Annotated in this window: 52 protein-coding genes and 1 pseudogene (1 of these 53 running past the window's edge); 24 read left to right on the forward strand and 29 right to left on the reverse strand. The window is 52.6% G+C overall.

Annotation, left to right across the window (positions count from 1 at the left end; all coding sequences use genetic code 11):
* Nucleotides 1–297 precede the first annotated feature (297 nt).
* Entirely contained in the window at nt 298–864 is a 567-nt protein-coding gene (gene gmhB, locus ACSZO4_RS00560) for a D-glycero-beta-D-manno-heptose 1,7-bisphosphate 7-phosphatase (protein ID WP_437886885.1), read from the reverse strand.
* A 189-nt stretch (nt 865–1,053) separates the two neighbouring features.
* Between gmhB and metN the strand changes: the two genes are divergently transcribed.
* The 7 genes from metN to ACSZO4_RS00595 all read left to right on the forward strand — a co-directional run bounded on the left by metN (nt 1,054) and on the right by ACSZO4_RS00595 (nt 7,500).
* Nucleotides 1,054–2,085 (forward strand): methionine ABC transporter ATP-binding protein MetN, encoded by a 1,032-nt coding sequence (gene metN / locus ACSZO4_RS00565; RefSeq protein WP_437886886.1) that lies wholly within the window; start codon nt 1,054–1,056, stop codon nt 2,083–2,085.
* A complete protein-coding gene (locus tag ACSZO4_RS00570) occupies nt 2,078–2,731 on the forward strand; it encodes a methionine ABC transporter permease MetI (RefSeq protein ID WP_437886887.1) in 654 nt (217 codons plus the stop codon). The genes metN and ACSZO4_RS00570 overlap by 8 nt, the downstream gene beginning before the upstream one ends.
* A gap of 40 nt (nt 2,732–2,771) precedes the next feature.
* Complete coding sequence (gene metQ, locus ACSZO4_RS00575; protein ID WP_437886888.1) at nt 2,772–3,587, forward strand: methionine ABC transporter substrate-binding lipoprotein MetQ; 816 nt, start codon at nt 2,772–2,774, stop codon at nt 3,585–3,587.
* Between the two features lie 107 nt (nt 3,588–3,694).
* Nucleotides 3,695–4,099, forward strand: a complete 405-nt coding sequence (gene rcsF, locus ACSZO4_RS00580) for an Rcs stress response system protein RcsF (protein ID WP_437886889.1) — start codon at nt 3,695–3,697, stop codon at nt 4,097–4,099.
* Complete coding sequence (gene tsaA, locus ACSZO4_RS00585; protein ID WP_437886890.1) at nt 4,096–4,803, forward strand: tRNA (N6-threonylcarbamoyladenosine(37)-N6)-methyltransferase TrmO; 708 nt, start codon at nt 4,096–4,098, stop codon at nt 4,801–4,803. The genes rcsF and tsaA overlap by 4 nt, the downstream gene beginning before the upstream one ends.
* Before the next feature lie 110 nt (nt 4,804–4,913).
* A complete protein-coding gene (gene proS / locus ACSZO4_RS00590; protein WP_437886891.1) occupies nt 4,914–6,632 on the forward strand; it encodes a proline--tRNA ligase in 1,719 nt (572 codons plus the stop codon).
* Between the two features lie 64 nt (nt 6,633–6,696).
* On the forward strand, nt 6,697–7,500 hold the full coding sequence (locus ACSZO4_RS00595; protein WP_437886892.1) for a YaeF family permuted papain-like enzyme: 804 nt from the start codon (nt 6,697–6,699) through the stop codon (nt 7,498–7,500).
* Here ACSZO4_RS00595 and nlpE read toward each other — a convergent pair whose 3' ends face one another.
* The 3 genes from nlpE to ACSZO4_RS00610 are packed head-to-tail and all read right to left on the reverse strand — an operon-like array spanning nt 7,501 to nt 9,205.
* A complete protein-coding gene (gene nlpE / locus ACSZO4_RS00600; protein ID WP_437886893.1) occupies nt 7,501–8,205 on the reverse strand; it encodes an envelope stress response activation lipoprotein NlpE in 705 nt (234 codons plus the stop codon).
* A gap of 35 nt (nt 8,206–8,240) precedes the next feature.
* Nucleotides 8,241–8,663 carry an alternative ribosome rescue aminoacyl-tRNA hydrolase ArfB gene (arfB, locus tag ACSZO4_RS00605; RefSeq protein ID WP_437886894.1) on the reverse strand — a complete coding sequence of 141 codons (423 nt, stop codon included), beginning with the start codon at nt 8,661–8,663 and terminating at the stop codon, nt 8,241–8,243.
* Nucleotides 8,660–9,205, reverse strand: coding sequence for a YaeQ family protein (locus ACSZO4_RS00610; RefSeq protein ID WP_437886895.1), 546 nt, complete (start codon nt 9,203–9,205; stop codon nt 8,660–8,662). Before ACSZO4_RS00610 ends, arfB begins: the two co-directional genes overlap by 4 nt.
* A 194-nt stretch (nt 9,206–9,399) precedes the next feature.
* Between ACSZO4_RS00610 and ACSZO4_RS00615 the strand changes: the two genes are divergently transcribed.
* Both ACSZO4_RS00615 and rof read left to right on the forward strand, forming a co-directional pair.
* A complete protein-coding gene (locus tag ACSZO4_RS00615; RefSeq protein WP_437886896.1) occupies nt 9,400–9,600 on the forward strand; it encodes a YaeP family protein in 201 nt (66 codons plus the stop codon).
* On the forward strand, nt 9,587–9,847 hold the full coding sequence (gene rof / locus ACSZO4_RS00620) for a Rho-binding antiterminator (protein ID WP_437886897.1): 261 nt from the start codon (nt 9,587–9,589) through the stop codon (nt 9,845–9,847). The genes ACSZO4_RS00615 and rof overlap by 14 nt, the downstream gene beginning before the upstream one ends.
* Before the next feature lie 31 nt (nt 9,848–9,878).
* On the opposite strand, the gene tilS is transcribed toward rof, so the two are convergent.
* The 20 genes and pseudogenes from tilS to rpsB form a co-directional block, all read right to left on the reverse strand.
* Nucleotides 9,879–11,174: a tRNA lysidine(34) synthetase TilS gene (gene tilS, locus ACSZO4_RS00625; RefSeq protein WP_437886898.1), complete on the reverse strand. Its 1,296-nt coding sequence runs from the start codon at nt 11,172–11,174 to the stop codon at nt 9,879–9,881.
* Between the two features lie 64 nt (nt 11,175–11,238).
* Nucleotides 11,239–11,628, reverse strand: a complete 390-nt coding sequence (locus ACSZO4_RS00630) for a VOC family protein (RefSeq protein WP_437886899.1) — start codon at nt 11,626–11,628, stop codon at nt 11,239–11,241.
* Nucleotides 11,629–11,684: 56 nt separating this feature from the next.
* Nucleotides 11,685–13,824 (reverse strand): annotated as a pseudogene (locus ACSZO4_RS00635) (lysine decarboxylase LdcC).
* 104 nt (nt 13,825–13,928) lie between these two features.
* Nucleotides 13,929–14,888, reverse strand: a complete 960-nt coding sequence (gene accA / locus ACSZO4_RS00640; protein ID WP_437886900.1) for an acetyl-CoA carboxylase carboxyl transferase subunit alpha — start codon at nt 14,886–14,888, stop codon at nt 13,929–13,931.
* Nucleotides 14,889–14,900: 12 nt separating this feature from the next.
* Complete coding sequence (dnaE, locus tag ACSZO4_RS00645; protein ID WP_437886901.1) at nt 14,901–18,383, reverse strand: DNA polymerase III subunit alpha; 3,483 nt, start codon at nt 18,381–18,383, stop codon at nt 14,901–14,903.
* A gap of 32 nt (nt 18,384–18,415) precedes the next feature.
* Nucleotides 18,416–19,012 carry a ribonuclease HII gene (gene rnhB, locus ACSZO4_RS00650; RefSeq protein WP_437886902.1) on the reverse strand — a complete coding sequence of 199 codons (597 nt, stop codon included), beginning with the start codon at nt 19,010–19,012 and terminating at the stop codon, nt 18,416–18,418.
* Nucleotides 19,009–20,157 carry a lipid-A-disaccharide synthase gene (gene lpxB / locus ACSZO4_RS00655; protein ID WP_437886903.1) on the reverse strand — a complete coding sequence of 383 codons (1,149 nt, stop codon included), beginning with the start codon at nt 20,155–20,157 and terminating at the stop codon, nt 19,009–19,011. Before lpxB ends, rnhB begins: the two co-directional genes overlap by 4 nt.
* Complete coding sequence (lpxA, locus tag ACSZO4_RS00660) at nt 20,157–20,945, reverse strand: acyl-ACP--UDP-N-acetylglucosamine O-acyltransferase (protein ID WP_437886904.1); 789 nt, start codon at nt 20,943–20,945, stop codon at nt 20,157–20,159. Before lpxA ends, lpxB begins: the two co-directional genes overlap by 1 nt.
* Nucleotides 20,946–20,948: 3 nt before the next feature.
* Complete coding sequence (fabZ, locus tag ACSZO4_RS00665; RefSeq protein ID WP_007373234.1) at nt 20,949–21,404, reverse strand: 3-hydroxyacyl-ACP dehydratase FabZ; 456 nt, start codon at nt 21,402–21,404, stop codon at nt 20,949–20,951.
* A 227-nt stretch (nt 21,405–21,631) separates the two neighbouring features.
* Nucleotides 21,632–22,660 (reverse strand): UDP-3-O-(3-hydroxymyristoyl)glucosamine N-acyltransferase, encoded by a 1,029-nt coding sequence (gene lpxD / locus ACSZO4_RS00670; RefSeq protein WP_437886905.1) that lies wholly within the window; start codon nt 22,658–22,660, stop codon nt 21,632–21,634.
* Between the two features lie 3 nt (nt 22,661–22,663).
* Complete coding sequence (gene skp / locus ACSZO4_RS00675; RefSeq protein ID WP_437886906.1) at nt 22,664–23,158, reverse strand: molecular chaperone Skp; 495 nt, start codon at nt 23,156–23,158, stop codon at nt 22,664–22,666.
* A 116-nt stretch (nt 23,159–23,274) separates the two neighbouring features.
* Nucleotides 23,275–25,689: an outer membrane protein assembly factor BamA gene (gene bamA, locus ACSZO4_RS00680; RefSeq protein ID WP_437886907.1), complete on the reverse strand. Its 2,415-nt coding sequence runs from the start codon at nt 25,687–25,689 to the stop codon at nt 23,275–23,277.
* Between the two features lie 31 nt (nt 25,690–25,720).
* Nucleotides 25,721–27,070, reverse strand: a complete 1,350-nt coding sequence (gene rseP / locus ACSZO4_RS00685) for a sigma E protease regulator RseP (protein ID WP_437886908.1) — start codon at nt 27,068–27,070, stop codon at nt 25,721–25,723.
* Nucleotides 27,071–27,081: 11 nt separating this feature from the next.
* Nucleotides 27,082–27,939, reverse strand: coding sequence for a phosphatidate cytidylyltransferase (gene cdsA / locus ACSZO4_RS00690; RefSeq protein WP_437886909.1), 858 nt, complete (start codon nt 27,937–27,939; stop codon nt 27,082–27,084).
* Between the two features lie 12 nt (nt 27,940–27,951).
* Complete coding sequence (ispU, locus tag ACSZO4_RS00695) at nt 27,952–28,710, reverse strand: (2E,6E)-farnesyl-diphosphate-specific ditrans,polycis-undecaprenyl-diphosphate synthase (protein ID WP_437886910.1); 759 nt, start codon at nt 28,708–28,710, stop codon at nt 27,952–27,954.
* 182 nt (nt 28,711–28,892) lie between these two features.
* On the reverse strand, nt 28,893–30,092 hold the full coding sequence (gene ispC / locus ACSZO4_RS00700; protein WP_437886911.1) for a 1-deoxy-D-xylulose-5-phosphate reductoisomerase: 1,200 nt from the start codon (nt 30,090–30,092) through the stop codon (nt 28,893–28,895).
* Nucleotides 30,093–30,183: 91 nt separating this feature from the next.
* Entirely contained in the window at nt 30,184–30,741 is a 558-nt protein-coding gene (gene frr, locus ACSZO4_RS00705; RefSeq protein ID WP_437886912.1) for a ribosome recycling factor, read from the reverse strand.
* 275 nt (nt 30,742–31,016) lie between these two features.
* Complete coding sequence (pyrH, locus tag ACSZO4_RS00710; RefSeq protein WP_437886913.1) at nt 31,017–31,742, reverse strand: UMP kinase; 726 nt, start codon at nt 31,740–31,742, stop codon at nt 31,017–31,019.
* Nucleotides 31,743–31,887: 145 nt separating this feature from the next.
* A complete protein-coding gene (tsf, locus tag ACSZO4_RS00715) occupies nt 31,888–32,739 on the reverse strand; it encodes a translation elongation factor Ts (protein WP_437886914.1) in 852 nt (283 codons plus the stop codon).
* A gap of 117 nt (nt 32,740–32,856) precedes the next feature.
* The gene (rpsB, locus tag ACSZO4_RS00720; RefSeq protein ID WP_437433359.1) at nt 32,857–33,582 is read right to left on the reverse strand and encodes a 30S ribosomal protein S2; all 726 of its coding nucleotides are present in this window, start codon (nt 33,580–33,582) and stop codon (nt 32,857–32,859) included.
* A gap of 399 nt (nt 33,583–33,981) precedes the next feature.
* On the opposite strand from rpsB, the gene map reads away from it, so the two are divergent.
* The 11 genes from map (at nt 33,982) to ACSZO4_RS00775 (ending at nt 47,220) form a co-directional block, all read left to right on the forward strand.
* Complete coding sequence (map, locus tag ACSZO4_RS00725; protein WP_437886915.1) at nt 33,982–34,773, forward strand: type I methionyl aminopeptidase; 792 nt, start codon at nt 33,982–33,984, stop codon at nt 34,771–34,773.
* A 321-nt stretch (nt 34,774–35,094) separates the two neighbouring features.
* Complete coding sequence (locus ACSZO4_RS00730; RefSeq protein ID WP_437886916.1) at nt 35,095–36,642, forward strand: gluconokinase; 1,548 nt, start codon at nt 35,095–35,097, stop codon at nt 36,640–36,642.
* Between the two features lie 13 nt (nt 36,643–36,655).
* Nucleotides 36,656–37,609 (forward strand): phosphoglycerate dehydrogenase, encoded by a 954-nt coding sequence (locus ACSZO4_RS00735; protein ID WP_437886917.1) that lies wholly within the window; start codon nt 36,656–36,658, stop codon nt 37,607–37,609.
* A gap of 100 nt (nt 37,610–37,709) precedes the next feature.
* Entirely contained in the window at nt 37,710–38,711 is a 1,002-nt protein-coding gene (locus ACSZO4_RS00740; RefSeq protein ID WP_437886918.1) for a zinc-dependent alcohol dehydrogenase, read from the forward strand.
* Nucleotides 38,712–38,752: 41 nt separating this feature from the next.
* Nucleotides 38,753–39,511, forward strand: a complete 759-nt coding sequence (locus tag ACSZO4_RS00745) for a glucose 1-dehydrogenase (protein ID WP_437886919.1) — start codon at nt 38,753–38,755, stop codon at nt 39,509–39,511.
* 149 nt (nt 39,512–39,660) lie between these two features.
* Complete coding sequence (locus tag ACSZO4_RS00750; RefSeq protein WP_437886920.1) at nt 39,661–40,980, forward strand: gluconate:H+ symporter; 1,320 nt, start codon at nt 39,661–39,663, stop codon at nt 40,978–40,980.
* Nucleotides 40,981–41,018: 38 nt separating this feature from the next.
* Complete coding sequence (locus ACSZO4_RS00755) at nt 41,019–41,657, forward strand: bifunctional 4-hydroxy-2-oxoglutarate aldolase/2-dehydro-3-deoxy-phosphogluconate aldolase (RefSeq protein ID WP_437886921.1); 639 nt, start codon at nt 41,019–41,021, stop codon at nt 41,655–41,657.
* Between the two features lie 412 nt (nt 41,658–42,069).
* On the forward strand, nt 42,070–42,816 hold the full coding sequence (locus ACSZO4_RS00760) for a GntR family transcriptional regulator (RefSeq protein ID WP_437886922.1): 747 nt from the start codon (nt 42,070–42,072) through the stop codon (nt 42,814–42,816).
* A 360-nt stretch (nt 42,817–43,176) separates the two neighbouring features.
* Nucleotides 43,177–45,852 (forward strand): bifunctional uridylyltransferase/uridylyl-removing protein GlnD, encoded by a 2,676-nt coding sequence (gene glnD, locus ACSZO4_RS00765; RefSeq protein WP_437886923.1) that lies wholly within the window; start codon nt 43,177–43,179, stop codon nt 45,850–45,852.
* 32 nt (nt 45,853–45,884) lie between these two features.
* A complete protein-coding gene (gene dapD, locus ACSZO4_RS00770; RefSeq protein WP_437886924.1) occupies nt 45,885–46,709 on the forward strand; it encodes a 2,3,4,5-tetrahydropyridine-2,6-dicarboxylate N-succinyltransferase in 825 nt (274 codons plus the stop codon).
* A 121-nt stretch (nt 46,710–46,830) separates the two neighbouring features.
* Complete coding sequence (locus tag ACSZO4_RS00775; RefSeq protein WP_437886925.1) at nt 46,831–47,220, forward strand: DUF3461 family protein; 390 nt, start codon at nt 46,831–46,833, stop codon at nt 47,218–47,220.
* Nucleotides 47,221–47,323: 103 nt separating this feature from the next.
* On the opposite strand, the gene cdaR is transcribed toward ACSZO4_RS00775, so the two are convergent.
* The 3 genes from cdaR to dgt all read right to left on the reverse strand — a co-directional run bounded on the left by cdaR (nt 47,324) and on the right by dgt (nt 51,724).
* Nucleotides 47,324–48,481, reverse strand: coding sequence for a DNA-binding transcriptional regulator CdaR (gene cdaR, locus ACSZO4_RS00780; RefSeq protein WP_437886926.1), 1,158 nt, complete (start codon nt 48,479–48,481; stop codon nt 47,324–47,326).
* Between the two features lie 160 nt (nt 48,482–48,641).
* On the reverse strand, nt 48,642–50,075 hold the full coding sequence (gene degP, locus ACSZO4_RS00785) for a serine endoprotease DegP (RefSeq protein WP_437886927.1): 1,434 nt from the start codon (nt 50,073–50,075) through the stop codon (nt 48,642–48,644).
* A gap of 134 nt (nt 50,076–50,209) precedes the next feature.
* Nucleotides 50,210–51,724 (reverse strand): dGTPase, encoded by a 1,515-nt coding sequence (gene dgt, locus ACSZO4_RS00790; protein WP_437886928.1) that lies wholly within the window; start codon nt 51,722–51,724, stop codon nt 50,210–50,212.
* A gap of 108 nt (nt 51,725–51,832) precedes the next feature.
* On the opposite strand from dgt, the gene mtnN reads away from it, so the two are divergent.
* From mtnN to ACSZO4_RS00805, 3 genes are read left to right on the forward strand one after another with little or no spacing between them, the layout of a single operon-like run.
* Nucleotides 51,833–52,531: a 5'-methylthioadenosine/S-adenosylhomocysteine nucleosidase gene (gene mtnN / locus ACSZO4_RS00795; protein WP_437886929.1), complete on the forward strand. Its 699-nt coding sequence runs from the start codon at nt 51,833–51,835 to the stop codon at nt 52,529–52,531.
* Entirely contained in the window at nt 52,524–53,324 is an 801-nt protein-coding gene (gene btuF / locus ACSZO4_RS00800; protein WP_437886930.1) for a vitamin B12 ABC transporter substrate-binding protein BtuF, read from the forward strand. Before mtnN ends, btuF begins: the two co-directional genes overlap by 8 nt.
* Nucleotides 53,325–53,338: 14 nt before the next feature.
* Nucleotides 53,339–53,962, forward strand: coding sequence for a TRIC cation channel family protein (locus ACSZO4_RS00805; protein ID WP_437886931.1), 624 nt, complete (start codon nt 53,339–53,341; stop codon nt 53,960–53,962).
* A gap of 46 nt (nt 53,963–54,008) precedes the next feature.
* Here ACSZO4_RS00805 and erpA read toward each other — a convergent pair whose 3' ends face one another.
* Nucleotides 54,009–54,353, reverse strand: coding sequence for an iron-sulfur cluster insertion protein ErpA (gene erpA, locus ACSZO4_RS00810; RefSeq protein ID WP_437886932.1), 345 nt, complete (start codon nt 54,351–54,353; stop codon nt 54,009–54,011).
* A gap of 193 nt (nt 54,354–54,546) precedes the next feature.
* On the opposite strand from erpA, the gene hemL reads away from it, so the two are divergent.
* On the forward strand, nt 54,547–55,833 hold the full coding sequence (gene hemL / locus ACSZO4_RS00815; RefSeq protein ID WP_437886933.1) for a glutamate-1-semialdehyde 2,1-aminomutase: 1,287 nt from the start codon (nt 54,547–54,549) through the stop codon (nt 55,831–55,833).
* Nucleotides 55,834–55,927: 94 nt separating this feature from the next.
* Here the strand turns inward: hemL and fhuB are convergent, their stop codons facing one another.
* Nucleotides 55,928–57,671 carry the 3' portion of a Fe(3+)-hydroxamate ABC transporter permease FhuB gene (gene fhuB / locus ACSZO4_RS00820; protein ID WP_437886934.1) on the reverse strand. The gene runs 239 nt beyond the window's last position, so the window shows 1,744 of its 1,983 coding nt (coding positions 240–1,983); its start codon lies off the right edge, out of view; the stop codon is at nt 55,928–55,930.

Here is a 57,671-nt window from a genome sequence, read left to right on the forward strand (position 1 = left end):
TCGTCCGAGGACGTTAAGAATCCATGTCACTTTGAGTGCCCACACAGATTGTCTGATAAATTGTTAAAGAGCAGTGCAACGCGGCTTTCGCTCACCGTTGCGAGGTGGCGTATATTACGCTTTCCTCTTTCAGAGTCAAGCGCTTATTTTCGCTTTTCTCTTCAACCGAACCGGCTACTTAGTGTGAAGTGATTCACATCCGCCGTGTCGATGGAGGCGCATTATAGGGAGCTCCCGATGAATGACAAGCGGAAAAATGCATTTTTATTTCAACCGCTCATCTTTTCATCATAACGGTTACTTTTGGCGCTTTTTGATGGCTGCTGGCAGGTCTGCGAGGCTATTAATCACCCAATCCGCTGCATTTTCTGCTTCCGGCGTGACAGGTTTCCCGGTACGAACCAATACACGCGTGCCTACCTGAGCTGCGCTTGCTGCCTGCATATCTTCAATTTTGTCGCCAACCATATAAGAAGAAGACATATCAATGTGCAAATGATCGCGTGCCGAGATAAACATACCTGGATGAGGTTTGCGGCAATCACAGACCTGGCGGAACTCTTCAACACTTCCCTGCGGGTGATGCGGACAATAGTAGATACCGTCCAGGTCAACATCCCGATCGGCCAGAGACCAGTCCATCCATTCCGTCAGCGTTTCAAACTGGGCTTCTGAGAATTTGCCACGAGCAATGCCTGACTGGTTGGTCACAACAACCAATGCAAAGCCCATTGCTTTTAGTTCACGCATGGCATCAATGACACCATCAATAAACTCAAAACTGTCGATCTCATGTACATAGCCGTGATCGACATTAATAGTGCCATCACGATCGAGAAAAATTGCAGGTACTGATTGTGCCACCGGTTTGCTCCTGAATAAGGCATGTACACTTAGTATCTCACGTTTCACCAGCCAGGAAAGTGTTCATCTCACAGGGCGAGATTGATTTAGACGTCTGGATGCCCTAACATCCGCTCTGCTTATGGTTATCGTCGGTAACCGGCAGAAGAAAATGCCACGGCTCACTCTTAATACGACAAAAATAATCTGATGATTAAACTTTCGAATATCACCAAAACATTCCAGCAAGGTACGCGATCAATTCAGGCGCTGAATAATGTCAGCCTGCACGTTCCTGCCGGGCAAATTTATGGCGTCATCGGCGCATCGGGCGCGGGTAAAAGCACGCTGATTCGTTGCGTTAATTTACTGGAACGTCCAACTGAGGGGAAAGTTCTGGTTGATGGTCAGGAACTGACCGCTCTTTCCGAATCAGAACTCACCAAAGCACGCCGTCAGATAGGCATGATTTTCCAGCATTTTAATCTGCTCTCTTCACGCACTGTTTTCGGTAATGTCGCTTTGCCACTGGAGCTGGATAACACACCACGCGAAGAGATTAATCGTCGAGTGAAAGAGTTGCTTGAGCTCGTTGGTTTGGGCGACAAGCATGACAGCTACCCGGCAAATCTATCCGGCGGGCAAAAACAGCGCGTCGCTATTGCCCGCGCACTGGCCAGCAATCCAAAAGTGCTGCTTTGCGATGAAGCCACCAGCGCGCTGGATCCTGCAACCACCCGTTCGATTCTCGAACTGCTCAAAGATATTAACCGCCGACTCGGCCTGACTATTCTGCTGATCACCCATGAAATGGATGTGGTTAAACGTATTTGTGACTGTGTAGCCGTCATCAGTAATGGTGAATTGATTGAACAGGACACGGTGAGTGAAGTTTTCTCTCATCCGAAGACGCCGCTGGCACAGCAGTTCATTCAGTCAACGCTGCATCTGGATATTCCGGAAGATTATCTGCAACGTTTAAAAGCGCAGCCCGTCACAGACAGCGTGCCGATGCTGCGCATGGAATTTACCGGTCAGTCCGTTGATGCGCCGCTGCTGTCGGAAACCGCTCGTCGCTTTAATGTTAATAACAACATTATTAGCGCGCAGATGGACTACGCCGGCGGTGTCAAGTTCGGCATTATGCTAACTGAAATGCACGGTACACAGCAGGATACGCAAGCCGCCATTGCCTGGCTTAAAGAACACCATGTAAAAGTAGAGGTGCTGGGTTATGTCTGAGCCAATGATGTGGTTAATGGCGCGAGGTGTTTGGGAAACGCTGGCGATGACGTTTGTGTCCGGCTTTTTCGGCTTTGTACTGGGTCTGCCGGTCGGCGTACTGCTCTATGTTACGCGCCCGGGACAGATTTCCGAGAACGCAAAGCTTTATCGCACCCTGTCGGCGCTGGTGAATATTTTCCGTTCTATACCTTTTATTATCCTGCTGGTATGGATGATTCCGTTCACCCGAATTGTGGTCGGTACCTCTATTGGCTTGCAGGCGGCGATTGTTCCTCTCACCGTGGGAGCAGCACCCTTTATTGCACGTATGGTGGAAAACGCACTGCTGGAAATTCCAACCGGCTTGATCGAAGCTTCCCGCGCAATGGGCGCGACACCGCTGCAGATCGTGCGTAAGGTTCTGCTGCCGGAAGCATTGCCAGGTCTGGTCAACGCCGCGACCATCACATTAATTACCCTGGTCGGTTATTCCGCCATGGGGGGTGCCGTTGGCGCAGGTGGCCTGGGCCAGATTGGTTATCAGTATGGTTACATCGGTTACAACGCGGTAGTCATGAACACGGTCCTGGCATTGCTGGTGATTCTTGTTTACATAATTCAGTTCGCAGGCGATCGTATCGTTCGCTCCGTGACTCATAAATAACGTTGCACAACACAACGACTCTGAAAGGAAGGAAAAACACATGGCGTTTAAATTTAAGACCTTTGCGGCGGTAGGTGCCCTGATTGGCTCCCTGGCCCTGGCAGGTTGCGATCAGGATGAAAAAAATCCAAACCACATCAAAGTAGGCGTGATTGTTGGCGCAGAACAGCAGGTTGCTGAAGTTGCGCAGAAAGTGGCGAAAGAGAAGTATGGCCTTGATGTTGAACTGGTAACCTTTAATGACTACGTGCTGCCGAACGAAGCGCTGAGCAAAGGTGATATCGATGTCAACGCCTTCCAGCACAAACCTTATCTGGATCAGCAGATCAAAGACCGTGGTTACAAACTGGTTGCCGTGGGCAACACCTTTGTTTACCCGATCGCTGGCTACTCCAAGAAAATCAAATCTATTGATGAGCTTCAGGAAGGCGCACAGGTTGCGGTGCCAAATGACCCGACTAACCTCGGCCGTTCCCTGCTGCTGCTGCAAAAACAGGGTCTGATCAAACTGAAAGATGGCGTTGGTCTGCTGCCAACCGTTCTGGACGTTACCGAGAACCCGAAAAACCTGAAGATTGTTGAGCTGGAAGCGCCGCAGTTGCCGCGCTCCCTGGACGACGCGCAAATCGCGCTGGCGGTTATCAACACTACTTACGCCAGCCAGATCAACCTGACTCCGGCTAAAGATGGTATCTTCGTCGAAGACAAAGACTCCCCGTACGTAAACCTGATCGTGAGCCGCGAAGATAACAAAGACGCTGAAAACGTGAAGAAATTCGTCCAGGCTTATCAGTCTGATGAAGTGTACGAAGCAGCGAACAAAGTCTTCAACGGCGGCGCGGTTAAAGGCTGGTAATCCTTCTCTTACAGATTATCCTTCAGGACGGGCACATGCCCGTCTTGTTATTTTCTCAAGCACCTGATTCAATAAGCGACGTTAAGAAATTTCATTGAGGACATATTATGCGTGCTTTACCGATCTGTTTATTGGCACTCATGCTGAGCGGCTGTGCAATGTTAAGCAGATCTCCCGTCGAGCCTGTTAAAAGCGCAGCAACGCCTCCAAAAGTGGAACCGGCCAAACCGAAGCCACCGCGTCCTGCACCGGTACGAATCATTACTAATGCTGAAGATTTAGTCGGCAAAACGTTTCGTGATTTAGGGGAAGTTTCCGGGGATTCTTGCCAGGCCAGCACTCAGGATTCTCCGCCGAATATCCCGACCGCCCGTAAACGTCTGCAAATTAACGCCTCTAAAATGAAGGCCAATGCGGTTCTGCTGCACAGCTGCGAAGTCACCAGTGGCACACCTGGATGCTACCGCCAGGCGGTATGTGTCGGATCTGCCCTTAACGTATCGGCGAAATGACCGCATTTTCTTTTCAGCAAATAGGCGTCATCCGCTCTCCATATAAAGAAAAGTTTGCCGTTCCCCGCCAGCCAGGCCTGGTCAAACATGGGAACGGCGAGCTGCATCTTATTGCTCCCTACAATCAGGCAGAGGCCGTCAGGGGACTCGAATCCTTTAGTCATCTGTGGATTTTGTTTGTGTTTCACCAGACGATGGAAGGATGCTGGCGCCCGACAGTTCGCCCTCCCCGCCTTGGCGGAAACGCAAGAATGGGCGTTTTTGCCACGCGTTCCACTTTTCGCCCTAATCCTGTCGGTATGTCGCTGGTTGAGCTAAAAGGGATCCGCCGCGAGAAAGAGAAGGTGATATTGCAGTTGGGTAGCCTGGATCTTGTCGATGGCACGCCAGTTGTCGATATCAAACCCTATTTACCCTTTGCTGAAGCACTGCCAGACGCCCAGGCCAGTTACGCCCAGCAGGCGCCAGGTGCCGATATGCCCGTCACTTTCAGCGCCGAGGTTGCCGCATTGCTCCCCCGGCTGGAAAAGCGTTACCCTCACCTCTCGTCGTTTATTTGTGAAGTACTGGCCCAGGATCCTCGCCCGGCTTATCGCAAAGATGAAGAGCAGGGAAAAACATACGCCGTCTGGCTACTGGATTTTAATGTACGCTGGCGCGTGACCAGTGCGGGTTTTGAAGTCTTTGCCCTTGAAGCGCGTTAATTTCTCTCCCTCTACTTTTGACATCACTGTCTCGCTGGTAAACTGAATCACTTTTTTAAATCAGGCTCCCTTTGAGCCTGTTCCAATCGTCCAACTGGAACCGTAACAACATGCGTACTAGCCAATACCTGCTCTCCACTCTGAAGGAGACACCTGCCGACGCCGAAGTCATCAGCCACCAGCTGATGTTGCGCGCCGGGATGATCCGCAAGCTGGCCTCCGGGTTATACGCCTGGCTGCCAACCGGCCTGCGAGTCCTGAAAAAAGTCGAAAACATCGTGCGTGAAGAGATGAACAACGCCGGTGCGATTGAGGTGTCAATGCCAGTGGTCCAGCCAGCAGAGCTTTGGCAGGAGAGTGGTCGCTGGGAGCAGTATGGTCCGGAGTTACTGCGTTTTGTTGACCGTGGCGATCGCCCTTTCGTTCTCGGCCCGACGCATGAAGAAGTGATCACTGACCTTATCCGTAATGAGCTGAACTCTTACAAACAGTTGCCGCTGAACTTCTATCAAATTCAGACCAAGTTCCGCGACGAAGTTCGCCCACGCTTTGGCGTGATGCGCTCTCGTGAGTTCATCATGAAAGACGCCTACTCATTCCATACGTCACAGGAATCGCTTCAGGAAACCTACGACGCGATGTATGCCGCCTACAGCAAAATCTTCACCCGTATGGGGCTGGATTTCCGTGCTGTACAGGCAGACACCGGCTCTATCGGCGGTAGTGCATCTCATGAATTCCAGGTTCTGGCGCTGAGCGGTGAAGATGATGTCATCTTCTCTGACAGCTCCGATTACGCCGCAAACATCGAGTTCGCAGAAGCCGTCGCCCCTAAAGAGCCGCGCGCCGCTGCGACTCAGGAAATGACGCTGGTTGATACGCCAAACGCGAAAACCATCGCCGAGCTGGTTGAGCAGTTCAATCTGCCGATTGAAAAAACCGTGAAAACCCTGCTGGTGAAAGCGGTAGAAGGCAGCGCATATCCGCTGGTTGCCCTGCTGGTTCGCGGCGATCATGAACTGAACGAAGTGAAAGCAGAAAAACTGCCTCAGGTTGCCAGCCCGCTGACCTTTGCAACCGAAGCCGATATTCGTGCGGTGATCAATGCAGGCCCAGGTTCACTTGGCCCGGTGAATATGACCGTGCCGGTGGTTATTGACCGTACCGTTGCCGCAATGAGCGACTTCTCTGCCGGTGCCAACATCGATGGCAAACACTTCTTTGGTATTAACTGGGATCGTGATATCGCCACCCCGGAAGTCGCTGATATCCGTAATGTGGTTGCCGGTGACGCCAGCCCGGATGGCCAGGGTACGCTGCTGATTAAACGCGGTATTGAAGTGGGCCATATCTTCCAGTTGGGTACCAAATACTCGCAGGCCATGAACGCAGCCGTTCAGGGTGAGGACGGTCGTAACCAGGTTCTGACCATGGGCTGCTACGGTATTGGGGTAACACGTGTGGTTGCCGCTGCCATTGAGCAGAACTTTGACGACCGCGGTATCCTGTGGCCGGACAACATTGCCCCGTTCCAGGTCGCTATCCTGCCGATGAACATGCACAAGTCTTACCGCGTGCAGGAGATGGCAGAGAAGCTCTACAACGACCTGCGTGCCCATGGTATTGACGTGCTGATGGACGACCGTAAAGAACGTCCGGGTGTGATGTTTGCCGATATGGAACTGATCGGTATTCCACACACTATCGTCATTGGCGATCGCAACCTGGATAACGACGATATTGAATACAAATACCGTCGCAGCGGCGAGAAGCAGATGATTAAAACAGGTGAGATCATGAACTACCTGGTCAGCGCCATTAAGGGTTAAGTAAACCAGCAACAAAGGCTCCGTCAGCGGAGCCTTTTTTACATGGAAGACATAAGGACCCGGAATGAAAAGGATATTCATGCTGTCCAGCGTGCTCTCTCTGCTTTGCGGCTGCACGCTTGACCTCGCGCCGACGCAAACTCGCGCGCCATCGGCCATCCCACAGCGCAATACCGTTATGCTACAGCGCCTGAGTTCTGCGCCCAACGGCAGCTACAAGGAAATCAGTGAAGAACAATTAAAACCCGGCGATCTGCTTTTTTCCTCTTCAATTGGCGTTACCTCACTGGGTATACGCCTGTTCAGCACCTCTGCCGTCAGCCATGTAGCACTCTATATTGGAGAAGGATACATCTCTGAAGCCACTGGCGCTGGCGTGCAAATCGTTACGCTCAGTGAAGCCCTGGCGCACAGCGATAAACTTTTTGTCCTGCGCCATCCCTCCCTGACGTTACAGCAGGAAAAAAAGATCGCTGAATTTTCAAAAAGTAAGCAAGGAATACGCTACAACTACACCGGCATCGTGAAAATGATCCCTTTTATGCTGACAAAACAGCTATGTTCACTGAACCCTTTCTCCCGGGATTTCCGTCAGCAATGTATTACCGGACTGGCATCTTCCCAGTTAGGGGCAGAGACAAGCACCTTGCCAGACAGCTACTTTTGCTCAGAGTTTGTTGCCGCCGCATACCAGTATGCAGGGCAACCGCTCACCAGCAACGAAGCCGCCTGGGTAAGCCCTTCCGATTTACTCCATATGCGCGAAGGCGATGTACCGACATTAACGCCGGTTAATCCCCTGCGTTATGTTGGACACCTGAGCCCAGGGATCTATATCAAAGCGGGCAAATGGGCGCAGTTGCGTTAATCAAGGCTGTGAATCATTACAGCCTTTATGCGCAATAAACCGGCCGCTGTTATTCGCGATCAGCACTTTTTGCAGGACGCGGGTATCCGTATGAGGCTGAAGAGCAAAATGCGCATTGACTTCGAGAAGCACCGGCCGATGATCTGCTCCACGCACCGCAGCATAACCCTGTTCCAGCTGCGCATTACTGGCCACCGCTATCCGCTTGCCTGTCGCACAATCGGTAAATTGCGCCGCATCGGCAAAGTAGAGGTACATACCGCGCATCGCCATTGGCGTTGTCGGCAGTGAGACCTTCACTGGCTGCAGGGTGTAATTAAGTCCTGAATGAATCGGATTGCCCTCGCGATCCAGCATTTCCAGCGCTTCGCCTTTGACGCGGAAATAGCGTTTCTCACCCGTTTCGTCGGTTAACACCAGTTTGTCAGCGGTGCGCGCCCATGAACCATAGGTAGCAAATTCCGCCGTGGTTTTTCCGCCCTGATACCCCTGATTCATGACCCAGGTACCGTCTTTCTCGAGGAAAAGCGAGGTTTCGATACCTTCACAGTCCGCGCAGGGTAACAGACCTCGCCAGCTCTGCTGCATTGACGTCAGCTCTTCCCGTTGCACAGGCGAAACAGTTTGCACTTCGCCCCGATTGTTACACCCCATCAGCCCAAAGAGTGTCATTACCGCGACCAGGGACAAAATCGTTTTCTTCACACTCGGTTCCTTATGACTTGTTCTTCTTGTGTCCATCAGTCCGCAAGCCGACGGACTTTCCCACGTAGCGCTTTCACCGAAGACTTTTGCGACTTTGTCGCCAGACGTCGTTCTTTCGACGCTTTTGTCGGACGCGTTGCCCGGCGACTTTTCTGCACCACCGTCAGTTCCTGAATCAATGCCACCAGCCTCGCAACGGCCGCTTCGCGGTTCATCTCCTGACTGCGATATTCCTGGGCTTTGATCACCACCACGCCATCGGCGGTGATCAGGTGGTGCGACGCCGCCAGCAATCGCTCCTTATAAAAATCGGGCAAGCCGGAAGCACGAATATCGAAGCGCAGGTGAATAGCCGTCGAGGCTTTATTCACATGCTGCCCACCCGCCCCTTGCGCGCGCACTGCGGTTATCTCCAGCTCGTCATCCGCAATGCTGGCGTGGCGGGAGATAACAATCATCGCGGCTGCTGCCAGCCAGTAAACTGAATTTCCAGATTGTTTTGAGCATCACTCAGCCAGATAGTTCCGTCCTGTATCGTCGCCTGCAGCGTCATCGTCCGTGTCGCGAATGCGCTCAATTTTGCCAGTTGCTCATCATCCAGATACCAGATACTCAGATTTTTGAATCCGGCGAGTTTGCTCTGATTTTGCTGCCACCAGATCTGTGCCGCCCTGTCGTTATAGGTAAACAACGCAACGTCCTGAGACTGACTCCAGGCTTTTTTGATGCGCCGTTCATCCGGCAACCCCAGTTCAATCCACAGATCAATGCCCAGATGATCGTTACGCAGCCAGGCTTCCGGCTCATCTTCAGCGCTTAGCCCGCGGGTAAATTGCAGCCGTTCATCGGCAAACTTCAGCCACGCCAGCAAGCGCAGCATCATACGTTCCTGCGTCTCGGAAGGATGACGAGCAAGCGTCAGGGTGGCGTCCAGAAATTGATTTCGATCGAGGTCAGCCACATTCACTGTCGCTTTATAAATTGTTGCTTTTAATGCCATATCGCCTCCTGAGCAAAACAGGCGCTATTGTAGCGAATAAAGGTATAGCGCGCTGTTATCTCTTTGCCGGTGAGGAATTCATCGCGCTGATAATGATGAGCCTCCTGTGGTATAGTCACCTTGCGAAACAGAGCGTATCTTCGTAGGCTTAATGGTATCTCACAGTAAAAGCCAGGGCGCTTACAGGAGGACATGTGGGAAATTATTGTGAATTAATACGCAAGCGGTATGCGGAAATTGCCAGCGGAGATCTCGGGTATATTCCGGATGCATTGGGATGTGTATTGAAAGTTTTGAATGAAATGGCATCGGACGATACCGTTTCAGAGTCGGTCAGGGAAAAGGCGGCCTATGCTGCCGCGAACTTACTGGTGAGCGATTATGTCAATGAATGATAACTATCAACCCATCAATTGCGATGATTATGACAACCTGGAACTCGCCTGTCAGCATCATCTCTTACTGACACTGACGCTGAAAGATGGCGAGGCGTTGCAGGCGAAAGCCAGTGATTTAGTTTCACGTAAAAATGTGGAGTATCTGGTGGTTGAAATCGCAGGTACAACCCGTGAACTGCGCCTTGATAAAATTGCCACCTTCAGCCACCCGGAGATCGGCACCGTTGTGGTGAGCGAATCCTGACGTCCTCTGACGGGCAGTAGTTAACTGCCCGTTACTTCTCCCACACCAGTTGCACACCGCTTTCTTCAGCTTCTGCCGCGCCGTCCAGCGTGACAAACTGCCCGGCCGCCGCAATCAGCGTTTCGCCATAGAACAACAGCGGTGTTGTATCCCGTTTCCAGGGAGGAACGCCCCGCTCCTGCCATATTTTTTTCAGCTTACGCCCGCCGTTTCGCCCGACAATGTGCAGGGAGCCACTCGCCTGAAAGCGGATTGTCACCTTTTCGTCTGCCAGGGGGGCACGTAATTCCCCGCCAGAGATAAGCGACAACGTGCCAGAGTTCGCCGGCAGCGTCAGCGTGGATAAGGGAGAAGGCCAGTCGATCACTTTGTCACGCAGAACCGGTAACGCCGCCACCAGCCATAATTGCCCCTGATAGCGGCGAACGTCCTGATTCTCCAGCCGCAGGCAAGGTTCAGCATCTTCCCTGGCAAGCGCCACTTCCTGCCAGATGCGACCGAGCATCTCCCGCGATGGCATCGACGCCTGTTGCGATGCCAGCCAGCGGCGTAAAAGCGCCCCTCGCCTGATGGCGCTCAACGGCGCTAATGCGGCAACCGACAAGCTGCCGTCACCTCCAGTGGCGGCATTGAGTTCATCGGCCAGCAGTTCATCGAGCAATTGCTCCTGTTCACCACACAATGCGGCACTGCGCGCGACGGCATCGGCAAAATGACGCCAGCGGGCATTTAATCCGGGCACAACTCGCAGGCGCAGAAAATTACGATCGTAGCTGTCATCAGCATTACTTTCATCCTCAATCCAGCATAAGTGGTGCGTCTGCGCATCATTGAGCAACGAGGCCCGTGTTTCATGCAGCAAGGGCCGCAACAACTCTGTACCGGCAAAAGGCAGCATCTCCGGCATGCCCGCCAACCCGGCCGGACCACTTCCTCGTTTTAACGCCAGCAGGAAAGTTTCACATTGATCGTCCAGATGCTGCGCGGTCAGCAGGGCCTCGCCTGGCAAAAGCGCATCGGCAAAAACCTGGTAGCGCGCTTTTCTCGCCTGGGCCTCAGTGCCGTTGCCCTCATCAAGAAGTTGCACCCGGTTAACGATTAGCGGAACCTGCCATTGCTCGCAGATCTGCTGACAGTGGGTGACCCAGTTGTCGGCATTGGGGCTTAACCCATGATGAATATGGATAGCGCGCAGAGAAATATCCGGCTGCTGCTCACGCCATTGCACCAGCCGATGCAGTAAGACCGTAGAGTCCAGGCCACCGCTGAACGCCACCAGAAACTGGCGCTGCGAAGCTGGACGTTGGTGAAGTAATGGCAGGAGCATGTTGCTAACCGTCGCAAAGATTCATGCCCGGCACGTTACCGGGCATTGTGAGAACTGGCAAGGCTTACTGCTGATAGAGCTCAAGCGGCAGATTGTCCGGATCCTTAAAAAAAGTAAAACGTTTGCCGGTAAAAGGATCAATGCGGATGGCTTCGCAAGGCACATCATGTGCTTCAAGGTGCGCAACAGCCGAATCGATATCCTCCACGCTGAAGGCCAGGTGACGTAAGCCGCAGGACTCTGGTCCGCTGGAACGCGCTGGCGGGAACGGGAAGGAAAATAGCTCAATCACGTACTGGCCATTCAGCGCCAGATCTCCTTTCCAGGAGTCACGCTCCACACGGTAAAACTCACTTTGCAGCGTAAAACCCAAGATGTCGCAGTAGAACGCTTTGCTCCTGCTGTAATCGGTGGCGATGATCGCGATATGGTGTACCTGTTTTAAACCCAGCATAGTCTCTCCTGTTGTCTTTTGGCACGTTACCCTTGCCATCGATAACCCGCAAGAGGCTACGGTTTTTTTAAGACCCGTACCCAATACACGCCATCCTCTCCCCGCTTCGCACCATGAATATCGGTCTCAAAACCGGGGTAATGGCGTCCTATCGCACAAAGCATAAGCAGAAAATCGAGCACCGAGCGACTTTGCTCCGTGAGCATTTCCCCCGGCATCAATAAAGGGACTCCCGGTGGATAAGGCAGGATCATATTGGCAGAGATACGCCCGGTCAGTTTTTCCAGCTCAATGGTTTCCACCTCTCCCCTGATTTGCTTCTGCCATGCCTGGTGCGGCGTCATTTTCATCTCTGGCAGAACATCAAACGCCCGCAGCATTAACTGCGGAAGATCGTGCTGGCGGATCAGTTTATGGATCCCCTGCGCCAGATCCTGGATACGCATGTTGCGATAGAAGTCAGGATCTTCTGCATAGAGATCCGGCAGCATATTCTTCACGCGTAAATTAAGATCATAGCTGCGTTTAAACTCCATTAATCCGCGCAGCAACCCCATCGCACGGGTTTTGTCGATCCCAATGCTAAACAGGAACAGCAGGTTGTAAGGCCCGGTTTTTTTCCACCACCACACCGCGTTCGTCGAGAAACTTCGCCACCAGCGCCGCCGGGATCCCCTCGTCACTCATGTTGCCCTGCTCGTCCATCCCCGGAGTCAGAATAGTCACTTTCACCGGATCGAGGAACATATGATCCGCATCGGCATTGGGAAAACCGTGCCACTCCTCGCCAGGCGCCACGGGCCAGCAATCCGCTTCGTCAATACCGTCCGGCTGCCAGATATCAAAAAACCAGCTGTCCGCCTCATCTCTCAGCCTCTGCACCTCTTTGCGAAAATGCAGCGCACGCTCAACGGATCGATTAATCAGTCGTTTGCCGGGATTACCGCGTAACATTGCCGCCGCTGTCTCGATGGAAGCCACCAGCGGGTAACTGGGCGAAGTGGAGGTGTGTATCATAAAAGCTTCATTGAAGGTGTCTTCGTCATAAGCGCCTTTCACATGGATCAGCGATGCCTGCGAAAAGGCGGCCAGCATTTTGTGCGTTGACTGGGTTTCAAAAATCACTTTACCCGGCACGCGCTCACCGCTCATTCCGCTTTTGCCGGCGTATATAGGGTGAAAGTTGGTATAGGGTACCCAGGCAGAGTCAAAATGAATGGACGGAATATCCAGGGTCTCTTTGATCCAGGTGGTGTTGTAGAGCAGACCATCATAAGTGGAGTTGGTGATCACCGCATGTACCGGCCAGCTTGCGCCCGCCGTCGTCGCCACCTTCATTTCAATGCTGGCATGGGTAAATTCCTGCCGGGGGATCCCTCCCAGGATACCCAGCGCGTTGCGTCCGGGTTTTAGCCACAGCGGCGTTACATCGCTCATCATCAGCAAATGGGCGAGAGACTTGTGGCAGTTACGATCGATAAGCAGGGTGCTGCCAGCCGGTGCGGCATACATTCCAACAATTTTATTCGATGTGGATGTCCCGTTGGTCACCATATAGCTCTGTTCGGCGCCAAAAGTACGGGCAATATACTCCTCCGCCTCCAGATGTGGCCCACTGTGATCCAGCAGCGAGCCCAGTTCGGTCACCGAAATAGAAACGTCAGCCTTCAGGGTATTACCGCCGAAGAAATCATAAAACAGGCAGCCCACCGGGCTTTTCAGGTATGCCGTTCCGCCCATATGCCCGGGTGTACAAAAGGTATATTTCCCCTCCTTCACGTAGGTAAAGAGGGCCTTTGTAAATGGCGGGGTGATATTGTCGAGATATTCCTGAGTGTACTGCTCAATCCGTGTCGCAATATCTCCTGCGCTGCCCAGCGCGTACTCAAAAAACCACAGCGCCATGCGCATATCCTGTGCGCTGACGTCCATTGTCGAGTGAGTGTTGATAAAGGCATACAGCGGCAGATATTCGTTAAGCTGATTGATCTCGCTGCACAGTTCGAGATCGTACTCATCCCAGTCAAAAATGACGCCGCAGATCCGCGGGTTATGTTCGATAAACTTCAGCAGGTCATTTCTGTTTTGTGGCCAGATCAGCTGGAAGCCTTGCGTCCTGAGCGCCTGCTCAAGTTCCTTGATCGGCTCATCTTTGTAGAAAACGCCGTGGGGTCCCATAATGGCAATAATATTCACGCTTACCTCCTTAAAAAACATGAGATAAGCATAGTTGAGCTAAACCGCAGATAAAAAAAAAGCCACACCGGAGTGCAGCTTTTCAGACGGGTCCTTTACGCGAATCAGGCGTAGCCGTAGCTCATCAGACGCTGGTAACGACGGTTACGCAGATCGTCTTTGCTCAGCACATCAAGATCGGCCAGATCGGCAATCAATTGCGCTTTCAGTGAAGCAGCCATCGCTTCCGCATTACGGTGAGCGCCACCCAGAGGTTCCGGAATAATGGAGTCGATCAGCTTCAGCTCCTTCAGGCGCGTTGCAATGATACCCATTGCATCGGCAGCCAGCGGAGCTTTGTCAGCGCTTTTCCACAGAATGGAGGCACAACCTTCCGGGGAGATAACAGAATAGGTGCTGTATTGCAGCATATTCACTTTATCGCCCACGCCAATAGCCAGCGCGCCGCCAGAGCCGCCTTCGCCAATCACCGTACAGATGACCGGCACATTCAGACGCGACATTTCACGCAGGTTACGGGCAATAGCTTCAGACTGACCACGCTCTTCCGCACCCACGCCAGGATAGGCACCCGGGGTGTCGATAAAGGTGATGATCGGCATGTTGAAACGATCGGCCATCTCCATCAAACGCAGCGCTTTGCGGTAACCTTCTGGTGCCGGCATACCAAAGTTGCGACGAATTTTTTCTTTGGTTTCACGACCTTTCTGGTGACCAATGATCATCACAGGACGACCGTCTAGGCGAGCAATGCCACCGACAATGGCTTTATCATCGGCATATGCGCGATCGCCAGCCAGTTCGTCAAACTCATCAAACGCAAGGCGGACATAATCCAGGGTGTACGGACGCAACGGATGGCGTGCCAGCTGGGCAACCTGCCATGCGCCAAGATCGGCGAAAATTTTGCGCGTCAGTTCTACGCTTTTTTCACGCAGACGATGCACTTCTTCGTCAATGTTAATATCCAGTTTTTCATCCTGACGGCTTACCGCTGTCAGAGAATCGATTTTCGCTTCCAGCTCAGCAATCGGCTGTTCGAAATCAAGGAAATTCAGACTCATAGTATTCCTGTATTAGTCAAACTCCAGTTCCACCTGCTCCGAACCAATAAGGCCACGGAGATCGTTTAATAAACGATCGCTCGGAGAGACACGCCACGTCGCGCCAAAACGCAATCGTGCTCGTGCATCCGCCCTCTGATAGTAGAGATGTACTGGAATTGTCCCCGAGCGATGGGGTTCCAGAGACTGACGGAGTCGGGTCAAAAGCTGGTCATCAATTTGCCTGTCCGTCAGCGAGATAGCAAGCCCGCGAGCATATTTTTCACGGGCTTCGTCAATATCCATCACTTCACGGGCCATCATTTTAAGCCCACCGCTGAAGTCATCAAAGCTGACCTGTCCGCTGACGATAAGTATGCGGTCGTTTTCCAGCAAATGCTGGTACTTTTCCAGCGCTTCGGTGAATAACATCACCTCAAGACGCCCTGAACGGTCATCCAGCGTACAGATGCCGATACGATTGCCGCGTTTGGTGACCATAACCCTTGCGGCAATCACGAGCCCCGCCGCCGTGGTGACCTTGCCACGTTCGGTTGGGTGCATGTCTTTTAGCCTAAGGCCGCCGACATAGCGATCGATTTCTTTTAAATACTGGTTGATTGGGTGACCCGTCAGATACAAGCCTAACGTTTCACGCTCTCCTTCCAGTACCGTGTGTTCCGGCCAGGGCTGACAGTTAGCGTAAGACTGTTCTATCTGTTCCGGCTCTTCGGCCAGCACGCCAAACATATCCGCCTGGCCAATCGCCTCTGCTTTCGCATGCTGGTCGGCCGCTTTCAGCGCGTCGCCCAGCGAGTTCATTAATGCAGCACGATGCGGTCCAAGACGGTCAAACGCCCCGGACATGATCAGTTTTTCCAGAATCCGGCGGTTCAGTTTTTTGGTGTCGGTACGCGCGCAGAGATCAAACAATTCGCGGAAGTAACCACCCTGATTACGGGCTTCAATGATCGCTTCGATCGGCCCTTCACCCACACCCTTAATCGCGCCGATACCATACACTATTTCCCCGTCATCATTGACGTGGAAGTGATACAAACCGGAGTTGATGTCAGGTGGCAGGATTTTCAGCCCCATTCGCCAGCATTCATCGACCAGGCCGACCACTTTTTCCGTGTTATCCATATCCGCGGTCATCACCGCCGCCATAAACTCAGCAGGATAGTGCGTTTTAAGCCATAACGTCTGGTAAGAGACTAAAGCATAGGCAGCAGAGTGAGATTTGTTAAATCCATAACCCGCGAATTTCTCCACCAGGTCGAAGATTTTCATCGCCAGTTCGCCATCAACGCCGTTTTTCTTCGCCCCTTCTTCAAAGGTACCGCGTTGCTTGGCCATCTCTTCCGGCTTTTTCTTACCCATAGCACGACGCAGCATGTCTGCGCCGCCAAGGGTATAACCGGAAAGCTCCTGGGCTATCTGCATGACCTGTTCCTGATACAGGATAATGCCGTAGGTCGGTTCCAGTACCGGCTTCAGGCACTCATGCTGCCATTGGACATCCGGGTAAGAGATCTCTTCACGCCCGTGTTTACGGTCAATAAAGTTATCCACCATCCCGGATTGCAGCGGCCCCGGGCGGAACAGCGCCACCAGGGCTATCATATCTTCGAAGCAGTCAGGCTGCAGACGTTTGATCAGATCTTTCATGCCGCGGGATTCAAGCTGGAATACCGCAGTGGTCTCTGAGCGTTGCAGAATGTCGAAACTTTTCTTGTCATCCAGCGGAATAGCGGCGATATCGACAGGTTCAAGCCCCTGCTTCTCACGACGCGGGTTGATCATCTTCAACGCCCAGTCGATGATGGTCAGCGTACGCAGCCCGAGGAAGTCAAATTTCACCAGCCCGGCATATTCCACGTCGTTTTTGTCAAACTGGGTGACCGGGTGCTGGCCCGCTTCATCGCAATAGAGCGGTGCGAAGTCGGTAATTTTAGTGGGGGCGATAACCACCCCCCCCGCATGCTTACCGGCGTTACGCGTGACACCTTCCAGTTTGCGCGCCATATCAATCAGCGCCTTAACTTCTTCGTCTGCCTCGTAGATTTCCGGCAGCTGCGGCTCGGCCTCAAAGGCTTTTGCCAGCGTCATCCCTGGATCGGGCGGCACCAGTTTTGAGATCCTGTCGACGAAGCCATACGGATGGCCTAATACACGACCTACGTCGCGAATAACCGCCTTCGCCGCCATGGTTCCGAAGGTAATGATCTGCGAGACCGCATCACGCCCATACATTTCCGAGACGTGATCAATCACCTGGTCGCGTTTCTCCATACAGAAGTCAACGTCAAAGTCAGGCATAGAGACACGTTCCGGGTTAAGGAAACGTTCGAACAGCAGGTCGAATTCCAGCGGATCAAGGTCGGTAATTTTTAGCGCATAGGCCACCAGCGAACCCGCACCCGAACCACGCCCCGGCCCAACGGGTACGCCGTTGTCCTTCGACCACTGGATAAATTCCATTACGATCAGGAAGTAGCCCGGGAAACCCATCTGGTTGATAACTTGCAGTTCGATATCCAGGCGCGAGTCATACTCCGGACGTTTCTCTTTACGGATAGCTTCATCCGGGAACAAGAATTCCAGGCGCTCTTCCAGCCCCTCTTTCGATTTCACCACCAGGAAATCTTCGGTGGTCATCTCACCCGTCGGGAACTGCGGCAGGAAATACTCACCCAGGCGCACGGTAACGTTGCAGCGCTTGGCAATTTCAACGCTGTTTTCCAGTGCCTCGGGAAGATCGGCGAACAGTTCGCACATTTCGTCCTCGCTGCGCATGGATTGCTGCGCAGAATAGTGACGAGGACGTTTAGGATCATCAAGGGTGAAGCCATCGTGGATGGCCACGCGGATTTCGTGGGCATCAAAATCACCGCCGTCGATAAAGCGCACGTCATTGGTCGCAACGACCGGCAGACCGCGCTTTTCGGCTAATTCAACCGCCGCATGCAGGTAGTTCTCTTCATCTGGCCGCCCGGTACGAATTAACTCCAGGAAGTAGCAGTCATGAAAATGCGTTTCATAGAAGCTGACACACTGATCGACCAGCACACTGTTGCCACGTAGCAGAGATCGTCCCACATCTCCCATGCGTCCGCCGGAAAGCAGGATCAGACCCTCTTTTAGCTCAACCAGCCAGTCCCTGTCGATCCACGGGCCTGCCGCACCATATCCGCGCTGATAGGCACGCGAAATCAGCAACGTCAGATTTTGATAACCCGTATTGTTGGCAGCAAGAACCGTAAGCTGGGTCAGTTCATCACCGAGCAGATCGCTTTGCACGTGAAAATCAGCACCGACAATCGGCTTGATTCCCGCACCATGTGCCGTTCCGTAAAACTTAACCAGCCCACAGAGGTTAGTAAAATCGGTGATCGCCAGCGCAGGCATGCCAAGCGCGGCCGCCTTTTTCACCAGCGGCCCGGTTTTTGCCAGCCCATCAATCATGGAATAGTCGCTATGCACCCGCAGGTGTACGAAACGTGGTTCAGCCATTTTCAGATTCCGGTTTTATCTCGTGACAAGAATCAGGACACAAGGCCCAACGCGCGCCTGACCGGGGCAAAACTGCGCCGGTGATGTTCGGTTGCGCCATGCTCAGCAAGCGCCTGCAAATGAAAAGGTGTGGGGTAGCCTTTATGCTGGGCGAAACCATATTGCGGAAATATTAAATCCAGCGCAGCCATCTCCGCATCACGAGAGACTTTGGCAAGAATAGACGCTGCGCTGATTTCCTGCACCCGACTGTCACCCTTAACAACCGCCAGTGACGGCATCGGCAATTTTGGGCAGCGGTTACCATCAATCAACACATATTCAGGTGCAATATTTAACCCCTCGACGGCGCGCTGCATCGCCAACATAGTGGCATGCAGAATATTCAGCTCATCGATTTCATCGGGTTCAGCACGTCCAAGACTCCAGGCCAGCGCTTTCTCTTTGATCTCATCAAACAGCGCCAGACGGCGTTTCTCTGATAATTTTTTTGAATCATTCAGTCCGACAATCGGACGCGCGGGATCGAGGATAACCGCAGCGGTCACCACCGCGCCAACCAGAGGTCCGCGCCCCACTTCATCCACACCCGCGACCAGATGCGTGTGGGGATAGACAAATTCCATCATTGTGCCAACTCCAGTACGGCATCCGCGGCCTGCTCATCAGCATTACAGAGGATTTGCTGATGCAGTTCGCGGAAAATCTCATGCATCGCATGATGCTCTTTGCCATCGGCCAGTAACGGGAGCAGCGCCGCAGCCAGTTGCTGCGGCTGGCAATCATCCTGCAACAGCTCTTTGACCAGCTCACGCCCGGCGAGCAGATTAGGCAGGGAAACGTATTCCGTTTTAACCAGCCTTTTTGCCAGCCAGAAGGTGAAGGGCTTCATCCGATAGCCGACAACCATCGGGCATTTTGCCAGCATGCACTCAAGCGCTGCGGTACCGGACGCTAACAGCGCGGCATCACTGGCAATCATGGCTTCGCGCGCCATGCCGTCAAGCATTTGCAGCGGCAAATCGGGCGCAACCTCCTGCCGGATCCGCTCAAACTGCTCGCGCCTTTTGGCATTGACCAGCGGCACAACCACCCGTAGATCGGGATAATGCTGGCGCAAAATTTGCGCTGTACGCAGGAAATCAGCGCTCAGCATCTCCACTTCAGCGCCACGGCTACCGGGTAGCAATGCAAGACAATGCGCCGAGTGAGGAATGCCTAACGTGTCCCGCGCGGCGTTTTTATCCGGGTCCAGCGGCATAGCATCAGCCATGGTATGGCCGATAAAACGGCAAGGGACATTGAATCTGTCGTAAAACGCTTTTTCGAAAGGCAGAAAGGCAAGTACCAGATGGGTGGATCTGCCTATTTTGAAAACGCGTTTTTGTCGCCAGGCCCATACGGAGGGGCTGACATAGTGAATGGTTTTGATACCCTGCTTTTTCAAATTACCCTCAAGGGTAATGTTGAAATCCGGCGCATCAATACCGACGAAAACATCAGGCTGTAAATCACTAAAACGGCGAGTGAGATCGGCGCGAATATGCAGCAAACGCCGCAGACGTCCGAGCACTTCGACGATGCCCATGACCGCCAGCTCTTCCATTTCATACCAGGCTTCGCAGCCTTCAGCCTGCATCAGTGGGCCAGCCACCCCGACAAAACGGGCATCAGGCACACGAGCCTTGAGCGCGCGGATAAGACCGGCACCAAGAATATCGCCGGAGGTTTCTCCGGCGACAAGGGCAATCGTTAACGGACGACGCTCGACCATTACCGAATCAGACCACGCGTGGAGCGCTCAAAGAATTCGATGAACGCATTCACTTCCGGATGCTGCTGCGCCAGTTCGGCAATCTCAGGTTTCGCTTCATCCAGCGTTTTACCACTGCGGTAAAGCAGCTTATACGCGTTACGAATAGCGTGAATCGCTTCACGACTAAAGCCGCGGCGTTTCAAACCTTCGATGTTAACCCCAAACGGCGTTGCATGGTTGCCCTGGGCAATAACGTACGGCGGGACGTCCTGCGCCACACCGGAGCAACCGCCAACCATGACGTGCGCACCGATGATACAGAACTGATGGACAGCGGTCATACCACCGATGATGGCGAAATCATCAACGGAAACGTGTCCTGCCAGCGTCGCGTTATTTGCGAGGATGCAGCGATTACCAATCGTACAATCATGCGCAACGTGCGTATTGATCATCATCAGGTTGTCACTGCCCACCTTCGTCAATCCGCCGCCTTGTACCGTGCCACGGTGAATGGTGACGCTTTCGCGAATGCGGTTGCGATCGCCAATTTCCACGCGAGTCGGTTCACCAGCATATTTCAGATCCTGGTTAACTTCCCCGATGGAAGCGAACTGATAAATCTCATTGTCACGACCAATTTTAGTGTGGCCGTTTACGACAACATGAGACTTCAGTACGGTGCCTTCGCCAATTTCGACGTTAGCGCCAACAATACAAAACGGACCAATGTGAGCGTTAGCACCAATAACGGCGCCCTCTTCAACAATGGCAGAAGGATGAATAAAGGCGGTTTTATCAATCACGTATCAGGCCTCCCGGCTACGTGCACACATCATAGTAGCTTCACAGACAACTTTACCGTCGACCAAAGCAACGCCTTTAAAACGAGTCAGGCCACGGCGCGTTTTTTCAAAGGTGACTTCCATAATCATCTGATCGCCTGGCACAACCGGACGCTTAAAGCGCGCTTCATCGATACCTGCGAAATAGTAGAGCTCTCCTGGCTCCAGTTTACCAACGCTTTTAAACGCCAGAATACCGGTTGCCTGCGCCATCGCTTCCAGAATCAATACGCCTGGAAAAATAGGTTTACCAGGGAAGTGTCCCTGAAAAAATGGCTCATTTACGGAGACATTTTTCACTGCGCGCAGAAAACGACCTTCTTCAAAATCCAGCACACGGTCTACCAGCAAAAATGGATAACGGTGCGGCAGAAGCTCCAGAATCTCTTCAATGTGCAGAGTATGAGTGTCAGTAGTCAAAATACTCTTCCTGTCTAAATATACTAAATGGCAATAATAACACGGCCCGCGGCAATCCTAAGAATGCCTACAGGCCGGGAAGTTTATACCCGTCATACTTCAAGTTGCCTGTACGTTGGCTTTCCTGACTCATCCCGGTCACTTACTTCTGTAAGCTCCCGGAGATTCACTACGTTGCCGCCTTCACGCAACTCGCATTATTTAGGGTATCGGTGTAAACGGACGAGCTATTCGTCTTCTTTATTGACCTTGCGCTCAATCGCTTTAAGGCGCTTGCTCATGTCACCAATGTTCATTACCAGCGCGGCCGTTTTACGCCACACTTTGTTTTGCTGTAACGGAATACCGGAGGAGTAGACACCAGGTTCAGTGATAGGACGCATCACCATACCCATTCCCGTCACGGTAACTTTGTCACAAATTTCCATATGCCCATTAATGACGCTGGCACCACCAATCATGCAGTAACGGCCAATTTTCAGACTGCCTGCCATGATGACACCGCCCGCAACGGCAGTATTGTCGCCAATCACAACGTTATGTGCAATCTGACACTGGTTATCAATGATAACGCCGTTACCAATGCAGGTGTCATCCAGCGCACCGCGGTCGATGGTGGTACAGGCCCCGATCTCGACGCGATCACCGATAATCACCCGACCAAGCTGGGGGATCTTCACCCAGTTGCCGCGATCGTTGGCATAACCGAAGCCATCTGCGCCGATCACTGTACCTGACTGGATCAGGCAATTTTCGCCGATCTCAATTTCATGGTAAACGGTGACATTGGCCCACAAACGCGAACCGGCGCCTATTTTCGTCTTTTTCCCAACGAAGCAGCCTGCGCCAATGACCACGTTATCACCCAAAATCACGTCGGATTCGATAACGGCATTCGCGCCAATTGCCACGTTGTTACCCAACGTCGCGCTCGGATCAATCACGGCACTGGGTGCAATGTTTTGTGCCGGCTGCGGCGTTGAATCAAGAATTTGAGCCATGCGGGCATAGGTGAGATAAGGGTTTCTCACAATCAATGCGGCACTTTTGGCGAAAGGTAAATCGTCCGGCGTCATGACGACAGCAGACGCCTGGCAGTCATTCAGGTTTTCACGGTACTTAGGATTGACCATGAAGGTGATTTGACCTGCTTTAGCAGATTGCATGGACGCAACGCCGGTGATGACGATGTCGCCATCACCGTGTAATTCTGCATCCAACTGTTGCGCTAAATCCGACAGTCGAATTGAAGGCATTACTTATTTAACCTGTTTCAGTACATCAGCGGTGATGTCTTTAACGTCACTGCTGTTGTAGATAGCAGCGTTAGCCGGGATAACCAGATCTACGCTCTGATCCGCAGCAACTTTTTTCACTGCTGCCTGGATTTTGGTCATCATCTTGCCGCGTTCTTCGTTAGAACGACGAGCTTGATCCTGCTCAAAGGCCTGACCTTTCTGCGCCAGATCCTGACGTTGAGCCTGGATGTCTTTTTCCAGCTTGCTACGCTCCGTCGCTTTCATTGTAGCGCCGTCACGCTGGTAACGCTGCATTTTGGTTTGCAGGTCAGATTCCAGACGCTGCAATTCGCTGGCACGGCCACCGAATTCGTTTTTCATGGTCTGAGCAACACCGGAAGTCTGTGCAACCTGTTGGAACAGGTTGTTCATATCCACGATAGCAATTTTGTCAGCAGCCTGAGCAGACGCCGCCATTGCCAAACCGAAACCTACAGCTAATAACAACTTTTTCACAATAAACTCCTCACCATCCCAATTGTACCAACAGGTACCGTTCTTTGCGTTGGCGGGCGGTGTACAACACCGCCACGACCATCACGACACTTCATGCATTCCATCGCAGTGGCAGATTACCAGGTTTTACCGATGTTAAACTGGAACTGTTCTGCCTTGTCTCCATCGTACTTCTTAAACGGTTGGGCGTAAGAGAAGACCAACGGCCCCAATGGGGACATCCATTGTAATGCGATACCCGCAGACATACGGATATTACTTGGATCACTGTAGTCCGGAATACCCAGCGCTTTCATATCTGCCGTGTTTTTCCAGTTAGTATCCCACACCGTACCCGCATCCCAGAAGAAGGAGGTACGTACAGAGTTCGCGTACTTATCGCTGATAAACGGCGTCGGCGTAATAAACTCTACACTTGCCACACCCATGGCGTTACCGCCCACGGCGTCATCAGAGCTACAATATTTCTCTGTTGTCGTATCGCAGTTATCCAGACCACTAGCGCCGTTATAAACCGCTTTCGGACCAATGTTGTTGGACTGGAAGCCACGAACGGTACTGGAACCACCGGCATAGAAGTTCTCATAGAACGGCATCTCTTTGCCGCCTAAACCGTCACCGTAGCCCCAACGCGTACGTCCCAGAACCACCCACTTGTGGTCATCATCAATCGGGAAGTAGGACGCGGTGTCTACCGTCACTTTGTAGAACTCGTTGTCTGACCCCGGAACCGTCACCTTACCGTTGAGGTTAACGCGCGACCCTTTGGTCGGGAAGTAGCCACGGTCAAGGTTGTTATAGGTCCAGCCGTAGTTGAAGGTGAAGTCATCCGCAGAGAAACTGTTGTTGTCGTTGGTGATGCTTGCATCCTGGCCGACAGATGTCAGATAACGCCACATCGCCACCTGCGGTTCCATATTGGACAGGTCGTTATGCACATAACCTAAGCCCATACGCAGAGTGTTGTATTCGTTAATCGGGAAGCCAAGCGTACCGTCCAGACCATAACTTTTATTGGTATAGGAGGACAGGTCAGCATCATCAGCTTTAAAGTCATTGTAGAAGATACGACCGCCGAGGCTCACACCATCAACCGTAAAGTACGGGTTGGTGACGGAGAATTCGGAATAGGTCTGGTAGTCGTTCTTCGTACCGTTAATACCAACGGAGTAGCCCGTACCCAGCCAGTTATCCTGCTGGACACCCACCTGGAAGCTCACGCCGCTTTCAGTACCGTAGCCCACACCGAAGTTAAAGCTACCGGTGTTACGCTCTTTGACTTTATAAACGACATCAACCTGATCCGGGCTGCCCGCAACACGTTGAGTATCGGTATCAACCGTTTCAAAGTAACCCAGACGGTTCAGACGCTCTTTACCCTGGTCAACCAAATCGCTGCCCAGCCACGCCCCTTCCATCTGACGCATCTCACGACGCAGCACTGCGTCTTTAGAGGTGTCATTACCTTCAAAGCGAATTTTACGTACGTAGTAACGGTTGCCCGCATCAACGTTCACGTGCAGCTTAACGGTTTTATCGCTGTCGTTAATTTCTGGCTGTGACTGAACGCGAGGATAAGCATAACCATAGCGACCAAGAAGCTTTTTAATGTCATCTTCCATTTTAGTCACTTTGGCGCCGTTATACAGTTCGCCTGGCTCAATCTTCGTCAGGCTTTCAATCTCCACAGAGTGACCCGCAAGATTGCCGCTGACCTGAACGCCAGAGAGTTTGTACTGATCGCCTTCCGTCACATTGACGGTGATGTAAATACCTTTTTTGTCCGGTGTCAGACTGACCTGGGTGGAGTCAATATTGAAACGCGCATAGCCACGATCCAGATAGTAGCTGCGCAGCGTTTCCAGATCGCCCGCCAGTTTTTGTTTCTGATATTTACGATCGCCGACCACGTTCCACCACGGCACTTCATCGCGCAGCTGGAATGTGGAGATCAACTCTTCGGTACTGAACGCATGGTTCCCGACAATGTTGATCTGTTGGATCTGCGCAGAAACGCCTTCCTGGAAGACCAGTTTAAGGTCAACACGGTTGCGAGGCAGTGGCGTAACCACCGCTTTCACGCTGGCGCTGTACTTACCGACGCTGTAGTAGAAATCTTCCAGCCCTTTTTCGATATCGGAAAGGGTGGTGCGATCAAGCGATTCACCTACACGCACGCCAGAAGCTTCAAGATTCTGTTTCAGCATGTCATCTTTCACCGCTTTGTTGCCGGAGAAAGTGATGCTGGCGATTGTCGGGCGTTCTTTCACCTGAACAAGAAGGGTATCACCGTCGCGAAGCACGCGAACGTCCTCGAAGTTGCCAGTGGCAAACAAGGCACGGATGGTGTTACTGACGTCTTCGTCATTCACCGTATCGCCTGGACGGACCGGCATACTGAGGAGGGCCGCACCAACGGCGACACGCTGTAGGCCTTCGAAATGAATGTCCTTCACTACGAACCCGTCAGCACCGTATACGGTGGCGCTGCTGAACAGCAGCGACGCTATGAGCAACTTTTTCATCGCCATCGTTATTATGCGTTCTTCCTAACAAACTCTCTTACAACCGAGAGAAATCATTGAAAAGTGCAAGCCCCATTAACAACACCAGCAAAATCGAGCCAATGCGGTAGCTAAAGTCTTGAACTCGCTCGGATACCGGTCCACCTTTTAGCTTTTCAATCGCCAAAAACAGCAGATGTCCCCCGTCCAGGACAGGTAATGGAAACAGGTTGATAATCCCTAAGTTCACGCTGATTAAAGCGAGGAACATCAGATAGTAAATCACCCCGAACTCTGCTGACATCCCAGCCCCCTGAGCTATCGAGATAGGCCCACTGAGGTTGTTCAGTTTTACGTCACCGGTTATCAATTTCCCCAACATACTGACCGTCAGCTTCATTAACTGCCATGTCTTGTCCGTGGCCTCGACAATGGCGCTGAATGGCCCGTACTGGCGTACTGTTTTGTACTCATCCGGCAGAGGAATGATTTTCGGCACAACGCCTGCAAATCCTTCTGCCTTGCTACCGGGCTTTGTATCCGGTATCAACGTCAAAGACAAGGAACTCCCCTGCCTTTCGATCTCCAGCGCAAGCGGTGTACCCGGATTATCCCTCACCAGAGTGACAAACGTCATCCACTGCGTTAACGGCTGACCATCGACTTTAACGATCCTGTCGCCGGCTTGCAAACCTGCTTTGCTGGCGGCAGAACCTGACTGGATCTCAGCAAGCACCGGCTCAATCTGCGGACCACGTGGGCGGATCCCTAATGAGGTAACAGGGTCTTCCCGGTCGGGTTCAAACGTCCAGTGACGTAAATCAAGGACCTTGTCCTGACGCGTGTCGCTTCCAGGCGATGCCACGCTGAGCGTTGTTTGTTTGTCACCAATTTTTGCTATCAGTTGCAAACGCACTGCATCCCAATCAGGCGTTTCGATACCATCAATTGCTTTAAGTTCCGTACCGGATGCAATTTGCGCCTGGGCAGCGATTGAATCGGGTGTTATTTCACCAATAACCGGACGGACACCAGGGACGCCGATGATAAACACCAGCCAGTAAGCGAAGATAGCAAAGAGAAAATTGGCGATGGGTCCGGCAGCAATAACCGCTGCCCGCTGACCAATTGTTTTGTTGTTGAAGGCGCTGTGGCGCATTTCCGGCATAACCGGCTCTACGCGTTCATCCAGCATTTTGACATAGCCACCGAGAGGGATGATGGCGATAACAAACTCAGTACCCTGTTTATCATGACGCCGCCAGAGCGCTTTGCCAAAACCAATGGAAAAACGCTCTACCCGAATGCCGCAGCGGCGAGCAACCCAGAAATGGCCAAATTCGTGCACGGTGATAAGGACACCAAGCGCAATAATAAACGCAGCCAAATTCCAGAGAATGCTCAGCATAAAACCTTCCGTCAAATCGTCCTGAAAACCAGCAATAACAAGCAAGCAAATACAGGTACTGCTGCTGTCAGGCTGTCGATGCGATCCAGTATACCGCCATGACCGGGGATCAGATGACCACTATCTTTAATTCCCGCTTCACGTTTGAACATACTTTCCGTCAGATCACCCAGCACTGACGCCAGTGCGGCTACCACGGAACAGATAAATAACGTCGACGGCGCAACGTCCAGATTGGCCCATGCACCATATACCCAGGAGATAACCGCGGCAGTAAACAAACCGCCGACGAACCCCTGCCAGGTCTTACCGGGAGAAACTTTCGGCGCCAGCTTATGTTTACCAAAGAGCTTGCCAAACATGTAAGCCCCGGAATCGGCACCCCAAACCAAAATCATAATGTACAGCAACCAGAGCGCGCCACTGTAATGATTATCATCATAATGCCAGTAACGCAGCGCCAGCATACCCCAGAAGAAAGGGATTATGGTCAGAATACCAAAGATCAGGCGCAGTACTTTTGACTGTCTCCAGACCCCAGCCGACGCCGGATAACCCAACACCAGCAGCAGGGCGACAAGCCACCAGCCCAGTGATGCCCAGAGCGATATCTCAACCATTGGCTGATGAATATTATGATGATACTCCGGTATCATCAGCAGCATAGCCGCCAGTAAAAAGCCGCACAGTACGGCAAGCCAGACACGCTGTGTCCGGGAGGTGAAACCGCTCAGTTGGCCCCATTCCCATGCAGCCAACATACAGACGGCCAGCGTTACAATCGCAAATCCCACCGGCGGCAGCAAAAAGAGCGCTGCGATAACAATGGGTATTAAAACCAACGCGGAAATCAGGCGATACTTCAGCAAAAGCTACCCCCATCAGGCTTTGTCGCTACCCGGCTCGGTGCCACCGAAACGACGTTCTCGATTGGCAAAAGCATGTAGCGCACCTTCAAAGTCTTGTTCATCGAAATCGGGCCAAAGAACATCAGTAAAGTAAAGTTCGGCATAGGCAATTTGCCAAAGTAAAAAGTTACTTATGCGATGTTCCCCACCAGTCCTAATTACTAAATCTACGGGAGCCAGTTCATGCATGCAGATTTGTTGGCTCAACGCCTCTTCATCAATCTGGTCGGGGCGCAGTAGCCCTTCCTGGACCTGAATGGCAAGTTGGCGAACCCCCTGGACGATATCCCAGCGCCCGCCATAATTCGCCGCGATATTTAGCGTCAGCCCGCTATTTTGGGCCGTTAACGCCTCCGCTTTACGAATACGTTCCTGCAAGCGCGTGTTGAAACGGCTTGTGTCGCCAATAATGCGTAAACGTACGTTATGCCGATGCAAACTCTTTACTTCGCTGTCCAGAGCCCACACAAACAATTCCATCAGCGCCGTAACTTCCTGCGCCGGACGATTCCAGTTTTCGCTGCTAAAGGCATACAGCGTCAGCGCATCGATCCCGTTATTGGCGGCAAATGACACCGCACGACGCACCGATTTTGCACCCGCTCTGTGTCCAAAGGCGCGGATTTTACCTTGCCTTTTCGCCCAGCGACCATTGCCGTCCATAATTATCGCAACATGACGGCAGCCATGAGCGGGCAAATTTTCGCTTATTGGTTGATTAGCAGACAACATAACGCGTTTTAGTCCCTGAAAAGGATTTAGCGGTACTCTGGAATACAAAAGTCTGTACGCAAAAAAGCCGTGTCAACCACGGCTTCACCTTACAGCCAGGCGTTAAACTGGCAATCGGGTGCGCAGACTATATCACTGAAGCCTAACGCTAACAAATAGCATGACTATTCGTGGCTGGATTGTCACCAGCTTGCGAAGCGCATCACTTGTTTTTGCGCCACTTCGCGAGCCCGCCTGTCCACTGCCAGCACATCGTCAATACTTTGCGGCTCACACAATGTCATCTGTTCCAGCACTGACAAATTCAGGGCGGCGATATCAGTAAAGCGAATCGATGATGCCAGGAATGCGGCAACAGTCACCTCGTTCGCCGCATTCAACGCCGTGGTCGCCGCCTGTCCTTCTGCAAATGCATCAATAGCCAGCTTAAGGCAAGGATAGCGATCATAATCGGGTGCGGCAAAACTCAACGAACTGAGTTTACAAAAATCGAGGGGATTCACACCTGAAGGCACACGACCAGGCCAGCCCATCGTATGGGCTATCGGCGTACGCATATCCGGTTCACCCAATTGTGAGAGCACGCTGCCATCCAGATAACGCACCATGGAGTGGATCACCGACTGCGGATGAATCAACACTTCCATCTGGCGAGCAGAGGCATTAAACAACCAGCGCGCTTCAATGTATTCCAGACCTTTATTCATCATGGTGGCAGAATCAACAGAGATTTTTCTCCCCATTGACCAGTTCGGATGCCGACATGCCTGCTCCGGCGTCATTGCAGCCAGTTCAGACAAAGGGGTTTCACGAAATGGGCCACCAGACCCGGTAAGCAAAATTGACGATACGCCATTTTGCTCTAAATCAGCGTAACCCAGGTTCTGCTGGATTGTTTCCGGTAAACTCTGAAAAATAGCGTTATGTTCGCTGTCCACTGGCAGAAGTTGCGCCCCGTTCTCCTGTACCGCCTCCATAAAGAGACGGCCGCAGGTCACCAGCGACTCTTTATTTGCCAGCAAAACCGTTTTACCCGCCCGGATCGCAGCAAGCGTCGGCACCAGTCCCGCAGCGCCGACAATCGCGGCCATCACCTGATCAACATCATCGAGGGCAGCCATCTCGCAGGCAGCCTGTTGACCGCTCATCACTTCAGTGCGGCTACCCTGCTGCTGCAAAATAATACGTAATTCGCGGGCAGCGGATTCGTCGTCCAGCACCGCAAAACGCGGTTTGAACTCCAGGCACTGCTCAGCCATACGGGTAACATTAGAACCAGCAACCAATGCTGCGACGGAAAAACGGTCGGGATTGTGGCGAACCACATCGAGCGTGCTGCAACCAATAGAACCTGTTGAGCCCAGAAGGGTTATATGCTTCATGAAACGCTCACAATATTGCGAGGAAAAAGCAAAACGCCGTCAGCAAAACCGCATTGCAGCTTTCTGGACGGCGTTTTCATGGACAGCAGAATCAGAACTGCATCAGTTCCGCTTCTTTATCTGCCAGGGCCGCATCAATTTTCTTGATTGCAGCATCGGTCAGTTTCTGTACATCGTCCTGCGAACGACGGTCATCATCTTCGCTGATTTCTTTGTCTTTCAGCAGCGCTTTCACTTTGTCGTTAGCGTCACGACGTACGTTACGTACGGAGACACGACCCTGCTCAGCTTCGCCACGAACCACTTTGATCAGGTCTTTACGACGCTCTTCCGTCAACGCTGGCAGCGGAACACGAATGTCAGAACCCGCAGAGCTTGGGTTCAGCCCAAGGTCGGAGGCCATGATCGCTTTTTCAACTGCCGGGCCCATAGAACGATCGAAGACGTTAATCTTCAGCGTGCGGGTATCTTCAACGGTAACCTGCGCCAGTTGACGCAGCGGGGTCGGCGTGCCGTAGTATTCGACGACAATGCCATCGAGCAGGCTTGGGGAAGCACGGCCAGTACGAATTTTGCTGATCTGGGTTTTGAACGCTTCTACGCATTTGTCCATGCGTACTTCAGCATCTTTTCTGATGTCGGTAATCACGTTACGGATCCTTGAAATCTTGTCTCGGGCAAACCATACGCCACAGGTGTGCTTAGTATAGTCTCGTTCGGTACAAGGCACCGTGAAAGATGCCTGCCACAATCGCTATCCCCTTCATACTCCAGGTTGCCTCTTTGTTGGCTACGCTTACCCACCCCTGTCACATACCTATCTATGCTCAGGGGATGTGTTCGCTTGCCGCCGCGATGCAGCCAGAATTATTTTGGGTCAAAATAATAAAGCGGAATCTTACCTTTATTTGTTGCCTACGGGAATTATTCCGTAATCAGAGTGCCTTCTTTTTCACCCATCACCACGCGACGCAGCGCGCCAGGTTTGTTCATATTGAAGACACGAATCGGCAATTTGTGATCGCGAGCCAGCGTAAACGCCGCCAGATCCATCACTTTCAGCTCTTTATCCAGCACTTCAGCGTAGGTCAGTTGTTCGTACATGGTCGCTGTCGGGTCTTTTGCTGGATCGGCGGTGAACACACCATCAACTTTGGTGGCTTTCAGCACGACGTCCGCTTCGATTTCAATACCACGCAGGCAAGCCGCCGAGTCGGTGGTAAAGAACGGGTTGCCGGTACCCGCCGCCAAAATCACAACACGGTTATTACGCAGCAGGCTGATAGCTTCAGCCCAGCTGTAATTATCACACACGCCATTCAGTGGAATAGCGGACATCAGGCGGGCGTTCACATAGGCGCGGTGAAGCGCATCGCGCATGGCCAGACCGTTCATTACAGTGGCCAGCATGCCCATGTGGTCGCCCACAACGCGGTTCATACCCGCTTTCGCCAGACCAGCACCACGGAACAGGTTACCGCCACCAATTACCACACCAACCTGAATACCCAGTTCCACCAGTTCTTTGATTTCCTGAGCCATACGATCCAGTATGCTTGCATCAATACCGAAGCCTTCCGAACCCTGAAGTGCTTCGCCACTCAACTTAAGCAGAATGCGTTTGTAGACGGGTTTTGCATTGGTAGCCATGTTTCTTTCCTGAGACTGTCAACGATTGAGATGAATTAATTCTGGCGACATTGTACGTCGCTTTTCAGCGCAACCACCATAAGGGTTGACTGAATTTACAAGATGGGTGCAAAAAGAAGCCGCCCTCAGGCGGCTTCATTTTTTATTAAGACTGCTTGGACATTGCAGCAACTTCTGCTGCGAAGTCAGTCTCAACTTTCTCGATACCTTCACCCACTTCGAAACGGATGAAGCTAGTCACGTCAGCATTGTGCTCTTTCAGCAGCTGAGCAACAGTTTTGCTTGGGTCCATAACGAAAGGCTGACCAGTCAGAGAAACTTCGCCGGTGAATTTCTTCATGCGGCCTTCAACCATTTTCTCTGCGATTTCTTTCGGCTTGCCAGACTGCATGGCGATGTCCAGCTGAACCTGGAACTCTTTCTCAACCACTTCAGCAGAAACGTCTTCTGGTTTAACGAACTCAGGTTTGCTTGCAGCGATGTGCATAGCCAGCTGTTTAACCAGCTCTTCATCAGCACCTTTAGCTGCAACCAGAACACCGATACGTGCACCGTGCAGGTAAGAACCCAGCACTTCGCCTTCCAGGGAAGCAACACGACGGATGTTGATGTTCTCACCGATTTTAGCAACCAGCGCTACACGTTCTTCTTCGAACTGTGCTTTCAGAACTTCAACGTCAGTGATTTTGCCTGCAACAGCTGCATCCAGAACTTTGTTAGCAAATGCCTGGAAACCGCCATCTTTCGCTACGAAGTCAGTCTGGCAGTTAACTTCCAGAATGATGGCGTAGTTGCCGTCAATCTTAGTGATGATCACGCCGTCAGCAGCAACGTTGCCTGCTTTCTTAGCGGCTTTGATCGCACCAGATTTACGCATGTTTTCGATTGCCAGTTCGATGTCGCCGTTTGCTTCAGTCAGCGCTTTTTTGCAATCCATCATGCCTGCGCCAGTACGTTCGCGCAGCTCTTTTACCAGGGATGCGGTAATTTCAGCCATTCTTTAATCCTCGGGAGAGATGACCTGCCCGGCTAGCGGCCAGACAGGTTTAAAAGTGAAAAAGGGGCCATAAAGTGGCCCCTATCCATACTCGGTACTAATAAGGGCTGGACCTTATTATTCAGCTTCTACGAAGCTTTCTTCCGCCTGAACAGCCAGATCCTGAGAACGGCCTTCACGTACGGTAGCAGCAACAGCATTCAGATACAGGCTAACTGCACGGATTGCGTCGTCGTTACCCGGGATAACGAAGTCAACACCGTCCGGATCGGAGTTGGTATCAACGATAGCAAATACCGGGATACCCAGGTTGTTTGCTTCTTTGATCGCGATGTGTTCGTGGTCAGCGTCGATAACGAACAGTGCGTCCGGCAGGCCGCCCATGTCTTTGATACCGCCCAGGCTGTTTTCCAGCTTGTCCAGTTCACGAGTACGCATCAGCGCTTCTTTCTTGGTCAGCTTGTCGAAAGTACCGTCCTGAGACTGAGTTTCCAGATCTTTCAGACGTTTGATGGACTGACGAACAGTTTTCCAGTTAGTCAGCATGCCGCCCAACCAGCGATGGTTCACGAAGAACTGATCGCAGTTGTTCGCTGCTTCTTTCACCGCTTCGCTTGCAGCGCGTTTGGTACCAACGAAAAGGATTTTGCCTTTACGAGAAGAGATCTTGTTCAGTTCAGCCAGAGCTTCGTTGAACATCGGTACAGTTTTCTCAAGGTTGATGATGTGAACTTTGTTACGCGCACCGAAGATGAAAGGCTTCATTTTCGGGTTCCAGTAACGGGTCTGGTGACCAAAGTGAACACCAGCCTTGAGCATGTCGCGCATGGAAACAGTTGCCATGATTAGAACCTCTATATAAAAGTTGGGGTTATGCCTCCACGTATCCCATATTACCGACCCCAAAGGGCACCCCGGAATATGTGTCGATACGTGTGTGTTATTTACACAAAGTGAGATTTGTCGACTTCGTTCCATTGAGGAACGTGAGTCCGGCGCGCTTTATACCACAAACAGCCCGGAGACTCCAGCCATTGTTAACGCGGGCGGCAAAACTGAACAGTGAATTTAGTGTGACAAGCACTCCAGACCACCAGGGTTACGCCTACGCGCCGCAGGTCACGACCCAAAAGGCGACATGCAGAATGATTCTCAATTTGGCACACCACGGGACAGACTGTTACCATTGACAGCACTTGAACTCATATTGTCGTGAAAAACCGGCACTGATGGACAGACTTAATGGCTATCTCAATTAAAACTCCCGAAGAAATCGAAAAAATGCGCGTTGCCGGTCGCCTTGCGGCTGAAGTACTGGAAATGATCGCGCCCTTCATCAAGCCTGGCGTTAGCACTGGCGAGCTGGATCGTATTTGCAACGACTATATCGTCAACGAGCAGCACGCCATTTCCGCCTGTCTCGGCTATCACGGCTTCCCGAAATCCGTATGTATCTCCATCAATGAGGTGGTTTGCCATGGTATTCCGGATGATGAAAAACAGCTGAAAGATGGCGATATCGTCAATATCGACGTTACCGTTATTAAAGATGAGTACCACGGCGACACCTCTAAAATGTTTATCGTCGGCAAGCCAACCATTCTCGGCGAACGTCTGTGTCGGGTCACGCAGGACAGCCTCTACCTGGCGCTGCGGATGGTTAAACCGGGTATCCGTCTGCGTGAACTGGGCGCGGCAATCCAGAAATACGTTGAAGGCGAAGGCTTTTCTGTGGTCCGTGAATATTGTGGCCACGGTATTGGCCGTGGTTTCCATGAAGAGCCGCAGGTTCTGCACTACGATGCAGATGACGGTGGCGTGGTGTTGCAGGCTGGCATGACCTTCACCATCGAACCGATGGTGAATGCGGGCGATTACCGTATCCGCACCATGAAGGACGGCTGGACGGTAAAAACCAAGGACCGCAGCCTGTCAGCGCAATATGAGCACACTATTGTTGTCACTGAGAGCGGCTGCGAGATCCTCACTCTTCGCAAAGATGACACCATCCCGGCCGTTATCACCGCTGAATAATCCTTTCCGACCTTCTCTCTCAACGGCCTCCCCTGAGGCCGTTTTTTTATCTCTTGTCTCTATCTCTCTGCCACATTTTTTATTTAGATCCTACCAACAAAAGAATTGACCCTACCAAAAACAAATCAAAATTTGACCTGTTTGGCAATTTTAATCCGTCCAAATAGCGAGCAATGCAATAAATCATTGATATAAAAGCGTTAAACACACAATAAATTAGAACGTGAGATCTACCACAGTTTCGATTCATTAAATTGGTAGTATCAACACCGAATTATTGGTTAGCCAATTTATGCTAAATAACAATAGAGTTAGTACAAAATGACAAACAAGATCATCATTGGTATAGACATTGGTACTACCGGAGTCCGTTCAGTTGCCTGGCGCTCAGGGGAAACGACTGCGCTGGCGATGGCCTCAACGGAATATCCTCTCTTTACCGATCAGACCGGGGTAGCAGAGCAGGACGCCAATACCCTCCTGCTCTCTACGCTCGCCGTCGTGAAACGCACCGTGACTGAACTGGGCAATGATGCAAAACAGATCCGGGGTGTGGCGATAAGTTCGGTTCTGCACAGTTTTCTTGCGGTCTCAGAAGAAGGTACGCCCCTGACGCGTCTGATGACCTGGGGTGATTCCCGCAGCCAGATCTATCTTGACGAAGTTAAAGCCCGGCTGGATACCGACAGCCTCTACCACCGCACCGGTTGCCCCATTCATCCGATGTACTCGCTGTTAAAAATGTACTGGCTGAAGAAAACCCATCCTGACGTTTTCGCCAAAGCGGCCTGGTTTGGCTCGATCAAAGATTTTGTCTTTCACCATTTCACGGGCAAACGCCGGGTTGACCGTTCGATTGCCAGCGGCAGTGGCTGCTACAACATTCAGACCCTGGAGTGGGATAAAGAGGTGCTGTGTCTGCTTGGCATTGATGAACAGAAAATGGTGCCGGTTGTCCCGACCACACATTTCGAATCGATGAGCGAAGCAGTATGCGAACGTATTGGCCTGCCGCACGTGGTACCGGTGGTCATCGGCGCAGGCGACGGCATGATGGCCAACATTGGCGTGGGCGCTATCCGCCCCGGGCAGATCAATATCACTATTGGAACCAGCGGAGCGATCCGCATGGCCTCGAAGGAACCGCGCACCGATACCAAACGCCGGACCTGGTGCTACAACGTGACGGACGATCGCTGGATGCTCGGTGGAGCAATCAACAACGGCGGTCTCTCGTTTCGCTGGGCGCGTGACAAGTTTGCTGAAACCGAACAGCGCGTGGCAGACAAACTGGGCCTAAACCCATACGCACTCCTTACCACCTATGCTGAAAAAGTTGCGGCCGGATCGGATGGGCTGGTAATCCTCCCCTTCTTTACCGGAGAACGCGCGCCCAACTGGAATGCCGATGCCCGTGGCACCATGCTCGGTCTGACGCTTAATCATGACAAACGGCATATCATCCGCGCGACCCTGGAGGGGATCTGTTACCGCATGCGCAGCGTGCTGGAGTCCCTTGAGGATCTCACCGGCAAAAGCGATGAAATTCGCGTCAGCGGCAGCTTCACCCATTCGCCGGTCTGGTTGCAAATCCTTGCCGATGTGATTGGCCGGGAGATTAACGTTCCCGATGTTGATGAAGGCGCCGCCTACGGCGCCGCGGTGATGGGGTTATATGCTCTTGGTGAACTGGAAAGCCTGGATAAAGCCAGCGATCTCATCGGCATTCGCAAAACCTACTATCCCAATGAAACCAATAAATGCGCCTATGACAGGCTATACAGCATTTATTTAAATACCTACTGGAATCTACAACAACAATTTAAAGACATCGCCCAATTCCAGAGAGAGCAATATTATTCCGCTTAAAGGAGTTTTTATTATGTCCGTAGTACTTACAACCTCAAGAGCATTTTCAAGTTGTCACGCAGCACAAAAAATATTGACTGACGCAGGGCATCAATTAAAAATGCTGACCCCGCAAAAACCGTTAAAAGCCGATGAACTTATTCATCAGGTTAAAGGCGTCAGCGCGATGCTCGCGGGTTTAGATGAAATTAACGCTGATGTTATCCGGGCGGCATCTCCGACGCTGAAAATCATTGCCCGAAACGGCGTTGGTTACGATAAAGTCGATTTAAACACGGCAAAAGAAAATAACATTCGCGTCACGATAACGCCAGGAGCAAACAGCCTTTCCGTCTGCGAACTGGCCTTTTCATTTATTACTGGATTATCCCGCCGTATTCATTTAATGGATAAGAGCGTACGTGAGAAATCCTGGCAACGCGTGTCGGGCATTGAGCTGCATGGCAAAACAATTGGGATCCTCGGTACGGGAGCAATCGGCCGTCACCTGGCCATCCGCTGCCAGTCGTTCGGCATGCGAGTGCTGGCTTATGATCTTTTCCCCTCTCAGGAATTGATAGAAAAATATGGCGTAGAGTACATCACCGATCTCAACGTTATCTACTCGCAGGCGGATTTTCTCTCTTTACACCTTCCTGCCAATAACGAAACCCGCCATATGATTAACCAGAGCACTATCGCTAAGATGAAAAAAGGCGCATTTATTATTAACACTGCCCGCGGCGAATTAATTGATGATGATGCATTGTATATCGCACTGAAGCAGGGATATCTCGGCGGTGCCGGATTAGATGCTTTTGTCGCTGAGCCTTTTTTAGACGAACGTTTTTTCGAACTGGAAAACGTTATATTAACGCCACACACCGGGGCATTTACCAAAGAAGCTGCCGATAAAACACTGATTATCGCCGCTGAAGAAATTGTCCGTGCGCTATCAGGAAAAGAGAACTTATTCCAGATTAACTAAATGCACTAAAAAATAAGAAAGATAAACCCTGCTGATTCTTGCAGTCAGGTTCCCTACATTCAAAAAACAGAGCAGAGAATATAATCTCACAGGAGAAAGTATGAAAGCGATTGTTTACCATGGCAGTAATGATATTTCACTGAATGACCTTCCGGTTCCGCAAATAAAAGAGAACGAAGTCTTAATTAAAGTGCATTATGCCGGCATCTGCGGTTCCGATTTAAATATCTACGTCGGTGCACATCCCCGCGCTAAAGCCCCACTGGTACCCGGACACGAATTCTCCGGAGTTATTGAAGAAGGCAACGGCCACTTTGCCAAAGGGGCCAAAGTCACGGTACGGCCGCTGATTTCCTGTGGGCACTGTTACGCCTGCGAAAGCGGTAACAGCCACGTGTGCGCCACCCTAAAACTCTATGGTATCGACACCGACGGCGGCATGGCCCAGTTCGTCAAAGTCCCGGCCGATGTCGTGCATGTGCTGCCGGATGAGATGCCGATGACCCTCGGTGCCTTCGTTGAACCACTGGCGGTCGGCGTCCATGCCATTAGCCGGGCAAAAATGAATGCCGGCGACAGCGTGGTGGTCTTTGGTACCGGCACCATCGGCTTTTGCGTGGCAAGCGTTGCCGCCACCTGCGGGGCAAAACAGGTGATCGTGGTGGAAACCAATCCTTACCGGCTGGCGCTGGCGCAGGAGGCAGGCTTTATCGGGCTTGATCCGACTGAAGATGACGTGGTCGCCCGTGTGCTGGAGCTCACCGACGGTAAAGGGGCGGACATTGCCTTCGACTGCGCCGCTCACCCGGTAGTTGCCGCGCTGCTGACCAAAGTCGTGCGCGTGCAGGGCACTATCGAGATTGTCGGCTCCTATAAAAAACCAGCGGAAGTCGCCCTGCTGGATATCGAATTCAAAGAGCTGAACATTGTTGGCACCCGCGTATACGTGAAACGGGACTTCGACACCGCCATCAAACTCATTCAGTCGGGTTTCCCCTACGAACGTCTTATCACCGTCTACCCGCCGGAAAAAGCCAAAGACGGATTTGATATCTGCCGCAATGGCGGCGACGTCATCAAAGTGATGTACCAGTTTGCCTGATTCATCTTACCCACAATAAAAGTACCCATGAGGATAATCTAATGAGAAATAACGTATTTGATCTGTCAGGGAAGAACGCCGTGATTACCGGTGGCTCACGCGGGCTCGGTAAATCATTTGCAGAATCGCTGGCAAGAGCAGGCGCCAATATCATCATTGTTGATGTCGTGCGCAATGAACAGACTGAAAAAGAGATCAGGGATTACGGGGTCAGCTGCGAAACGATCCCGTTCGATCTTGCCGATTTCGACCATTACGCTGAGCTGGTGGACACGGTTATCAGTAAATATAAGAAAATCGACATTCTGATCAACAATGCGGGGATCCAGCGCCGCCACCCTTCCGTTGATTTCCCAAAAGCCGACTGGGACCTGGTGCAAGCCATCAACCAGAACGCGGTCTTCTTCATGTGCCAGGCCTTTGGTCGCCACATGATTGAAAATGGCTACGGCAAAATCGTCAACATCGCCTCACTGCTCTCCTTCCAGGGCGGTTTCACCATTCCGGCATATACGGCGGCCAAATCTGCCGTGATGGGCTTCTCCAAATCGCTCTCTAACGAGTGGGCATCAAAAGGGGTGAATGTAAACTGCATCGCTCCCGGCTACATCGCCACCGAAATGAACACCGCATTGATGAATGACGAAGTCCGCAATCGTCAAATCATGGATCGCATTCCAGCTGGCCGCTGGGGGAACCCGCAAGATCTGGGCGGCGCTGCCGTGTTCCTCGCCTCATCCGCGTCGGACTATATAAACGGCCACGCGATCGTCGTGGACGGTGGCTGGATGGGCCGTTAATACACGTTCTCTTTACCTGGTCTACCCGCTCATCGCACAACGATGAGCGGGGGATACGGAAATAAAAAGATGAGCCGCGCCATCAAGGCGTTTTTTACGTGGACCACGCGGCGCGTTTTACTAATTAAAATAATTCAGGGAGACGGGTTATGCCCCTCTTATATGTTGCTTTAGGCGTTGCTTTACTTCTGTTCTTAATGCTGCGACTGAAAATTCACTGTTTCGTTGCATTGATCCTGGTTGCCCTGTTCGTGGGGTTAATTCAGGGCATGAGCGTATTAGGCGTGCTCGGTTCGATTAAGTCCGGCGTTGGCGGCACGCTCAGTAACCTGGCGCTAATTATGGGCTTCGGCGCAATGCTGGGGAAATTACTCGGCGACAGCGGCGGTGCGCAGCGTATCGCGATGACGCTGGTTGATAAATTTGGCGAGAAAAATATCCAGCTGGCGGTTGCCGCAACCGGGTTTATCGTCGGATTCGCTTTGTTCTTCGAAGTCGGCATTATTCTGCTGATGCCGCTGGTCATCACCCTGGCATTACGCTTGCGAATCTCCTTATTGTACGTCGGCATCCCGATGGCGGCCGCCATCTCGGTCACGCACTGCTTCCTGCCGCCGCACCCAGGCCCAACCGCCATTGCCAACATCTTTAATGCCGATATGGGCAAGACGCTGATCTATGGTGTGATTATTGCCATTCCCAGCATCATTATTTCCGGTATTTTCTTCGCCCGCATTCCCTATATTCGCCGCATGAACCCGGAAATCCATATGGGATTCGCCAACCGTGAATTCAGCGAAAGTGAAATGCCAGGCTTTGGCGTCAGCGTTTTCACTGCGCTGATTCCGGTTATTTTGATGGCGTTGCGGGCGATTCTGGAGATGACCCTGACCAAAGGCCACCCGATTCTGCCCTACGCGGAGTTCTTCGGCGATCCGGTGGTCGCCACGCTGATTGCCGCCATCGTCGCGCTGTACACCTTCGGCTATAAGCGCGGTAAAACCGTCAGTGAAATTACCACCAGCATCGAATCCTCCGCCAAATTAATCGCCATGATGCTGTTGATCATCGGGGCTGGCGGCGCATTTAAACAGGTATTGATCGACAGCGGCGTGAAAGATTATATCGCCAGCAACATGCATGCCTTCTCCTTCTCGCCGATCCTGCTGGCATGGATTATCGCCGTGATCCTGCGCCTCGCTCTGGGCTCCGCAACGGTAACGGCACTGACCACCGGCGGCATCGTCTTCCCATTGATTCAGGCAACCGGCGTCAGTCCAGAATTGATGGTGCTCGCCGTCGGTTCCGGCAGCGTGTTCTTCTCGCACGTTAACGACCCCGGCTTCTGGATGATCAAAGAGTATTTCAACTTGTCCGTGGTAGATACGCTGAAATCCTGGTCCGTACTCGAAACCATCATTTCGATCTGCGGCCTGCTGGGTTGCCTGGCGATTAACGCCTTTATCTGACCCGGTAATTTATTAACGTGAAACAAACAGGTGTTGTTATGAAAAACTGGAAAACAAGCGCGGAAGCCATTTTATCCGCAGGTCCGGTCGTCCCGGTCATCGTCATTAAAGAGTTAACGGATGCCGTCCCGCTGGCAAAAGCATTGATTGCCGGCGGCGTGCGAACCCTCGAAGTCACGCTGCGCACCCCTTGCGCCATTGACGCCATCAAAACGATTATGGCCGAAGTGCCGCAAGCCATCGTGGGGGCAGGAACCGTTACAACTGTCGAACAATTTCGCCAGGTCTCGGCGCTGGGGGTAGAATTTATCATCACCCCAGGGCTTACCACGTCTCTGCTAAAAGAGGCGGTGGCCGGCGATATTCCTGTTATCCCGGGTATTGCAACCCTGGGCGAATTAATGACGGGGGCAGAAGCCGGACTGACCTGCTTTAAATTCTTCCCGGCAGAAATTAACGGCGGAGTGGGGGCCCTTAAGGCTTTTGGCGGCCCGATGCCTGACGTGAAGTTTTGCCCCACCGGGGGCATCAGCCCTAAAAATTACCGCGATTACCTGGCGCTGAATAACGTGCTCTGCGTCGGCGGCTCCTGGTTTGTGCCTACCGATGCCATCGAGAAAGGCGACTTCGCCACCATTACGCGTCTTGCCAGAGAGGCGGTTGAAGGCGCAGCCTGATTCATTTCGCCAATGAAATTTGTCTGACCTTACGCGCAACAGAATATCTGTTGCGCGTTTTCATTTATATTAAAACCCGACATTAAATCATTCATATTCTCATCTGAGGTTTTTACGTCGGGATTAATATGCATAATTAATAAATCATGTATCTCTCACCATTATTATTTTATGCCACGCATATTAAATAATGTCGTTGTATGCTACTTTTTTTACCCATCAGGTTCACCCTTTTGCAAATCCCGGCGTGATTTAATCCGTAATTGATCCGCAGATGACAATGCCAACTCCGCCTCCGCCATGCCTGTTAACGCTGGCCTGGGACGAGAACTGACAGCCATGGGGCAACAGTGCGCGGCTTGACGTTTTAATGGAATCTGCTGATAATCGAGGAAAAACAGGATTAAATTACATGGCTGATAAACGTTTATATAAAGAAATTGCAACAGCAATAAAACAACAATTATCAGATGGCGTTTATAAGCCCGGTGATAAATTACCTACGGAAAGAGCGCTTTCCGAGTCTTTTGGCGTGGGCCGTGCTGTTATCAGGGAAGCAATGATTTTATTGGAAGCTGAAGGCTTTATCGATATACGCAAAAGCTCAGGCGTCTACGTTTTAAAAACCGAAACGATTATTAACTCATTCCTTGAAGGTAAAGCCGGTCCGTTTGAGCTGCTACAGGCTCGCCAGTTGATTGAGTCCAGCATTACCGCGTTCGCCGCCACGCAGATTGTGAAAAGCGATCTGGCCCGGCTGTATGAAATTCTCGAACAGGAAAAAAACCTGCTCGATGCGCCGCCGGATCAGGCCCTGGATGCCCTCTTCCATTGCACCATCGCCGCCTCCACGCAAAATGCCGTGCTGACTGAAATCGTGCGTTATATCTGGGATGTCCGCAGCCGTGACCCACTCTGGCAGATGTTGAGCAAAGAGTCCGACCAGGGAGAATACAGCCGCAAAGGCTACGCCGAGCATCAGGAAATCGTGGCCGCCCTGCAACGTAAAGATCCCGTCGCCTCCCGCCAGAGCATGTGGCAGCACCTGGAAAACATCAAACAGCGCGTCACCCGCCAGCTGGAGTGCAACGAACAGCCCACGTTCGACCGCTTTTTGTTTGAATCGATTCCACTGGAGCTCAAGCAGGACAAGTCATAAAACCATCTTCCCTCCGCTCGCTTCATTGATCCTGGCGAGCGGCTTTTCTTTCTCCCCCGCGCCTGGCGTCATACAGATATACCCAAAATAATTCGAGTTGCATCGAGGCGGCAAGCGAAGACATCCCCATGAGCATAGATAACTATGTAATTGGGGTGGATAAGCGCAGCCAACAAAGAAGCAGCTTGAAGTATGACGGGTATAAACGTCTTTTCATTTCCTGTTATCTCTTTTAACTTGTCTGAACAGACGTATGTCTTACTCTTTATTCACTATTATTTATCCGTACCTTGTCCGCACCGGCAAAAATTTCACGGCCAGTGGCACGGTTCGCTGTCCATATGATTAGGGTGGCCTGTCATGAGCAATACAGTATCTGAACAATTTGTCAGCACGGTAAAACCCACCCTTCCCGGTCAGCCCGAGTACCCTGGCAGCTGGCCGCAGAGTGAACTGACCTGCACGACGATTAAAGCCCGCATCGACCGCTTTCAGCAGTGGCTGGCGCAAGTCTTTGATGCCGGGCTCTCCGCCGAACAACTTATTGAGGCGCGCACTGAATTTATCGACCAGCTGTTACAGCGTCTGTGGCTGGAGTATGGTTTTGGTGAGCAGAGTGACGCGGCGCTGGTCGCGGTTGGCGGCTACGGTCGCGGTGAGCTGCACCCTCTTTCCGACATCGATTTACTTATCTTAAGCCGGGCCAAATTATCCGATGAGCGCGCACAAAAAATTGGCGAACTGCTGACCCTGCTGTGGGATGTCAAACTGGAAGTGGGCCACAGTGTCCGCACCCTGGATGAATGCCTGCAAGAAGGGCTCTCCGATTTAACCGTTGCCACCAACCTGATTGAATCGCGCCTGCTGATTGGCGATGTCGCCCTGTTTCTGGAACTACAAAAACACATTTTCAGTGAAAAATTTTGGCCTTCTGAGAAATTTTTCCCGGCGAAAGTTACTGAACAGAACGAACGTCACCAGCGCTATCACGGCACCAGCTATAACCTTGAACCGGACATCAAAAGCAGCCCTGGCGGCCTGCGAGATATCCACACTCTGCAATGGGTGGCCCGCCGCCATTTTGGCGCAACATCGCTGGATGAGATGGTGGGATTTGGCTTTTTAACCGAAGCCGAGCGTAATGAGCTGAATGAATGTCTGCATCTGCTCTGGCGGATCCGCTTCGCCCTGCATCTCGAAGTCAGCCGCTACGACAACCGGCTGCTGTTCGATCGCCAGTTAAGCGTGGCCCAGCGCCTGAATTATGTCGGTGAAGGCAACCAGCCTGTCGAACATATGATGAAGGATTTCTACCGGGTTACCCGTCGCGTGACCGAGCTTAATCAGATGCTGCTGCAACTGTTTGATGAAGCCATCCTCGCGCTGACCACCGATGAAAAACCACGGGCGATTGACGATGAATTCCAGTTACGCGGCACACTGATAGATTTACGTGATGAGATGCTGTTTATCCGCGAGCCGCAGGCCATTTTGCGCATGTTCTATATTATGGTTCGCAACAGCAGCATCACCGGGATCTACTCGACAACGCTACGCCATCTGCGCCATGCCCGTCGTCATCTGACGCAGCCGTTATGTTACATTCCGGAAGCCCGTTCAATTTTCTTAAGCCTCCTGCGCCACCCCGGCGCGGTTAAGCGTGGGCTGCTGCCGATGCATCGCCACAGCGTACTGTGGGCCTATATGCCACAATGGTCGCATATTGTCGGTCAGATGCAGTTTGACCTCTTTCACGCCTATACCGTCGATGAACACACCATCCGCGTGATGCTCAAACTGGAAAGTTTTGCTCAGGAAGAGACGCGCCAGCGCCATCCGCTTTGCGTTGATCTGTGGCCGCGGCTGACCCATCCTGAGCTGATTTTGATTGCCGCTCTGTTCCATGATATCGCCAAAGGTCGCGGCGGCGACCACTCGGTGCTCGGTGCCCAGGATGTGCTGAAATTTGCCGAGCTACACGGGCTTAACTCGCGGGAAACACAACTGGTTGCCTGGCTTGTGCGTAACCACCTGCTGATGTCAGTCACCGCTCAGCGTCGTGATATTCAGGATCCGGAAGTGATCAAGCAGTTCGCCGAAGAGGTACAAACGGAAAACCGTCTGCGTTTTCTGGTCTGTCTGACCGTCGCCGATATCTGCGCCACCAACGAAACTCTGTGGAACAGCTGGAAGCAGAGCCTGCTACGCGAGCTCTATTTCGCTACCGAGAAACAGTTGCGTCGTGGCATGCAAAATACCCCGGATATGCGCGAGCGTGTGCGCCATCACCAGTTGCAGGCGCTGGCTTTACTGCGTATGGACAACATCGATGAGGAAAAACTTCACCAGATTTGGGCCCGTTGTCGTGCCAACTATTTTGTACGTCATAGCCCAAATCAGCTCGCCTGGCACGCGCGCCATCTGCTGGAACACGATCTGAGCAAACCGCTCATTTTACTCAGCCCCCAGGCAACACGCGGCGGAACGGAGATTTTTATCTGGAGTCCTGACCGGCCCTATCTGTTTGCCGCCGTCTGCGCTGAGCTTGACCGGCGCAATCTGAGCGTACATGACGCCCAGATTTTCACCACCCGCGATGGGATGGCGATGGACACCTTTATTGTCCTTGAGCCTGATGGCAGCCCACTCTCGGCCGACAGGCATGAAGCAACCAGTTTTGGCCTGGAGCAAGCGATTACCCAGCACTCCTGGCAGCCGCCGCAACCCCGCCGTCAGCCAGCAAAATTACGTCACTTTAATGTTGATACCGAGGTTAATTTCCTGCCCACCCACACGGACAGAAGAACCTTCCTCGAACTTATTGCACTCGACCAGCCAGGATTACTGGCGCGTGTCGGCAAGGTGTTTGCCGACCTTGGCATTTCGCTCCACGGGGCGAGAATTACGACAATTGGTGAGCGAGTAGAAGATTTATTTATAATCGCAACAGCCGACCGGCGTGGCCTTAATAATGAGCTGCAAAGAGAGGTGCAACAACGGTTGACAGAGGCCCTCAATCCAAACGATAAAGGGTAACGTTTTTTTTTACATAGATGGAAAGAGTCATAATGCAGCAGTTACAGAACGTTATTGAGGCCGCTTTCGAGCGTCGCGCAGAGATCACCCCGGCAAACGTAGATACCGTTACCCGCGAAGCGGTTAATCAGGTCATTTCCCTGTTGGATTCAGGCGCACTGCGCGTCGCTGAGAAAATTGACGGCCAGTGGGTCACCCACCAGTGGCTGAAGAAAGCCGTTCTGCTGTCGTTCCGCATTAACGATAATCAGGTTATCGACGGTGCGGAAAGCCGCTACTTCGATAAAGTGCCGATGAAATTCGCTAACTACGACGAAGCACGCTTCCAGAAAGAAGGTTTCCGCGTCGTGCCGCCAGCGGCAGTACGCCAGGGTGCATTTATCGCCCGTAATACCGTGCTGATGCCGTCCTATGTCAACATTGGCGCTTATGTCGATGAAGGCACAATGGTCGACACCTGGGCGACAGTCGGCTCCTGTGCGCAAATCGGTAAAAACGTTCACCTGTCCGGTGGCGTTGGTATCGGCGGCGTTCTTGAGCCATTGCAGGCCAACCCGACTATCATTGAAGATAACTGCTTTATCGGCGCACGTTCTGAAGTTGTGGAAGGCGTGATTGTCGAAGAGGGTTCCGTTATCTCTATGGGCGTCTACATCGGCCAGAGTACCCGTATTTACGATCGTGAAACCGGTGAAGTGCACTACGGTCGCGTACCTGCGGGCTCCGTTGTCGTTTCCGGCAACCTGCCTTCAAAAGACGGTAAATACAGCCTGTACTGTGCTGTAATCGTTAAGAAAGTCGATGCAAAAACCCGTGGCAAAGTTGGGATCAACGAACTGCTTCGTACCATCGATTAAGTCATACCCTCTCCCAATTCGGGAGAGGGTGATATATCCCGCCTTTTTGCTATTTTGAGGTGGCGAAATTAGATTTTTTCGTTAATTATTCATAGGTTATGTTGAGCTTAAGGGTACCGCTATGTACGATAATCTGAAAAGTTTAGGCATTACCAATCCTGATGAAATTGACCGTTACAGCCTCCGCCAGGAAGCGAATAACGACATCCTGAAAATCTATTTTCACAAGGACAAAGGCGAGTTTTTTGCCAAAAGCGTAAAGTTTAAATACCCTCGTCAGCGTAAGACGGTGGTTGCCGATGGTGTGGGTCAGGGTTATAAAGAAGTGCAGGAGATCAGTCCAAATCTGCGCTATGTTATTGATGAACTTGACCAAATCTGCCAACGCGATCGCACGGATATTGATTTAAAACGCAAGATCCTTGACGATCTCCGTCACCTTGAAAGCGTGGTTGCCAATAAGATCAATGAAATTGAATCTGACCTGGAAAAACTCACGCGCAATAAATGATGGCGATGGGTGCGGTCTGATGCCCGCCCCCCAATCCTCTCCCGGTGGGAGAGGGAGAAAACATTAAAAACGGCAACCCTGAGGTTGCCGTTTTGCTTTTTATCTAGCGCTGTTCATCCAGCTGCAGCGCCACGTACAGCAGCAGCCTGTCATCGAAATTCCCCAGATCCAGCCCGGTTAACTCAGAAATACGATTAAGACGATATTCCAGCGTATTACGGTGAATAAAGAGCGCTTTTGACGTCGCCAGCGGCTGAACATTATGGCGGAACCACGCCGACAGGGTTCTGCGCAACAGACCGTTGTTATCCATTGCTTTAAGGCGTTGTAGAGGACGGGAGAGTTCGTTGGCCTGCCAGCCGCCACGCAGACTGTCAAGCAGCACCGGTAGCATCAAATCCTGATAGAAATAGCTACGGCTTTCCGGCATGCGCTGTTTACCCACCATCATGGTGGTACGCGCCGTGCGGTAAGAGCGGGCAATGCTGCCAGGTCCAGTGAAGTAATTACCCAGCGCCACACGAAAACGCAGCTGGCCATTCTCTTTCATGCGCTGAATCAGTTGTTCGACCCGTTTGCGATGATCTTCAGCATCCCAACGGCCAAACTGGTTCAGCGCAGGTTTCAGCACCACCATCTCGGTCAGGGAAACAATCGCAATCAGGTTGTTTCTTTCCGGAGTGGTCAGGGCATTTTGCAGTTGCTGGAGCTCCGCCATGGCGCTGTCGACACCCAACTGACCGCTGTCCACTTCAACCACCGCCACCACACGCGGCTGGTTCAGGTCGATACCTAAACGCTGAGCCCATTCGGTAAGTGCCGGCGTATGTTCTTCAGCCTGGATAAGGTTCATCACCAGCTCTTCGCGCAGGCGACTATCCTGCGCCAGCAGGTGCATCAGACGGGATTGTTCCAGCATCATCTCGGCGGTCATGCACACCAGCTCGCCGTATTTGCGCAACGTCTCCGGCTCGCCGGTCAGACCGATAACCCCCACAATCTCGCCTTCCAGACGCAATGGCAGGTTGATCCCCTGACGGACGCCATGCAGATGGCGCGCCACCGCATCGTCGATATCCACCACGCGCCCCTGCGCCAGCACAAGCAGTGCACCTTCGTGCAATTCACCAATTCGTTCGCGATCTCCGCTACCAATAATCCGGCCACGTGCATCCATCACGTTAATGTTTGTATCGATGATGCGCATAGTGCGCGCCACGATATCCTGTGCCATTTTAGTATCAAGATGCCAGCCAGCCATGTAACCCTCCCGTGAACAGAGCACAAGCATATGGCAGAAAATTATGCCATGCACTGTGCATATGCACAAAGCAAAGATTAGAAGTGTGGAGTTGTGGAAGGCCTCACAAAATCTGAGGGAAGCCCTCCCCTCCCGAGCGGGAGAAGAGGGTTATTACGGGTTATTGCATGAGCAGATAGAGCGAAGAATCACCACGCTGGATATTCAGAGCCAGCACTGAAGGTTTACTGTCGAGAATTTTGCGCAACTCGCCCAGATTTTTCACCGGCTGTTGGTTCGCGCCAATCACCACATCCCCTTTCTTCAGCCCAATGCGGGCCGCAGGCGTATTGGCTTTAACATCGTTAACCGCCACACCCTCATCTTTGCCTTTGTTGCTCATCTCAGCGCCTTCAATCCCGCTGAAGACCGTCGCTGTTTCAGCTGGAGTCTGGCTACCCTGTTGCAGCTCAAGACTTACATTCACCGGTTTGCCCTCACGCACCAGACCCAGTTGTACTTTGCTGCCAATCGGCATGGAACCCACTTCCGCACGTAATGCGGCGAAGCTGCTGATGGGTTTGCCATTCAACGAAGTAATCACATCCCCGGCCTTCACGCCCGCTTTCGCGGCAGCAGAATTCGCCATCACCTGGCTAACAAAGGCACCACGTTGCGCATCGACTTTCATGGCTTTCGCCAGTTCGGAGTTCAGCTCAGTGCCCATAATTCCCAGCTCACCACGACGTACCTGGCCGTACTGCACCATTTGCGCGGTCAGGTTTTTCACCATATTGCTGGGGATCGCGAAACCAATACCGATGTTGCCGCCGTCCGGCGCCAGAATAGCGGTGTTAATCCCGATAAGCTCACCGTTGAGGTTAACCAATGCGCCGCCGGAGTTGCCACGGTTAATGGCCGCATCCGTCTGAATGAAGTTCTCGTAGTTTTCCGCATTCAGGCCGCTACGACCCAGCGCAGAAACAATCCCCGAAGTGACGGTTTCACCCAGGCCGAACGGGTTACCAATGGCCACGGTATAATCACCCACGCGCAGGGCATCAGAATCTGCCAGTTGGATCGCGGTCAGGTTTTTTGGCTCCTGAATCTGAATCAATGCGATATCAGAGCGCGGGTCTTTACCTACCACTTTCGCATCAAACTTACGTCCGTCACTGAGCTGAACTTTGATGGTCGTGGCGTTATCGACAACGTGATTGTTGGTGACGACATAACCTTTAGCAGAGTCAATGATGACACCGGAACCCAGCGCCATAAATTTCTGCTGCTGGCCGCCGCCCTGGCTTCCACCCTGACCGCCCCCCTGGCAAAATGGTGAGCTCTGGAACGGAGAACCTTCCTGGCAGAACGGGGAATCATCGCCAAAGAATTGCTGGAAATTACGTGGCATACGTGGCGTGATCACCGTCGTACTGCCTTCAACGTTAATGCTGACCACGGATGGCATCACTTTTTCGAGCATCGGGGCCAGACTTGGAAGTTGCTGCTGTGACGTTGCTGATGACGCAGTCTCAGCCGCCATGGAAGATAACGGGGTCAGTGCCAGACCTAAACTCAGTGCCAGTGCACTCATTGCTAATGTCGTTTTTTTCATGTCTCAATCTCTTTACTGATTACGCATAACGGCTGTGTATGTGGTTCTCAGAGTCGTTTTATAACGTGAAGTTCCGGGATTAAGTTTTTGGAAAAAGTAAAAAATTATTGTCTCTCTTTACAATTCCCGACTCATTATTCCACCGCCATCAGGCGGCGGTATTCATCCCATGCATACAAATCTGTCATTCCGCTGATATAGTCCTGGATTAAACGACAGCGGTGATAATATTCCATCACCGGGTAATCAGCCGCCTCCGGGGATAATTTACTCACCGCCTCAACATAGGCCAGCCGATGGCGGGTTGACAGTTTTTGCAGCAGCCGGGATTCAATCGGTAAACGCCGCACCCTGTCTTTTTCCACCAGCAGTGAAAAATCCTCAAGGGATAATTGCAGCAACGGCCGATAGATCTCCAGCAGTCCGCTAATAACACGGTATCCCTGCAATTCCAGCTGTTCCACATCGGGATGGCTGAACACTTCTTTTATGGCGACGTTTTTATATAATTCAAGGAGCTGACTGTAGTCACTGTCGTCTTCAAGCAGAGCGTGGTTGAATTCTCCGCTGTATATTTGCGGTAAGTTTTCGATAAAGCGTTGCGCTGCATAGGGCACCAGTTTATTTAATGTATTAACCCGTAAATACATAAAGAACTGATCTTCAGCACTGCGACTGAGGGTATTCGCGCGGGATTTATCCCAGGCATTTTCCACCACCTGAGAAAAGAGCGACCCTTTGCTATGTTCGCCCCAGGCATCATACAGATGCTGGTAAAGCTGCTCGGCAGAAAAAATACGTTTCTCCACCGCATCCTCAAGGTCAGCCACGCAATAGGAAATATCATCAGCCGCTTCCATAATCCAGGTCAATGGAAAGCGACTGTAAGTATCGAGGTCTAATTCTTTACGTAAGCGTTCGACATAAGCCTCTTCGGAAAAATAGAAGCCGGGCTTTTTCATTAAATAGCTGTGCGAAGCGGGGGTTTCCCCTGTCCACCATGCCGGACGGGTGTATTTCAGAATACAACCAACCTGCGCCCAGGTCAGGTTCATGCGCATTAGCGTATGCACTAAACGGATCCCCTGCGCATTACCTTCAAAATGGCTTAAATCCTGCCGCACCTTACAACGCAGCGCATTCAGACTCTCTTCGCCTGCACGCAGGCGCAGCGTCGCGACCTCGCAACGATCATCGGTTAAGGGCTGACTTAGCGCATCGTCCGGCGCCAGGCGCTGGCGGAACCAGTCATTAATCGCCGCCTCACCAAAATGACCAAATGGCGGATTACCGATGTCATGCATCAGACACGCCATCTCGACAATGCTTTCAAACGGCCCGGTCAGCTCATCCAGCCCGTAGGTTTCAAGCAGGCGCATCTCTTTCAGGCGACTCAGAATTTCTTTGGCGATATAGCGACCGACCTGCTGCACCTCCAGAGAATGGGTCAGACGCGTACGCACCGCCGCGTTACGCTCAAGAGGGAAGACCTGGGTCTTTTGTTGCAGGCGACGGATCGCTGCTGAATTGATGATTCGCCCACGATCGCTTTCGAAAATGCGCAGAATTTCACGTTCAGTTATCGCACCAGTGGGTGAGCGAAAACGACGGTGCCAGTTTATTTTTTTTCGAAAATCGATCTCAGCCATTTCCTCTCCTGTTTGCGAGACGTCACGGGATGTCATGCAATTCTGTATGCCATGATAGACTATGCCCTGTAAACGTAATCCTGTCTTATCACTTTAGCGAGTATCTCCATGAAAATTGGTATTATTGGTGCAATGGAAGAAGAAGTTACGCTGCTGCGTGACAAAATCGACAACCGTCAGACCCTGACCATTGGCGGCAGTGAAATTTACACCGGTACGCTGAATGGTACAGACGTTGCCCTGCTGAAATCCGGCATTGGTAAAGTGGCCGCCGCCATGGGCGCCACGCTGCTGCTGGAACGCTGCAAGCCGGACGTGATTATCAATACCGGTTCTGCTGGCGGGCTGGCCGCCACCCTGAAAGTGGGTGATATCGTGGTGTCTGATGAAGCGCGCTACCACGACGCGGATGTTACGGCCTTTGGCTACGAATTCGGCCAACTCCCGGGCTGCCCGGCAGGCTTTAAAGCGGATGAAAAACTGGTGGCGGCGGCAGAGGCCTGCATCAAAGAGCTTAACCTGAACGCCGTTCGTGGCCTGATTGTCAGCGGTGATGCCTTTATCAACGGCTCCGTTGGCCTTGCAAAAATTCGCCATAATTTCCCGCAGGCGGCGGCGGTAGAAATGGAAGCGACCGCAATTGCCCATGTCTGTTACAACTTTGGCGTTCCTTTTGTGGTTGTGCGAGCTATTTCTGACGTTGCCGATCAGCAGTCACACCTGAGCTTTGACGAGTTCCTGGTGGTCGCTGCGAAACAGTCCAGCCTGATGGTTGAAACACTGGTGCAGAATCTGACCCGTGGCTAAGTTCTTATTCAGGGCGCTGGCCGCCCTGTCTCTTCTTTCTTGTACGTGGCTGCATGCCGCCCCGCGCGTTATTTCACTCTCGCCCGGCAACACCGAGCTGGCCTTCGCCGCAGGGATCACGCCTGTTGGGGTGAGCAGCTATTCCGATTACCCCGCCGAAGCTGCCCAAATTGAACAGGTTGCCACCTGGCAAGGGATGAATGTTGAGCGCATTGTGGCCTTAAAACCTGATGTGGTGCTCGCCTGGCGTGGCGGCAATGCCGAACGGCAGGTTGATCAGCTGAGGCGACTGGGTATCAAGGTAATGTGGATAGATGCGGTCACCATCGAACAGGTCGCCGAATCACTGGACCAGCTGGCGCAGTACAGCCCACAGCCGGAGAAGGCCAGACAGGCCGCCACTCAGCTTCTCGCCCAATATCATGCGCTAAAAAATCGCTATGCAGACCAGGCGAAGAAACGCGTATTTCTGCAATTTGGCGGGGAACCGCTGTTCACCAGCGGTAAAGGCTCCCTGCAAAATGAAGTCCTGGAGCTGTGCGGGGGAGAAAATATCTTTGCCGCCAGCCGGGTTCCCTGGCCCCAGGTCAGCCGCGAACAGGTACTGGCGCGTCAGCCGCAGGCCATTGTGGTAGCAGGAGATGCGAGCGAGATCCCTAAAATCGAACAATTCTGGCACAAACAGCTCGATATTCCGGTGATTGGGCTAACCAGCGACTGGTTTGAACGCGCCAGCCCGCGTATTATCCTCGCCGCTCAACAACTCTGCTCTGCCCTTGCGCAGGTGAAATAACCGGGGATTGAACCATGCTTGTCTACTGGCTGGATATTATCGGCACCGCTGTTTTTGCCATATCAGGTGTGTTACTTGCCGGAAAACTCCGGATGGATCCCTTTGGTGTACTGGTGCTCGGGGTGGTAACCGCAGTGGGCGGCGGTACGTTACGTGATATGGCGCTGGCTCACGGGCCGGTCTTCTGGGTGCAGGATCCCACCGACCTGGTGGTGGCAATGGTCACCTGCATGCTGACAATTTTACTGGTACGTCAACCACGACGCTTACCCAAATGGGTTCTGCCCGTACTGGATGCGGTTGGACTCGCCGTGTTTGTCGGTATCGGGGTTAACAAAGCTTTTATCGCCGGCACCGGGCCTTTAGTGGCAATTTGTATGGGCGTTTTAACCGGGGTTGGCGGCGGGATTATTCGTGATGTACTGGCCCGTGAAGTGCCGATGATCCTGCGCACCGAGATCTATGCCACCGCCTGTATTGCCGGTGGGATTGTTCATGCCACCGCATATTATGCCTTCGACATGCCGCTGGAAGCCGCCAGTATGCTCGGGATGGTGGTGACGCTCGTTATTCGCCTGGCCGCCATTCGCTGGCATCTGAAGCTGCCGACCTTTGCGCTTGATGAGAATGGCAGATAGCAAAAAGCCGTGTCAGTGAATGACACGGCTTTTTTGTTACAGCAGATCAGACGCTGAAAGAAGAACCGCAGCCGCAGGTGCTGGTCGCATTCGGGTTGGTCACCACGAAGCGAGAACCTTCAAGGCCTTCGGTGTAATCGACAGAACCACCAACCAGATATTGCAGGCTCATCGGATCAACAACCAGACCCACGCCCTGTTTCTCGATAGTCATGTCGCCATCATTGATTTGGTCATCAAAGGTGAAACCATACTGGAAGCCGCTACACCCACCGCCGGTGATGTAGACACGCAGTTTCAGGTTTGGATTTTCTTCATCTGCGATCAGATTTTTTACTTTGCTGGCGGCTGCATCAGTAAACTGCAACGGCACCACTACGTCATCACTCATCTTTTGCTCCCATTCATACTGCGATCTGGGCAAATAATGACCCGATCTTTTCGGCTATTATCCATCACACACTCCAATCCTTCAAGTCCTCTCCCCCAGCCTTGTCTATCCTTTCCGTGCGCAAAACTTTTATAACAATCGCCGGATCCCTTAGAATGGCTGCCACTTTCGAAAATTCACCAGGAACGATTTCATGAGTAAGTCAGAAAACCTCTACAGCGCCGCCCTTAAGCTTATCCCCGGAGGCGTGAACTCTCCGGTTCGCGCCTTCACGGGTGTGGGCGGTACGCCGCTGTTTATTGAGCGTGCTGACGGCGCTTATCTGTATGACGCCGATGGCAACGCTTATATTGACTATGTCGGCTCCTGGGGCCCGATGGTGCTGGGCCATAACCATCCGGTTATTCGCGATGCGGTCATCGAAGCCGTTCAGCGTGGCCTGAGCTTTGGCGCACCGACCGAAATGGAAGTCAAAATGGCGGAGCTGGTGACAAAACTGGTACCGTCAATGGACATGGTGCGCATGGTGAACTCAGGTACCGAAGCCACCATGAGCGCAATTCGTCTGGCGCGCGGCTTTACCGGTCGCGACAAAATCATCAAATTCGAAGGTTGCTACCACGGCCATGCCGACTGCCTGCTGGTAAAAGCGGGTTCCGGCGCGCTAACTCTCGGTCAGCCGAACTCACCGGGCGTACCGGCGGATTTCGCTAAACACACCCTGACCTGCACCTATAACGATCTTGCCAGCGTGCGCAAAGCGTTCGAGCAGTATCCGCAGGAGATAGCCTGCATCATCGTCGAGCCGGTCGCAGGCAATATGAACTGTATTCCGCCGAAACAGGACTTCCTGCCAGGTCTGCGCGAACTGTGCGATGAATTTGGCGCGCTGCTGATTATTGATGAAGTGATGACCGGCTTCCGTGTCGCCCTGGCTGGCGCGCAGTCTTATTACAATGTGAAACCCGATCTGACCTGCCTTGGCAAAATCATCGGCGGCGGGATGCCCGTCGGCGCCTTTGGTGGTCGCCGGGACATCATGGAAGCACTGGCGCCGACAGGGCCGGTCTACCAGGCAGGTACGCTTTCCGGTAACCCGATCGCCATGGCCGCGGGCTATGCCTGCTTAACTGAAATTTCGCGGGATGAAGAAGAGACCTACGACACGCTCAGGTATCTGACCCAGTTGTTACAGGATGGCCTGCTGGACGCCGCGCGTTACCATAATATTCCGCTGGTGGTGAATATCGTTGGCGGTATGTTCGGTCTGTTCTTTACCGATGCCCTTGAGGTGACGAGCTACCAGGACGTGATGGCCTGCGATGTCGAACGCTTTAAGCGCTTCTTCCACCTGATGCTGGAAGAAGGCGTCTACTTTGCTCCTTCAGCCTTTGAAGCGGGCTTTATGTCGATCGCTCACAGCGAAGAAGACATTCGTCACACCGTGGACGCCGCACGCCGGGTGTTTGCGAAGCTGTAAGCAGGTTGCATCAGGCCAGATTTGTGCAGCCTGATGCCCTCACCCCAACCCTCTCCCACGGGGAGAGGGGGAAAACCGTGGCCCGGATTAGCCTCTATCGGCTCTGCTTACGCAGCAGCCAGATAAAGTACGGCGCACCGATAAAGGTCGACAGCAAACCCGCCGGAACCTGATACGGAAACATCATCATCCGTCCGCACCAGTCGGCAAACACCAGCAGTAATCCGCCAGCCAATGCCGAAATTACAATGTGCGGCATTGTGCGTCTAAAGCCCATCATGCGGGCAATATGCGGCGCCATCAGCCCCACAAAACTCAATGGACCTATGGTCATGGTGGCGGTGGCGGTCAGGCTGGCCGCCAGCAGCAGCAAACCAATACGTGACGTGGTTAATGCCATCCCCACCGAACGCGCCGTTTCACCACCAAGGGGTAATACCGTCAGCCAGCGGCGGCATAGCGGCACCAGCGCCAGCAGCACAATCATCATCAGCCCGGTACGCAGAACCTGCCCGAAGGTGGCGTGATAGGTGGAGCCGGAAATCCAGGTCAGGATCTCCGCCATACGTGGATCGCCGCTGGCCTGCAGCATCATCAGCAGCATGGTAAAGGCCGTACTGAGCGCCATCCCCGCCAGCAGCATACGGTGCGGTGAAAAACCGCCTCGTCCGGCGGCGACCAGAATGATCAGCAGCGTCACGGCCGCCCCCAGACTGCCCGCAGGCATCAGCCAGCCAAAGGCGTTACCCGGAACAAAGAACAGCATGACTACCACACCGAAGGCCGCGCCGGAACTGATACCGAGCACTTCCGGGCTGGCCATTGGATTTCCGGTCAGACGCTGAATAATGCACCCGGCGACCGCCAGCATCATCCCGGCGGTCAGCGCCGCAGCAATACGCGGCATACGCCACTGCATCACGTCATCGAGCATCGCACCGCTTAGCCAGCGCCAGCCTTCGGCATCGCGTCCAAAGGAGAGGGCCACCAGCGTACCCAGCACCAGGAGCATCACGCCAGCCAGCGCGAAACGTTGTACGTGCTGGCGTTCCACTGGCACCTTGTCGCCAGCATCCATCGACGGCGCGCTCATACTGCGCAGACGGGGCAGCAGCCATAACAGCAGCGGTGCGCCAATGAGAGCTGTAACCGAACCGGTAGAGACTTCCATCCACACGCGGGTCAGCCACAAAATAAGCTGGTCGGAAAGCCAGAGGATCAGTGCGCCAATCAAGGGAGCCAGCATCAGGCGGGCCAGCAAACGCCGCGCGCCGAGCATTTTTGCCAGCAGCGGCGCAAACAGACCAATAAAGCCAATAATCCCCACTGCATTAACCAGTAAAGCGCTCAGCACAATCGCCAGCGTTAACGCCGCCAGCCGCGCCATTGACAGCGCAAGCCCGAGGTTACGCGCCACGCCATCGTCCAGCCCCATCAGGGTCAACGGGCGCAACAGCAGTAAGGTCAGCACCACGCCGCTCAACAGTTGCGGCCACAGGCGCTGTACGCCGCTCCAGTCGGTTTGCGTCAGCGTACCGGTGCTCCACAGGAACATGCTTTGCAGTTCATCGTGATGGAAAATGACCAGCAGCTGATTCACCGCCCCGCAGTACAGGCTCACCACCAGACCGGCGAGGATCAGCGTGACCGGAGAAAGTCGTTTTCCCCAGGCGACGCCAAACACCAGCGCCCCCACCACACAGGCCCCCGCCAGCGCGGCAAACTGTGTGGTCAGCGCCCCTGGCAAGGTCCAGAGCGTGGTGACGGTAATGCCCAACTGCGCCCCGGTGGAAACCCCAAGGGTTGTCGGCTCAGCCAGTGGATTACGCAAAACCTGC

It is taken from the genome of Phytobacter sp. V91 (genome assembly GCF_965644225.1).
Classification (GTDB): domain Bacteria; phylum Pseudomonadota; class Gammaproteobacteria; order Enterobacterales; family Enterobacteriaceae; genus CBFFRJ01.

What these genes read in the sequence shown, in the direction of transcription:
- ACSZO4_RS00595 (WP_437886892.1), top strand. Translation starts at nt 6,697, where the DNA reads ATGAAAAGGATATTCATGCTGTCCAGCGTGCTCTCTCTGCTTTGCGGC.
- ispC (WP_437886911.1), bottom strand. Translation starts at nt 30,092, where the DNA reads ATGAAGCATATAACCCTTCTGGGCTCAACAGGTTCTATTGGTTGCAGC.
- ACSZO4_RS00745 (WP_437886919.1), top strand. Translation starts at nt 38,753, where the DNA reads ATGAGAAATAACGTATTTGATCTGTCAGGGAAGAACGCCGTGATTACC.
- ACSZO4_RS00730 (WP_437886916.1), top strand. Translation starts at nt 35,095, where the DNA reads ATGACAAACAAGATCATCATTGGTATAGACATTGGTACTACCGGAGTC.
- rpsB (WP_437433359.1), bottom strand. Translation starts at nt 33,582, where the DNA reads ATGGCAACTGTTTCCATGCGCGACATGCTCAAGGCTGGTGTTCACTTT.
- rof (WP_437886897.1), top strand. Translation starts at nt 9,587, where the DNA reads ATGTCAATGAATGATAACTATCAACCCATCAATTGCGATGATTATGAC.
- lpxD (WP_437886905.1), bottom strand. Translation starts at nt 22,660, where the DNA reads ATGCCTTCAATTCGACTGTCGGATTTAGCGCAACAGTTGGATGCAGAA.
- ACSZO4_RS00760 (WP_437886922.1), top strand. Translation starts at nt 42,070, where the DNA reads ATGGCTGATAAACGTTTATATAAAGAAATTGCAACAGCAATAAAACAA.
- accA (WP_437886900.1), bottom strand. Translation starts at nt 14,888, where the DNA reads ATGAGTCTGAATTTCCTTGATTTCGAACAGCCGATTGCTGAGCTGGAA.
- hemL (WP_437886933.1), top strand. Translation starts at nt 54,547, where the DNA reads ATGAGTAAGTCAGAAAACCTCTACAGCGCCGCCCTTAAGCTTATCCCC.
- dapD (WP_437886924.1), top strand. Translation starts at nt 45,885, where the DNA reads ATGCAGCAGTTACAGAACGTTATTGAGGCCGCTTTCGAGCGTCGCGCA.
- map (WP_437886915.1), top strand. Translation starts at nt 33,982, where the DNA reads ATGGCTATCTCAATTAAAACTCCCGAAGAAATCGAAAAAATGCGCGTT.
- tilS (WP_437886898.1), bottom strand. Translation starts at nt 11,174, where the DNA reads ATGCTCCTGCCATTACTTCACCAACGTCCAGCTTCGCAGCGCCAGTTT.
- ACSZO4_RS00735 (WP_437886917.1), top strand. Translation starts at nt 36,656, where the DNA reads ATGTCCGTAGTACTTACAACCTCAAGAGCATTTTCAAGTTGTCACGCA.
- rseP (WP_437886908.1), bottom strand. Translation starts at nt 27,070, where the DNA reads ATGCTGAGCATTCTCTGGAATTTGGCTGCGTTTATTATTGCGCTTGGT.
- arfB (WP_437886894.1), bottom strand. Translation starts at nt 8,663, where the DNA reads ATGATTGTTATCTCCCGCCACGCCAGCATTGCGGATGACGAGCTGGAG.
- rcsF (WP_437886889.1), top strand. Translation starts at nt 3,695, where the DNA reads ATGCGTGCTTTACCGATCTGTTTATTGGCACTCATGCTGAGCGGCTGT.
- pyrH (WP_437886913.1), bottom strand. Translation starts at nt 31,742, where the DNA reads ATGGCTACCAATGCAAAACCCGTCTACAAACGCATTCTGCTTAAGTTG.
- glnD (WP_437886923.1), top strand. Translation starts at nt 43,177, where the DNA reads ATGAGCAATACAGTATCTGAACAATTTGTCAGCACGGTAAAACCCACC.
- cdaR (WP_437886926.1), bottom strand. Translation starts at nt 48,481, where the DNA reads ATGGCTGGCTGGCATCTTGATACTAAAATGGCACAGGATATCGTGGCG.
- tsaA (WP_437886890.1), top strand. Translation starts at nt 4,096, where the DNA reads ATGACCGCATTTTCTTTTCAGCAAATAGGCGTCATCCGCTCTCCATAT.
- ACSZO4_RS00570 (WP_437886887.1), top strand. Translation starts at nt 2,078, where the DNA reads ATGTCTGAGCCAATGATGTGGTTAATGGCGCGAGGTGTTTGGGAAACG.
- ACSZO4_RS00610 (WP_437886895.1), bottom strand. Translation starts at nt 9,205, where the DNA reads ATGGCATTAAAAGCAACAATTTATAAAGCGACAGTGAATGTGGCTGAC.
- ACSZO4_RS00805 (WP_437886931.1), top strand. Translation starts at nt 53,339, where the DNA reads ATGCTTGTCTACTGGCTGGATATTATCGGCACCGCTGTTTTTGCCATA.
- degP (WP_437886927.1), bottom strand. Translation starts at nt 50,075, where the DNA reads ATGAAAAAAACGACATTAGCAATGAGTGCACTGGCACTGAGTTTAGGT.
- mtnN (WP_437886929.1), top strand. Translation starts at nt 51,833, where the DNA reads ATGAAAATTGGTATTATTGGTGCAATGGAAGAAGAAGTTACGCTGCTG.
- erpA (WP_437886932.1), bottom strand. Translation starts at nt 54,353, where the DNA reads ATGAGTGATGACGTAGTGGTGCCGTTGCAGTTTACTGATGCAGCCGCC.
- proS (WP_437886891.1), top strand. Translation starts at nt 4,914, where the DNA reads ATGCGTACTAGCCAATACCTGCTCTCCACTCTGAAGGAGACACCTGCC.
- ACSZO4_RS00630 (WP_437886899.1), bottom strand. Translation starts at nt 11,628, where the DNA reads ATGCTGGGTTTAAAACAGGTACACCATATCGCGATCATCGCCACCGAT.
- ACSZO4_RS00775 (WP_437886925.1), top strand. Translation starts at nt 46,831, where the DNA reads ATGTACGATAATCTGAAAAGTTTAGGCATTACCAATCCTGATGAAATT.
- ACSZO4_RS00750 (WP_437886920.1), top strand. Translation starts at nt 39,661, where the DNA reads ATGCCCCTCTTATATGTTGCTTTAGGCGTTGCTTTACTTCTGTTCTTA.
- ACSZO4_RS00755 (WP_437886921.1), top strand. Translation starts at nt 41,019, where the DNA reads ATGAAAAACTGGAAAACAAGCGCGGAAGCCATTTTATCCGCAGGTCCG.
- dnaE (WP_437886901.1), bottom strand. Translation starts at nt 18,383, where the DNA reads ATGGCTGAACCACGTTTCGTACACCTGCGGGTGCATAGCGACTATTCC.
- lpxB (WP_437886903.1), bottom strand. Translation starts at nt 20,157, where the DNA reads ATGGTCGAGCGTCGTCCGTTAACGATTGCCCTTGTCGCCGGAGAAACC.
- rnhB (WP_437886902.1), bottom strand. Translation starts at nt 19,012, where the DNA reads ATGATGGAATTTGTCTATCCCCACACGCATCTGGTCGCGGGTGTGGAT.
- tsf (WP_437886914.1), bottom strand. Translation starts at nt 32,739, where the DNA reads ATGGCTGAAATTACCGCATCCCTGGTAAAAGAGCTGCGCGAACGTACT.
- metQ (WP_437886888.1), top strand. Translation starts at nt 2,772, where the DNA reads ATGGCGTTTAAATTTAAGACCTTTGCGGCGGTAGGTGCCCTGATTGGC.
- ispU (WP_437886910.1), bottom strand. Translation starts at nt 28,710, where the DNA reads ATGTTGTCTGCTAATCAACCAATAAGCGAAAATTTGCCCGCTCATGGC.
- dgt (WP_437886928.1), bottom strand. Translation starts at nt 51,724, where the DNA reads ATGGCTGAGATCGATTTTCGAAAAAAAATAAACTGGCACCGTCGTTTT.
- bamA (WP_437886907.1), bottom strand. Translation starts at nt 25,689, where the DNA reads ATGGCGATGAAAAAGTTGCTCATAGCGTCGCTGCTGTTCAGCAGCGCC.
- ACSZO4_RS00740 (WP_437886918.1), top strand. Translation starts at nt 37,710, where the DNA reads ATGAAAGCGATTGTTTACCATGGCAGTAATGATATTTCACTGAATGAC.
- metN (WP_437886886.1), top strand. Translation starts at nt 1,054, where the DNA reads ATGATTAAACTTTCGAATATCACCAAAACATTCCAGCAAGGTACGCGA.